Annotated in this window: 49 protein-coding genes and 2 pseudogenes; 26 read left to right on the plus strand and 25 right to left on the minus strand. The window is 72.5% G+C overall.

The annotated features are described in order from the left end of the window. Positions 1-472 precede the first annotated feature (472 nt). Together ACIRYZ_RS37990 and ACIRYZ_RS37995 are read left to right on the plus strand one after the other, a co-directional pair. Complete coding sequence (locus tag ACIRYZ_RS37990) at positions 473-1402, plus strand: alpha/beta fold hydrolase (RefSeq protein WP_402953059.1); 930 nt, start codon at positions 473-475, stop codon at positions 1400-1402. Between the two features lie 71 nt (positions 1403-1473). Further along, positions 1474-2265 carry an inositol monophosphatase family protein gene (locus ACIRYZ_RS37995; protein ID WP_402953061.1) on the plus strand — a complete coding sequence of 264 codons (792 nt, stop codon included), beginning with the start codon at positions 1474-1476 and terminating at the stop codon, positions 2263-2265. A 35-nt stretch (positions 2266-2300) separates the two neighbouring features. Here ACIRYZ_RS37995 and ACIRYZ_RS38000 read toward each other — a convergent pair whose 3' ends face one another. Further along, complete coding sequence (locus ACIRYZ_RS38000) at positions 2301-3935, minus strand: PucR family transcriptional regulator (protein WP_402953063.1); 1635 nt, start codon at positions 3933-3935, stop codon at positions 2301-2303. Positions 3936-4181: 246 nt separating this feature from the next. Between ACIRYZ_RS38000 and ACIRYZ_RS38005 the strand changes: the two genes are divergently transcribed. Further along, the gene (locus ACIRYZ_RS38005; protein ID WP_402953065.1) at positions 4182-5441 is read left to right on the plus strand and encodes an NAD(P)/FAD-dependent oxidoreductase; all 1260 of its coding nucleotides are present in this window, start codon (positions 4182-4184) and stop codon (positions 5439-5441) included. A gap of 82 nt (positions 5442-5523) precedes the next feature. Here the strand turns inward: ACIRYZ_RS38005 and ACIRYZ_RS38010 are convergent, their stop codons facing one another. Beyond that, positions 5524-6282: a maleylpyruvate isomerase family mycothiol-dependent enzyme gene (locus ACIRYZ_RS38010; RefSeq protein WP_402953067.1), complete on the minus strand. Its 759-nt coding sequence runs from the start codon at positions 6280-6282 to the stop codon at positions 5524-5526. A gap of 257 nt (positions 6283-6539) precedes the next feature. Here ACIRYZ_RS38010 and ACIRYZ_RS38015 point away from each other — a divergent pair, with 257 nt between their 5' ends. The 5 genes from ACIRYZ_RS38015 to ACIRYZ_RS38035 all read left to right on the plus strand — a co-directional run bounded on the left by ACIRYZ_RS38015 (position 6540) and on the right by ACIRYZ_RS38035 (position 14613). Beyond that, positions 6540-6929 carry an STAS domain-containing protein gene (locus ACIRYZ_RS38015; protein ID WP_402953068.1) on the plus strand — a complete coding sequence of 130 codons (390 nt, stop codon included), beginning with the start codon at positions 6540-6542 and terminating at the stop codon, positions 6927-6929. 161 nt (positions 6930-7090) lie between these two features. Continuing rightward, positions 7091-10657, plus strand: a complete 3567-nt coding sequence (locus ACIRYZ_RS38020; RefSeq protein WP_402953070.1) for a HAMP domain-containing protein — start codon at positions 7091-7093, stop codon at positions 10655-10657. 19 nt (positions 10658-10676) lie between these two features. Continuing rightward, entirely contained in the window at positions 10677-12935 is a 2259-nt protein-coding gene (locus ACIRYZ_RS38025) for a SpoIIE family protein phosphatase (protein WP_402953072.1), read from the plus strand. Between the two features lie 199 nt (positions 12936-13134). Continuing rightward, a complete protein-coding gene (locus ACIRYZ_RS38030; RefSeq protein ID WP_402953074.1) occupies positions 13135-13572 on the plus strand; it encodes an ATP-binding protein in 438 nt (145 codons plus the stop codon). A gap of 117 nt (positions 13573-13689) precedes the next feature. After that, positions 13690-14613, plus strand: a complete 924-nt coding sequence (locus tag ACIRYZ_RS38035) for a SigB/SigF/SigG family RNA polymerase sigma factor (RefSeq protein WP_402953075.1) — start codon at positions 13690-13692, stop codon at positions 14611-14613. A gap of 63 nt (positions 14614-14676) precedes the next feature. Here ACIRYZ_RS38035 and ACIRYZ_RS38040 read toward each other — a convergent pair whose 3' ends face one another. Then, positions 14677-15135 carry a hypothetical protein gene (locus ACIRYZ_RS38040; protein WP_402953077.1) on the minus strand — a complete coding sequence of 153 codons (459 nt, stop codon included), beginning with the start codon at positions 15133-15135 and terminating at the stop codon, positions 14677-14679. A gap of 119 nt (positions 15136-15254) precedes the next feature. Next, a complete protein-coding gene (locus ACIRYZ_RS38045) occupies positions 15255-15842 on the minus strand; it encodes a zinc-binding dehydrogenase (protein WP_402953141.1) in 588 nt (195 codons plus the stop codon). Between ACIRYZ_RS38045 and ACIRYZ_RS38050 the strand changes: the two are divergent. Beyond that, a pseudogene (locus tag ACIRYZ_RS38050) lies at positions 15808-15879 on the plus strand (hypothetical protein); the annotation flags it as partial. The gene ACIRYZ_RS38045 and the pseudogene ACIRYZ_RS38050 sit on opposite strands and share 35 nt — an antisense overlap. 77 nt (positions 15880-15956) lie before the next feature. Here the strand turns inward: ACIRYZ_RS38050 and ACIRYZ_RS38055 are convergent. Next, positions 15957-16295, minus strand: a pseudogene (locus ACIRYZ_RS38055) (alcohol dehydrogenase catalytic domain-containing protein); the annotation flags it as partial. 108 nt (positions 16296-16403) lie between these two features. Between ACIRYZ_RS38055 and ACIRYZ_RS38060 the strand changes: the two are divergent. Further along, positions 16404-17045 carry a TetR/AcrR family transcriptional regulator gene (locus tag ACIRYZ_RS38060; RefSeq protein ID WP_402953079.1) on the plus strand — a complete coding sequence of 214 codons (642 nt, stop codon included), beginning with the start codon at positions 16404-16406 and terminating at the stop codon, positions 17043-17045. Positions 17046-17160: 115 nt separating this feature from the next. On the opposite strand, the gene ACIRYZ_RS38065 is transcribed toward ACIRYZ_RS38060, so the two are convergent. Then, a complete protein-coding gene (locus tag ACIRYZ_RS38065; RefSeq protein WP_402953081.1) occupies positions 17161-18099 on the minus strand; it encodes a hypothetical protein in 939 nt (312 codons plus the stop codon). A gap of 283 nt (positions 18100-18382) precedes the next feature. Between ACIRYZ_RS38065 and ACIRYZ_RS38070 the strand changes: the two genes are divergently transcribed. Both ACIRYZ_RS38070 and ACIRYZ_RS38075 read left to right on the plus strand, forming a co-directional pair. Further along, positions 18383-19111 (plus strand): dienelactone hydrolase family protein, encoded by a 729-nt coding sequence (locus tag ACIRYZ_RS38070; RefSeq protein ID WP_402953082.1) that lies wholly within the window; start codon positions 18383-18385, stop codon positions 19109-19111. 106 nt (positions 19112-19217) lie between these two features. Then, positions 19218-19574 carry a hypothetical protein gene (locus ACIRYZ_RS38075; protein WP_402953084.1) on the plus strand — a complete coding sequence of 119 codons (357 nt, stop codon included), beginning with the start codon at positions 19218-19220 and terminating at the stop codon, positions 19572-19574. A 15-nt stretch (positions 19575-19589) separates the two neighbouring features. Here ACIRYZ_RS38075 and ACIRYZ_RS38080 read toward each other — a convergent pair whose 3' ends face one another. Next, positions 19590-20120, minus strand: a complete 531-nt coding sequence (locus ACIRYZ_RS38080) for a GNAT family N-acetyltransferase (protein ID WP_402953086.1) — start codon at positions 20118-20120, stop codon at positions 19590-19592. A 166-nt stretch (positions 20121-20286) separates the two neighbouring features. Here ACIRYZ_RS38080 and ACIRYZ_RS38085 point away from each other — a divergent pair, with 166 nt between their 5' ends. The 3 genes from ACIRYZ_RS38085 to ACIRYZ_RS38095 all read left to right on the plus strand — a co-directional run bounded on the left by ACIRYZ_RS38085 (position 20287) and on the right by ACIRYZ_RS38095 (position 24864). Then, positions 20287-21420, plus strand: coding sequence for an FAD-dependent oxidoreductase (locus ACIRYZ_RS38085; RefSeq protein WP_402953088.1), 1134 nt, complete (start codon positions 20287-20289; stop codon positions 21418-21420). A gap of 189 nt (positions 21421-21609) precedes the next feature. Then, positions 21610-23157, plus strand: a complete 1548-nt coding sequence (locus ACIRYZ_RS38090) for a long-chain fatty acid--CoA ligase (protein WP_402953090.1) — start codon at positions 21610-21612, stop codon at positions 23155-23157. A 69-nt stretch (positions 23158-23226) separates the two neighbouring features. Continuing rightward, positions 23227-24864, plus strand: a complete 1638-nt coding sequence (locus ACIRYZ_RS38095) for a multicopper oxidase family protein (protein ID WP_402953092.1) — start codon at positions 23227-23229, stop codon at positions 24862-24864. A gap of 4 nt (positions 24865-24868) precedes the next feature. Here ACIRYZ_RS38095 and ACIRYZ_RS38100 read toward each other — a convergent pair whose 3' ends face one another. Both ACIRYZ_RS38100 and ACIRYZ_RS38105 read right to left on the minus strand, forming a co-directional pair. After that, positions 24869-25882: a 2-dehydropantoate 2-reductase gene (locus tag ACIRYZ_RS38100; RefSeq protein WP_402953094.1), complete on the minus strand. Its 1014-nt coding sequence runs from the start codon at positions 25880-25882 to the stop codon at positions 24869-24871. Between the two features lie 25 nt (positions 25883-25907). Then, the gene (locus ACIRYZ_RS38105; RefSeq protein ID WP_402953096.1) at positions 25908-26741 is read right to left on the minus strand and encodes a class II aldolase/adducin family protein; all 834 of its coding nucleotides are present in this window, start codon (positions 26739-26741) and stop codon (positions 25908-25910) included. Between the two features lie 79 nt (positions 26742-26820). Here ACIRYZ_RS38105 and ACIRYZ_RS38110 point away from each other — a divergent pair, with 79 nt between their 5' ends. The 5 genes from ACIRYZ_RS38110 (at position 26821) to ACIRYZ_RS38130 (ending at position 35845) form a co-directional block, all read left to right on the plus strand. Beyond that, positions 26821-27438, plus strand: coding sequence for a TetR/AcrR family transcriptional regulator (locus ACIRYZ_RS38110; protein ID WP_402953097.1), 618 nt, complete (start codon positions 26821-26823; stop codon positions 27436-27438). Between the two features lie 183 nt (positions 27439-27621). Beyond that, positions 27622-30291 carry a TIM-barrel domain-containing protein gene (locus ACIRYZ_RS38115; RefSeq protein WP_402953099.1) on the plus strand — a complete coding sequence of 890 codons (2670 nt, stop codon included), beginning with the start codon at positions 27622-27624 and terminating at the stop codon, positions 30289-30291. A gap of 72 nt (positions 30292-30363) precedes the next feature. Further along, a complete protein-coding gene (locus ACIRYZ_RS38120) occupies positions 30364-32607 on the plus strand; it encodes an RICIN domain-containing protein (protein WP_402953101.1) in 2244 nt (747 codons plus the stop codon). A 414-nt stretch (positions 32608-33021) separates the two neighbouring features. Then, positions 33022-33780 (plus strand): DeoR/GlpR family DNA-binding transcription regulator, encoded by a 759-nt coding sequence (locus ACIRYZ_RS38125; RefSeq protein ID WP_402953102.1) that lies wholly within the window; start codon positions 33022-33024, stop codon positions 33778-33780. 250 nt (positions 33781-34030) lie between these two features. Beyond that, positions 34031-35845: an alkaline phosphatase family protein gene (locus tag ACIRYZ_RS38130; RefSeq protein ID WP_402953104.1), complete on the plus strand. Its 1815-nt coding sequence runs from the start codon at positions 34031-34033 to the stop codon at positions 35843-35845. Positions 35846-36541: 696 nt separating this feature from the next. On the opposite strand, the gene ACIRYZ_RS38135 is transcribed toward ACIRYZ_RS38130, so the two are convergent. The 3 genes from ACIRYZ_RS38135 to ACIRYZ_RS38145 are packed head-to-tail and all read right to left on the minus strand — an operon-like array spanning position 36542 to position 40334. Further along, on the minus strand, positions 36542-37729 hold the full coding sequence (locus ACIRYZ_RS38135) for a ferritin-like protein (protein WP_402953105.1): 1188 nt from the start codon (positions 37727-37729) through the stop codon (positions 36542-36544). Beyond that, positions 37726-39702, minus strand: a complete 1977-nt coding sequence (locus ACIRYZ_RS38140; RefSeq protein ID WP_402953107.1) for a GMC oxidoreductase — start codon at positions 39700-39702, stop codon at positions 37726-37728. The genes ACIRYZ_RS38135 and ACIRYZ_RS38140 overlap by 4 nt, the downstream gene beginning before the upstream one ends. Next, the gene (locus ACIRYZ_RS38145; RefSeq protein WP_402953109.1) at positions 39699-40334 is read right to left on the minus strand and encodes a hypothetical protein; all 636 of its coding nucleotides are present in this window, start codon (positions 40332-40334) and stop codon (positions 39699-39701) included. The genes ACIRYZ_RS38140 and ACIRYZ_RS38145 overlap by 4 nt, the downstream gene beginning before the upstream one ends. A 297-nt stretch (positions 40335-40631) precedes the next feature. On the opposite strand from ACIRYZ_RS38145, the gene ACIRYZ_RS38150 reads away from it, so the two are divergent. From ACIRYZ_RS38150 to ACIRYZ_RS38160, 3 genes are read left to right on the plus strand one after another with little or no spacing between them, the layout of a single operon-like run. Then, complete coding sequence (locus tag ACIRYZ_RS38150; protein WP_402953110.1) at positions 40632-41600, plus strand: NADP-dependent oxidoreductase; 969 nt, start codon at positions 40632-40634, stop codon at positions 41598-41600. Between the two features lie 12 nt (positions 41601-41612). Continuing rightward, the gene (locus ACIRYZ_RS38155; RefSeq protein ID WP_402953111.1) at positions 41613-41951 is read left to right on the plus strand and encodes an NIPSNAP family protein; all 339 of its coding nucleotides are present in this window, start codon (positions 41613-41615) and stop codon (positions 41949-41951) included. 49 nt (positions 41952-42000) lie between these two features. After that, entirely contained in the window at positions 42001-42540 is a 540-nt protein-coding gene (locus ACIRYZ_RS38160; protein ID WP_402953112.1) for a heme-binding protein, read from the plus strand. 91 nt (positions 42541-42631) lie between these two features. Here the strand turns inward: ACIRYZ_RS38160 and ACIRYZ_RS38165 are convergent, their stop codons facing one another. The 3 genes from ACIRYZ_RS38165 to ACIRYZ_RS38175 form a co-directional block, all read right to left on the minus strand. Then, a complete protein-coding gene (locus ACIRYZ_RS38165; protein ID WP_402953114.1) occupies positions 42632-43690 on the minus strand; it encodes a PP2C family protein-serine/threonine phosphatase in 1059 nt (352 codons plus the stop codon). Positions 43691-43887: 197 nt separating this feature from the next. After that, a complete protein-coding gene (locus ACIRYZ_RS38170; RefSeq protein ID WP_402953116.1) occupies positions 43888-44010 on the minus strand; it encodes a hypothetical protein in 123 nt (40 codons plus the stop codon). A 392-nt stretch (positions 44011-44402) separates the two neighbouring features. Continuing rightward, entirely contained in the window at positions 44403-45083 is a 681-nt protein-coding gene (locus ACIRYZ_RS38175) for a L,D-transpeptidase family protein (protein ID WP_402953117.1), read from the minus strand. A 550-nt stretch (positions 45084-45633) separates the two neighbouring features. Here ACIRYZ_RS38175 and ACIRYZ_RS38180 point away from each other — a divergent pair. After that, on the plus strand, positions 45634-46140 hold the full coding sequence (locus tag ACIRYZ_RS38180) for a DUF664 domain-containing protein (RefSeq protein WP_402953119.1): 507 nt from the start codon (positions 45634-45636) through the stop codon (positions 46138-46140). Between the two features lie 196 nt (positions 46141-46336). Here the strand turns inward: ACIRYZ_RS38180 and ACIRYZ_RS38185 are convergent, their stop codons facing one another. Then, positions 46337-47011 carry a lactate utilization protein C gene (locus ACIRYZ_RS38185; RefSeq protein ID WP_402953121.1) on the minus strand — a complete coding sequence of 225 codons (675 nt, stop codon included), beginning with the start codon at positions 47009-47011 and terminating at the stop codon, positions 46337-46339. Further along, the gene (locus tag ACIRYZ_RS38190) at positions 47008-47202 is read right to left on the minus strand and encodes a lactate utilisation protein LutB domain-containing protein (protein WP_402953142.1); all 195 of its coding nucleotides are present in this window, start codon (positions 47200-47202) and stop codon (positions 47008-47010) included. Before ACIRYZ_RS38190 ends, ACIRYZ_RS38185 begins: the two co-directional genes overlap by 4 nt. Between ACIRYZ_RS38190 and galK the strand changes: the two genes are divergently transcribed. Continuing rightward, a complete protein-coding gene (gene galK, locus ACIRYZ_RS38195) occupies positions 47137-48297 on the plus strand; it encodes a galactokinase (protein WP_402953123.1) in 1161 nt (386 codons plus the stop codon). The two genes, ACIRYZ_RS38190 and galK, sit on opposite strands and share 66 nt — an antisense overlap. 140 nt (positions 48298-48437) lie before the next feature. On the opposite strand, the gene ACIRYZ_RS38200 is transcribed toward galK, so the two are convergent. Continuing rightward, the gene (locus ACIRYZ_RS38200; protein ID WP_402953125.1) at positions 48438-49163 is read right to left on the minus strand and encodes a dienelactone hydrolase family protein; all 726 of its coding nucleotides are present in this window, start codon (positions 49161-49163) and stop codon (positions 48438-48440) included. Positions 49164-49199: 36 nt separating this feature from the next. Here ACIRYZ_RS38200 and ACIRYZ_RS38205 point away from each other — a divergent pair, with 36 nt between their 5' ends. Continuing rightward, positions 49200-49640: a PfkB family carbohydrate kinase gene (locus tag ACIRYZ_RS38205; protein WP_402953127.1), complete on the plus strand. Its 441-nt coding sequence runs from the start codon at positions 49200-49202 to the stop codon at positions 49638-49640. 96 nt (positions 49641-49736) lie between these two features. Here ACIRYZ_RS38205 and ACIRYZ_RS38210 read toward each other — a convergent pair whose 3' ends face one another. From ACIRYZ_RS38210 to ACIRYZ_RS38240, 7 genes are all read right to left on the minus strand, one after another. Beyond that, positions 49737-50225, minus strand: a complete 489-nt coding sequence (locus ACIRYZ_RS38210; protein WP_402953129.1) for an NUDIX domain-containing protein — start codon at positions 50223-50225, stop codon at positions 49737-49739. Positions 50226-50266: 41 nt separating this feature from the next. Next, positions 50267-50746, minus strand: a complete 480-nt coding sequence (locus ACIRYZ_RS38215) for a GNAT family N-acetyltransferase (RefSeq protein ID WP_402953131.1) — start codon at positions 50744-50746, stop codon at positions 50267-50269. A 66-nt stretch (positions 50747-50812) separates the two neighbouring features. Next, complete coding sequence (locus tag ACIRYZ_RS38220; RefSeq protein WP_402953133.1) at positions 50813-51406, minus strand: AAA family ATPase; 594 nt, start codon at positions 51404-51406, stop codon at positions 50813-50815. Then, a complete protein-coding gene (locus tag ACIRYZ_RS38225) occupies positions 51394-51834 on the minus strand; it encodes an NUDIX domain-containing protein (RefSeq protein WP_402953134.1) in 441 nt (146 codons plus the stop codon). The genes ACIRYZ_RS38220 and ACIRYZ_RS38225 overlap by 13 nt, the downstream gene beginning before the upstream one ends. A 441-nt stretch (positions 51835-52275) precedes the next feature. After that, positions 52276-52701, minus strand: coding sequence for a phosphoribosyltransferase family protein (locus tag ACIRYZ_RS38230; RefSeq protein WP_402953136.1), 426 nt, complete (start codon positions 52699-52701; stop codon positions 52276-52278). 329 nt (positions 52702-53030) lie between these two features. After that, positions 53031-53225, minus strand: a complete 195-nt coding sequence (locus ACIRYZ_RS38235; RefSeq protein WP_402953138.1) for a hypothetical protein — start codon at positions 53223-53225, stop codon at positions 53031-53033. A 95-nt stretch (positions 53226-53320) separates the two neighbouring features. Beyond that, positions 53321-54076: a serine/threonine-protein kinase gene (locus tag ACIRYZ_RS38240; protein ID WP_402953139.1), complete on the minus strand. Its 756-nt coding sequence runs from the start codon at positions 54074-54076 to the stop codon at positions 53321-53323. Positions 54077-54177 lie beyond the last annotated feature (101 nt).

Consider the following 54177-nt stretch of genomic DNA (forward strand, 5'->3'; position numbering starts at 1 on the left):
CACCCGTTGAGTACGAGGCAAACTACTACCTGTCGACCACGAAACCGCTGGTCACAGCCACAACCTGAGATCTCTATCGAACCCGGGGCGGTTCAATGTCCGTTGCGTGGGTGTATCGGGAGGCGCCTCGGGTTGGCCTTGTTCCTTACCGTTTCGGTGACGGGCGGAATGCGAAGCTGCAGTTCAAGGTGTCGGAGGTGCAGGCGTGGGTGAAGCAGCAGCGTTTGTCGGGCGAGTGAGCCTACGGTGACGATGAGGGGTCTGACCGTGGGGGCAGGCCCCTCATGTGCTCACGCGGCCGCCGCGAGGTGGAGGGTCTGGGCGGAACGGTTCGCTTCCGGCTTCCCGTGCCAGCACGTCAACTCCTACGGCATCGCTGTGGTCGTGACCGCCGAAGCCGGAACCGAACCGCTTGAGTCTGCGGCTGACTTCGAGTCAGTCACGTCCGAGTCGGGCATGCGAGCATGGCCGGATGACTGTGAGCGTGAGTGTGAGTTCCCATGAGCTGTACGAGCTGCACCGGGTGACGACGCCGGTCCTGGAGATCGCCTACCACCGGGTCGGCGAGCGCCGCCGGGAGGCCGACGTCCCGGTGATCCTGCTGCACGGTTTCCCCTACGACGTGCGGGCCTACGACGAGGTGGCGCGGCTGCTCGCCGAGGCCGGCCGGGAGGTGCTGGTGCCGTACCTGCGCGGCTACGGGCCGACCAGGTTCCTGGCTGAGGACACCCGGCGAAGCGGCCAGCAGGCCGCGCTCGCGCAGGACTTGCTGGAGTTCATGGACGCGCTGGGGATCGAGCGGGCGATGGTCGCCGGCTACGACTGGGGCGGGCGCGCGGCCTGCGCGGCGGCGGCGCTGTGGCCGGAGCGGGTCCACGGCCTGGTCACAGCGGGGGGCTATCTCGTCCAGGACATCGCTCGCGCGATGGAGCCGGCCGCACCGGAGGCGGAGCGCAACCTTTGGTACCAGTACTACTTCCATTCCGAGCGGGGGCGTCAGGGTCTGGAGCGGAACCGAGAGGAGCTGTGCGGGCTTCTCTGGCGGCTCTGGTCTCCGACCTGGCCGAAGGTACAGGAGGCCTTCGCCGCCTCGGCCGCCAGTCTGCACAATCCGGACTTCGTGGACGTCGCGATCCACTCCTACCGCCACCGCTACGGCCTGGTCGAAGGTGACCCGCGCTACCAGGAGTTGGAAGACGCGCTGGTCGGCCGGCCGGCCATCGTGGCCCCCGCGGTGGTGCTGGTCGGCGAGGACAACGGCGTGATCCCCGCCGCCGACCAGACCAGCATCGAGCGCTTCACCGGCCCGTGCGAGGTGCGGACCCTGCCTGGCGTGGGTCACAACGTCCCGCAGGAGGCCCCTGAGGCCTTCGCCGAGGCGATCCTGGGACTGCCCGATTGAGCTCGCTCGATCGAGCCTGCCCGGCCGAGCCCGGCGGTGAGCGGTGTGCCCGGCGCGCTATCCTGCGACACATGATCAACTCGTATGAGGGTCTTGAGGATTCCGGCGTCGCGATAGCGGCGGCCCGGGCCGGCGCGGGTGTGGTGCGCGGCATGTACGGCCGGCGGCTCGCCCGGATCGACAAGGGCGCGGGGGACTTCGCCACGGCTGCGGACGTCGAGGCGGAGCAGGCGATCCTCGGGGTCATCCGAGCCGCTCGGCCCGATGACTCCGTGCTGGGCGAGGAGGGCGGGCAGCAGGGGGCGGCGCGGTCCGCGCGCCAGTGGCTGGTGGATCCCCTGTGCGGCACCCTCAACTACGCCGTCGGCGGCATGCTGGTGGCCGTCAACGTGGCGCTGCGCGGCGGTGCGGCGGCGGTCGCCGACCCGTTCAGCGGCGAGGTGTTCTTCACCGACGGCGAGACCGCCTGGGTGCGGAGCGAGGGCACCGACGCCAGACTGGAGCCCACGGCCGCGACCCGGCTCGTGGACGTCAACCTGGACCCGCCCTTCCCCCACGCGGAGACGTTCCGGGCGGTGGACCTGCTGGCCCACCCCGGCTTCGTCGCGGGGTTCCGGCCGCGGGTCGTCTCCACGTCGCTCGCGCTGGCCTGGGTCGCGGCGGGGAAGCGCGCGGCGTACGTCACCGACGGCGGAGACCTGTCCGGGAGCGTGCACTTCGCCGCCGGGATCGCCCTGTGCCGAGCGGCCGGCTGCGTGGTCACCGGGATCGACGGAGCCCCGCTCGGCGAAGCTGGCCGCGGGCTCGTCGTGGCGGCCGACGGCGAGGCCCACGAACAGCTGATGTCGATGATCCGTCCCTGAGGTCCCGAGAGCGCGACGCCTCGGCAGGCATCCCGCTACCCGATGACCTCCGGTCCGGCGGGGGCCGTGGTCGGCTCGGCCCCCGCCAGCGGCGCGCCGAGCAGCAGCCGCAGCGCCAGGCGGACCCGTGGTGAGGAGAGGTCGACCGTCGTCACCTCGGCCATCCGTTGCAGCCGGTAGCGCAGGGTGTTGGGATGGATCCGCAACTCCCGTGCCGCGTCCTTCGGTTCGCCGTAGTGGTCCAGCCAGGCGGCGAGCGTGGGCAGGAACGACGTGCCGTGCGCCTCGTCGTGCGCGCGCAGGTCCGGCAGGGGGCCGCCGAGCAGGCCGGCGTCGGGCCCGAGCGCAGTGCGGGCGCGTTCGACCAGCACGGCGTCCCAGGCGTCCTCCAGCAGGACCAGCCCGTCCGGGCACCGGGTGCTCGGCGGGTCGCCGGCGACGAGGCGGCGCAGCTCGGCGGCCTGGGCGCGGGAGCGCGGCAGGTCGACGGGGGAGCGAGCGAGGCCGCCCGCCGCGGCGTACAGGCCCCGATCGTGGCTGTGCACCTCGCCGAGCACCCGGCGCAGCCAGGCCGTCGAGCCGGCGTCCGCGGCGGTCCGACGGCGCGGAGTCGGCGGCTCGGTCAGGACGGCGAAGGGTGCGCCGTCGAGATCGACCAGGAGCGGCTGGTGCCAGCCGAAGCGGCGGAGGACCGACTCCCAGAGGTCGAGCTGTCGGCGGACGTCCTCGGTGCGGTCGGCGGTGCCGAGCGCGACCACCCGCCATGGCGGCGGGGGGAGTTCGGAGTGGGCGGTCGGCCCGGTGCCGTCCCGCAGAAGCCCGGCGCCGTCCCGCAGAAGGGCGCGCAGCCGGGCGGCCGAGACCCGGCGGGCGATGCCCGCCTCGGCGCGCAGGCGCAGCAGGTGCAGGGCGACGACCGATGCCAGGTCGGTCAGCCGTCGGACGCGCTGCGGCGGCACCGGAGTCGCCGCCACCACCCAGATCGCTCCCAGCCACTCGCCGCCGGCGCGGACCGGGACGGCCAGCCGGGGGAGTGTGCCGTCCGGTCCGGCGGGGACATGGATCGGGTCGTTGGAGTGCGCCAGCCTGCGGAAGAGGCCGCGGGCCCGGAAGTCGGCGATCAACTCCGCGGGTACCCGCCGCCCCACGATGGTGGAGACCCGGGCGGGGTCGGTGCCGTCCTGACGGCCGGAGTACGCCAGGACCCTCGACTGGGCGTCCTCCACCGTCACCGGGGCGTCCGCGATCTCGGCGGCGGCGTCGGCCAGGGTGAACAGGTCGCCGGGCCCGTCGTGGCCGCCGGGCTGCGGCGCGCAGGCCCGGTCGATGACGCCGCGCACCAGCCAGACGAGGTGCGACCAGGAGGCGTGCGGCTGGAGCTCGATGAGTGTCTGTCCGTGCTGCCGGGCGGCGGTGACCACCTCGGGGTCGTCGGCTAGCGGCGCCTTGAGCACGACACCGGCAGCCCCGGCGGCGCCGGCCTGGTGGAGCAGCGAGACGGCGGCGGCCGGGCCGGTCGGACCGATGCCGAGGAGGAGTTCGCCGGGCTGCCCGGTGGCCTCGCCCGGCACGGCCAGGACGACGTCCTGCACCCGGGTGTCGTCCCCGGTCACCACCACGCGCAGCAGCCCGGCTCCGAGGGAGTCGACGAGGTCGGTGGTGGCGATCATGCTCGGGACCTGGCGGCGGGGAACGCGGGCGGCTGGTTCATCCGGACAGTCTGCGGCACCCGTTGTGCCCGGCGCACTACCCGGCGGGCCGGAATTGGCCGCCCGGCACCAGGACGGTGGGGGCGGCGCGGCCCACCATGGAGAGCGCCTCCCGTCGCGGGAGCAGCAGACCGGTGCAGCCACAGACCGGTGCAGCCACGAATCGGTGCGGGCACAGACCCGTGCAGCTACAGAAGGAGCGAACCGATGGCCCGTTCCGCAGCGCCCGACTCACCGCCACGACGCGTCGCCGTCGTCGGGGCCGGCATGATCGGCCTGTCCACCGCCTGGTTCCTGCAGGAGTTCGGCGTCGAGGTCACCGTGTACGAGCGCGGGCAGGTGGCCGCAGGCGCGTCCTGGGGCAACGCCGGGTGGCTGACCCCGGGCCTGGCGACGCCGCTGCCCGAACCCGCCGTGCTCAAGTACGGCCTGCGCGCGGTGTTCAGTCCGTCCTCGCCGGTCTACGTGCCGCCGAGCGCGGACCCGAGGCTGCTCAGGTTCCTGGCGGGATTCGTCCGGCACAGCACGGCCGGCCGCTGGCAGCGTGCGATGGACGCGCTGGTGCCGATCAACCGCCGGGCCCTGGCCGGCTTCGACGCCCTGGCCGCCGGCGGCGTCGAGGCGAGGACGGTCGAGACCGGGGCCTTCCTGGCGGCGTACCGCGGCGTCGGTGAGCGCCGGGTGCTGATCGAGGAGATCGAGCACATCCACGGGGCCGGCCAGAAGCTGGAGTACGACCTGCTGAGTGGTGACGAGGCGCGCGCCCTGGCGCCCGCGCTGTCCGGCGAGGTCGGCGCGGCCGTCCGGCTGCGCGGCCAGCGCTTCCTCGACCCCGGGCGGTTCGTGTTCGCCCTGGCCGACTCGGTGCGCGGGCGAGGCGGGGACATCCGCACGGGTACGGCCGTCACCGACGTCCGCGACCGCGGCGTCGACGTGCTCGCTGCTGGGAGCGCCCCCGAGCCGTACGACGCGGTGGTGCTGGCCGGCGGAGCGTGGCTGGGTGACCTCGGCCGCAGCTTCGGCGTCCGCGCCGTCGTACAGGCCGGCCGAGGTTACAGCTTCAGCGTGCCGGTCGAGCACCTGCCCGCCGACCCGCTGTACTTCCCGGCCCAGCGGGTCGCCTGCACGCCGCTGGGCGAGCGGCTGCGGGTCGCCGGGACGATGGAGTTCCGCAAGCCTGGGGCGCCGTTGGACCGCCGTCGGATCAGGGCCATCGTCGAGGCCGCGCGGCCGATGCTGCGCGGCGCCGATCTGGAGGCGCGCCAGGACGAGTGGGTCGGCTCGCGACCCTGCACCCCGGACGGTCTGCCGTTGATCGGCGCCACCCGCTCACCACGGGTCTTCGCCGCCGGCGGACACGGCATGTGGGGTATGACCCTCGGCCCGGCCACCGGGCAACTGCTCGCCGAGGCGATCGTGACCGGGCGTCGCCCGGCCGAGCTGGGGCCCTTCGATCCGCTGCGCTGACCGAAGGGCCCCAGGACGTGTCCTGTGGGTCTTTGCCGGGTCCGACAGGACCCACAAGTGCGGACCAGGACCCGGCCGCTGGTCAGAAGGCGGACTTGGCGAACCAGAGCGCCAGCAGCTCGTCGTCCCCCGACAGCTCGACGCGCGCGGCGGTGTGGTCGAGGCGCCGGTACAGCAGGAGCAGCAGGTCGGCGGCGGTGGCCCGGACGGTGGCGTCGGCGGTCGCGTCCGCGCCGTGCGGGTCGAGGCCGAAGCCGTCGGGGCGCAGGCGCACCAGCCAGTCGCCGTCGCCGTCGGTGCGGGTGAAGCGGATGGTCCGGTCGTCGCCGCGCAGTTCGGCGGTGCCGGGGGCGAAGAAGGCGGCGAAGGGCAGGTTGGTGAGGAACTCGGCCACACCGTCGGCCGCGAGGGCCGGCTCGATGTCGGGGTCGAGGCCGAGCGCGAGTTCGGCGTCGACGCGGTGGACGAGGGTCTCGAACAGCATCCGGCGCACCCAGAACCGGGCGTGCTGGTCGGCGCCCCAGGCCCACATCGGCGCGTCGAGGTCGGTCTGGGTGAAGGTCGAGGCGGCCTGCTCGGCGGCCTCGGCCAGCCAGGCCGGGTACTCCTCGGGCCGTTCGGGCAGTCGCAGGTCGACGTCGCGGCTGCGCGGCGGCTCCTGGATCCGCTGCTGCAGCAGGACGGTGAACCAGCGCTGCACGCTGCCGGCGTGGCGGATGAGGTCGGCGAGGGTCCAGTCCGGGCAGCTCGGCACCGGGAGGGCGGGGTCGGCCTGCCGCACGGCGGCGACGAAGCGGGTGGTCTCGGCGGCGACGGCGGCGCTGTGGTCGAGCGGGGTCATGAACGTGGTCTCCGGGGGTGCGGGTCTCGCGGCGCTTCGGGACGGTCTGCGCGCTCGATGTTTCATGGCGTGAAGCAATTGCCGAGGACGCACGCTAGGCCTGAAAGGTTGATCTTGTCAAGCATCTCCGGGGCGCCCCCGGCGATTCCACCCGGTTGGGCCGGATCCCCCGGACTTTCCCGCGCTCCGGGTGTTTCGGACGCCGCACAGCGGACAGTCGCGCTTCGGGGGCTGTCCGCAGGAGGAAGGAGGGCATCGTGGCCCCGAGGAAGCCGCCCACAGGGTGGACCGGGGACCTGGACCTCGCGCCCGAGGCGCCGCCCGGCAGGTTCACGGTGGAGGTCTCGCCCTGGGCCGAGGGGACCGTCCTCGCCCTGTACGGCGAACTCGACCTCGACTCGGTCGCCGGGCTGCGCGCGGTCCTCGGCACCGCGCTGGCCGTGCCGGCCACCGTCGTGGTCGTCGACTGCGCGGGCCTGGAGTTCTGCGACTCCACCGGGCTCAACACCCTGCTGCGGGCCCAGGCCCGGGCGGCGGTCGACGGCAGTCGGATCGAACTGGCCCGCCCGCGGGCGCTGGTGCTGCGCATGCTCGAACTCACCGGCGCCACCGATGCCTTCCCGATCCGGGACACCCCGCCCGGTTGAGCGTGGCCCGGTTGGGCCCCCGCACCGCGGCAGCGCACAGCGCCTTCGCACGCCCCGGCACGCGGTGGCAGAGTGGGAGCAGGGCGGCGTACCACCGCCCCTGGCGTCGGCGCGCGCCCCGCGCGCACGCCGTCCGTGACGGATCCGGGCGGTGGGACAGGATGGACGACAATCCGGTACCCGGCGCGCCGGCCGAGGGCGATCCCGTACCCGGCGCGCCAGTGGCCGATCCGGCCGAGCAGGCCTTGCGGCAGCTGCTCGCCGGGCTCACGGCCGTGCGCGACGGGGACTTCCGCACCCGGCTCACCCCCGACGGGCCGGGGGTGCTCGGGGAGATCGCCGAGGTCTTCAACGGGATGGCCGACCAGCTGGCCCGGGTGACCGACGAGGTGACCAGGGTGGCCCGCGAGGTCGGCACCGAGGGGCGGCTCGGCGGCCAGGCGACCCTCGCGGGCGCCGCCGGGACGTGGCGCGACCTGACCGACTCGGTGAACTCCATGGCGGGCAACCTGACCAGCCAGGTGCGCAACATCTCCCAGGTCGCCACCGCCGTCGCCGACGGCGACCTCACCCAGAAGATCCGGGTGGACGCGCGTGGGGAGATCCTGGAGCTGAAGGAGACCATCAACACGATGGTCGACCAGCTGTGCGCCTTCGCCGACGAGGTCACCCGGGTGGCCCGGGAGGTCGGCACGGCCGGGAACCTGGGCGGGCAGGCCACCGTCCGGGGCGTCTCCGGCACCTGGAAGGACCTCACCGACAACGTCAACGTGATGGCCTCCAACCTCACCGGCCAGGTCCGCTCGATGTCCGAGGTGGCGACGGCCGTCGCCCGGGGCGACCTCTCCCGGAAGATCACCGTGGAGGCGAAGGGCGAGGTGGCCGCCCTCGCCGACGCGATCAACACCATGGTGGACACCCTGTCGGCCTTCGCCGACGAGGTGACCCGGGTGGCCCGGGAGGTCGGCACCGAGGGCATCCTGGGCGGCCAGGCCCGGGTGCCGAACGTCGCCGGGACGTGGAAGGACCTCACCGACCACGTCAACTCCATGGCGGGCAACCTGACCAGCCAGGTGCGCAACATCGCCCAGGTGACCACGGCGGTCGCCGAGGGCGACCTCACCCGCAAGATCGACGTGGACGCGCGCGGGGAGATCCTGGAGCTGAAGACGACCATCAACACCATGGTGGACCAGCTGGGTTCCTTCGCGGCCGAGGTCACCCGGGTCGCGTTGGAGGTCGGCAGCGAGGGGCGTCTCGGCGGCCAGGCCCGGGTCGAGGGCGTGTCCGGCACCTGGAAGCGCCTCACCGAGAACGTCAACGAGCTGGCCGGCAACCTCACCCGGCAGGTCCGGGCGATCGCCGAGGTCACCAGCGCGGTCGCGGCCGGCGACCTGACCCGGTCGATCAGTGTGGACGCCTCCGGCGAGGTCGCCGACCTCAAGGACAACATCAACGCCATGGTCGAGTCGCTGCGCGAGACCACCCTGGCCAACCAGGAACAGGACTGGCTGAAGACCAACCTGGCCCGGTTCTCCGCCGCGATCCAGGCCCGGCGGGACATCCAGGCCGTCGCCGAGATGATCACCGACGAGCTCACCCCGCTGATCGGGGCCCAGTACGGCGCGTTCTTCCTTGCCGAGGAGAGTGAGGGCGGCCCCGAGCTGGCCCTGATCAGCGCCTACGGCCGCCCCGCCGGGCAGGAGCTCCGGGTGCGGCTGGGGGAGTCCCTGGTCGGCCAGGCCGCCCGCAGCCGGCGGATCATCACCGTCGACGACCTGCCGCCCGGCTACGCCGTCATCGGCTCCGGCGCCGGAGCCGTCGAGACCCGCTCGCTCGTGGTCCTGCCCGTCATGCTGGAGGAATGGCTGCTCGGTGTCATGGAGTTCGCCTCCGTCCACTCGTTCACCCAGGTCCACCGCGACTTCCTGGAACGCTTCGCCGAGACCTGCGGCGTGAACATCGGCACCCTGCTCGCCAACGCCCGCACCGACGAACTGCTCGCCGAATCCCGCCGGCTCACCGCCGAATTCCAGGCACAGTCCGAGGAGTTGCAGGCCGGACAGGAAGAACTGCGTCGCTCCAACGCGGAGTTGGAGGACAAGGCCGCCCTGCTCGCCCAGCGCAACCGGGACATCGAGGCCAAGAACCTGGAGATCGAGCAGGCCCGCCAGGAACTGGAGGAACGCGCCCGGCAGTTGAGCCTCGCCTCGATGTACAAGTCCGAGTTCCTGGCCAACATGAGCCATGAACTGCGCACCCCGCTCAACAGCCTGCTCGTCCTCGCCCAACTGCTCGCCCAGAACTCCGGCGGCAACCTCACCCCCAAACAGGTCGAGTACGCGGGCGTCATCCACTCGGCCGGCACCGACCTGCTCCAGCTCATCAACGACATCCTCGACCTCTCCAAGGTTGAGGCCGGGAAGATGGAGACGGCCCCCGAGCCCTTCCCCGTACGGAAGCTGCTGGAGTACGTCGAATCCGCCTTCCGGCCGCTGGCCGACCAGAAGGGCCTGGCCTTCGAGGCGGTCGTCGACCGGAACGTCCCGGAGCGGATCGTCACCGACCAGGCGCGGCTGCGCCAGGTGCTGCGCAACCTGCTGTCCAACGCGGTCAAGTTCACCGACACCGGGCGGGTCGAGCTGCGGATCGAGCGCGTCGAGGCCCCGAACCTGCCGCCCGAACTCGGCCGGGCGGAAGCGGCGGTGGCCTTCCACGTCGAGGACACCGGCATCGGCATCGACCCCGACCAGCTGGACGCCGTCTTCGGTGCCTTCCAACAGGCCGACGGCTCCACCGCGCGGCGCTTCGGCGGCACCGGCCTTGGCCTGTCGATCAGCCGGGAGCTCGCCCGGCTGCTCGGCGGCACCCTCACCGTCCACTCCACCGCCGGGCAGGGCAGCCGTTTCACCCTCCACCTGCCGCTCGCCGGGCCCGAACGCCCGGACGGCGCGGCCGAGACCGAGCCCGCCGTGCTGGTCGTCGAGCCCGACGCGCCGGCCCTGCTCACCCTGCTCACCCGGGCCGCCGTGGCCGCCTCGGGCAGCCCCCTCCCGGCTGCGCGGGTGACCAGTGCCGGGGACGCCGCGGAACTGCGTGCCGCGCTGGACGAGGGCCCGTACCGCTGCGCAGTGCTCGACCTGGCGGGCTCCGCCGAGCTCGCACCCGTACTGCTGGACGCCCTGGCGGACGGCCCCCCGGTTCTCGGGTACCGGTCCGGCCACACGCCCGGTTCGATCGCCGGGGTGGAGACCACCCGCGGCCTGGACGATCTGAGCGAGCGCGTCGTCCACCTGCTGGGCCGCCGCCGCCCCCACCCCGACCCGGCCACCGGGCAGGCGGGCGCGGCGCTCACCGGACGGACCGCGCTGATCGTCGACGACGACGTCCGCAACGTCTTCGCGCTCGCAGCGGCCCTGGAACAGCACGGCCTGACCGTCCTGCACGCCGCCGACGGCGCCGCCGGACTCGGCCTGCTGCGGGCCCACCCGGAGACCGACCTCGTCCTGATGGACGTGATGATGCCCGGTCTGGACGGCTACGCCGCGATCGCCGCCATCCGGGCCGACGAGCGCTTCGCCCGCCTGCCGGTCATCGCCGTCACCGCCAAGGCCATGCCCGGGGACCAGGACAAGAGCCTCGCCGCCGGAGCCGATGACCACATCACCAAGCCGGTCGACACCACCCACCTGCTCGACCGGATCCGGTACTGGCTGGACACCTCATGACCGACCGGCTGGACCCCTCATGACCGGCGCGGACGAGCCGTCGGACGGCACCGCCCAGGCCCTCGCGGCGACCGTCCGCCGACTCCAGCGGGACGCCGAGCGGATGCGGGCGGAGGCCCGGGCGCGCTCCACCGTCGACCTCGCCACCGGCATCCTCGCCGAACGCCTGGGGGTGGTCCCCGCCGAGGCCGCCGCCCGCCTCGGCCGACTCGCCCGGGACGCGGGCGTCCCGGTGGTGGCCCTGGCCGCCGACCTCGTCGCCCTCCCCGACGACACCGTCCAGCCGCTCGCCGGGGCCCCGTGCTCCGGGCCCGCCGTGACACCCGCCCTGGCCGCCCTGCCCGACCTGCAGCAGGCGGTCGACGCCGTCCTGGAGCAGACGGGGGAGGTGCTCGGCGTCCGGTCCGTGGCTGTGTGGCAACGGCTGCCCGGGGGCGCCCTGGCGCTGGCCGCGCACGCCGGCCTGTCCGCGGACGACGCGGCCGCGTGGAGCAGGGTGCCGCCGGGTGTCCCGACCCCGGCCCAGCGGGTCGTCGCGGGCGGTGCGGACCTGTGGCCGGGCGACCCGGGGGCGGAGGCGCCGTCGATCGGCGCCGGAGCGGACCGGGCCGTCCTCCCGCTGCTCGACGGTGGCCGTCGGCGCGGCGCGCTGGAGGTCCTGCAAGCCGCCCCCGCCGCCCCGCTCGGTCCCTCCCAGCGCCGCCAGCTGTACGCCCTCGCCGACCTCTGCGCGACCCTGCTGGGCACCCCGCCGGCCCCGGCCGCACCCGAGGCCGCCGCCGACCTCCTGGACGGGCTGCTCACCCCCGCGCTCCTGCTGGAACCGGTGCTGCGGGACGGACAGGTGGTCGACTTCACGGTGGTCCGGGCGGCTGCGCGCTTCGAGGACCCGCTCGGCCGCCCCCCGGAGGCCTTGGAGGGCGGTTCGCTGCTGGAGAGCTACCCGGCCGCGGTCGGCGGCGGTCTGCTCGAACAGCTGGTGCGGGTGCACCGGACCGGCGCGCCGCTGCCCGCCGAACGCATGCGAGTGGTCTTCCGCGAGGGCGAACGCGCCCTGCCCGCCACCGTCCTGCTCGCCGCCGCCCCGCTGGGCGACCGGCTGCTGCTCGGGTGGCGGCTGGAGTCCGAGCGGGCCGAGGAGGCCGAACAGACCGCTCTCCTCGGCCACGCCCAGCGGCTGGCCCGGGTCGCCGGTTTCGAGGAGTTCCCGCAGAGCGGCCGGATCCTGTGGAGCGCCGGCCTGTACGAGCTGTTCGGCCTACCTCCCGGCACCGCGCCCGTGCCGCTGGCCGTGCTCGTCGCGCACGCCCACCAGGACGACGTCCCCGCCGTACGGCGCCTGGTGAGCACCGTCCGGCACGGGCACCGGGCCTCCTCCGCGGTCTTCCGGCTGGCCCGCCCGGACGGCACCCTGCGGCACACCCGGGTGATCGCGGAACCGGTCCTCGACAGCGCGGGCCGGCTCACCGCGATCCGCGGCGCCTACCACGACGTCTCCGCCCAGCACTGGACCGAGGTCGCGCTCGGCGCCACCCGGGCCCGCCTGGCCGACAGCGAGCAGGAGTCGGCCGAGCGCGCCCAGCTGGCGCTGCGGCTCCAGCAGGCCATCCTGCCCGCCGCGCCGCCGCCGCTGGGCGTCACCGGCCTGCACGCGGCCGTGCGCTACCGCCCGGCCGCCCAGCGCGACCGGGTCGGCGGCGACTGGTACGACGTGCTGCCGCTGCCCGACAAACGGGTGCTGCTGGCCGTCGGCGACGTGGCCGGTCACGGCGTCGAGGCGGCCACCGGGATGGTGGCGCTGCGGCACGCCCTGCGCGGCCTCGCCGTCACCGGGGCGGGCCCGGCCCGGCTGCTGGAGTGGGCGAACACGGTCGCCCTGCGCGAGCCCGGCCAGGTCACCGCCACCGCCGTCTGCGTCCTGCTGGACCCGGTCGGCGGCGCGCTGCGCTGGGCCCGGGCCGGGCACCTGCCGCCGATCCGGCTCGGCCCGGACGGCGCCGAGGTGCTGGCGCTGCCGCACGGCATTCTGCTCGGCGCCCTGGAGGACGCCCAGTACGAGGAACGCACCGCCCGGCTGGCCCCCGAGGACGTCCTGCTGCTGTACACCGACGGCCTGGTCGAGCGTCGGGACCGCCCGGTCGAGGAGTCCGTCGACCAGCTGATCCGCGACGCCGGCGCCCCCGGCCCGGACCTGGAGGGCTATCTCGACCGGCTCCTGGAGCTCAGCCCCGCCGACACCGACGACGACACCTGTCTGATCGCCGTCCAGACCGGGTGACCGCCCGGCGTGTCGGACCGGGTGGCTCGGGTAGGCGCGACTTGGCGGGGGCCGACAGCGAGACGGAAGGGATCCCCGACGATGCCGCCGAGGTGCAGACGGCACCGCGCTCACGGACCGCACCGCTCACGGACCGCACCGCTCACGGTCCGTACGGCTCACCGACCGCACGGCGAGCATGAAGACCAGGGAGCGAGGGATGCGTACGACCCTGGCCGGGGCACGGTTCCCCACCACGGGACCGCCCCCGACCCTGCCCTGGGCACGGTGGCTGCCGCTCTCGGCACGGGCCGGAGTCGCCGCCGAGGCGCGCGCCTTCACCGCCGACTTCCTGGCCGGGGTGCCGGACCCGTTCGTGGTCGCCGACGCCGTCCTGGTGGTCTCCGAACTCGTCGGCAACGCCCTCCGCCACGCCGGGGAACCTGGCGCGCTGTTGCTGGTCAGGGGCCCCGGACGGGTGCGGATCGAGGTCAGTGACTCCAGCCCGAGGCCCCCGCTGCCCAGGCCCCCGCACGGCCCCGACGAACGCGGGGGCCTCGGCCTGTACCTGCTCGACCGGCTCGCCCTGCGCTGGGGCTGGCGACCGCTGGGGCCCGGCAAGACCGTCTGGTGCGAGCTGCGACTCCCGGAGGGCTGAGCCCCCGGTGTCCGAGGGCCCCTGGCGGGTAGGTACACCCCAGGGCGGTCGGTGTACCGGCCGACCGCTCCCGCACCCTCCCCCCCCGGGTGCCGCCCGCACGGGCAGGAGAAGCACGTGACCACCCCTCCCAGCAGAGTCCACCTCGCCGACCGGGAGGCGGCCGCACCGCCCCGCCCGCCGTCCGACCTCCCGCCCCGCCCCAGCGCCGCGGAGCTGCGGGTGATGGGCAAGGCGGAGGCACGCGAACTCAGCGACGCGCTCTTCCAGCGCCTGGGCGGTCTGGTCCGCGAGACCCACGCCTACAGCTACGTGCGCGGCACGATCATCGAACTCAACATGCCGCTGGTCCGCTTCATCGCGGCCCGCTTCCGGCACCGCGCCGAGGACATGGAGGACATCCTCCAGGCCGGCACGATCGGCCTGATCAAGGCCGTCGACGGCTACGACCCCGGCCGCGGCGTCGAGTTCGTCACCTACGCCGTCCCCACCATCGCCGGGGAGGTCAAGCGTTTCTTCCGCGACACCTCCTGGCCCGTCCGGGTGCCCCGCAGCATGCAGGAACTGCACCTGACCGTCGCCCGCGGTTCGGACCGCCTGGAGCAGCGACTCGGCCGCCTCCCGCACCCGGAGGAGATCGCCGAGGACCTCCACATCACCCTCGAACAGGTCACGGAGGGACTGGTCGCCGGCCAGGTCTACCGATCCGATTCCCTGGACGCACTGCGGGAGGGCGACATTGACGAGACCGGCAGCGCGATGCTGGACCGGCTCGGCCACTGCGACCCCGGCATCGAACTCGCCGAGTTCCGCACCGCCGTCCGCCCGCTGCTCGCCGAACTGCCGCCACGCGAGCAGACCGTCCTCAAACTGCGTTTCTGGGACGGCTGGACCCAGTCCCAGATCGCCCGGCGGGTCGGCGTCTCCCAGATGCAGGTCTCCCGCATGCTCGCCACCACCCTGTCCCGGCTGCGCCGGCAGCTGGAGGACCGGGAGGCACCCGGCTGGCGGGACCCCTCGGAGGAAGCGGAACCGGCCTGACGCCGCCGGACCCCGCGGCGCCGGACCCCGGTCACCGTCGACCGGCTCCGCGAGGACGCGCGGCTACCCGGGTTCGGCGACGGCATGCCCGAGCCGCAGCCGTACCGCCAGCTGCGGCCCCTGCCGCTCCCGGCCCTCCTCGCGCGCCGAGCAGAGGTCGGCGATCGTGCGCAGCATCGCCTCGACGTCCGCGGGGGTGCCGAGCAGCTCCGCGGTGATCTCGCCCGGCAGCACGGTCCGGCCCTCCAGCGGCGTGAGGCTGTGCACGTCGAAGGCCTGCGAGGCGCTCACCGCAGGGCCCGGCACGGGGATCGCCGAAACGCCGTCGGGCCGCGACTCGGCCACCGTCCAGATGCCCTCCGGGGTAAGGGTGGGGGGCGACTCCCACACGTTGCCGATCCGGGTGAGCCCGCGTCCGGTGTGGGTCGGGAAGAGGCCTTCGAGCAGGTCGAGGACGGCCTCCGCGACCTCGCGCGCGCCGTCGTGGAGGCGCACCAGCACGTGGCCGGCGGAAAGCGGCAAGCCCATCGGTTCCTCCGCCGATCGCTCCAACCCGTTCGGAGACCAGGTACGCACGGTGCACCGGCCGCCGCATCCTCAGCCGTGCCGCGCGCCGCGGGCGGCAGAGGGCCGTCGCACGGCTACGGGACGATGACGACCTTGCCCGCGACGGTGCGGGATTCGGCCAGCGCGAGCGCCGCGGCGGCGTCGTTGAGCGGGAACTCGCCGGCGACCTGCGCGGTGAGCACGCCGTCGGCCAGCAGCGTCAGCACCCGGGTGAGGTCCTCGCGCAGTCGGGCGCGGAAGGCGTCCGGGCGGCGGCGCTTGCCCGCCCAGAAGTTGTAGAAGTGCGCGGCCCTGCCGTTGGGCAGGATGTTCCACAGCGCCAGCCAGGCGAACAGCTTCAGCACCGGGAGCCGTGAGTTGCCGTCCTCGTCCTTCGTGGCGGCGGTGCCGTAGGACACCAGCACCCCGCGGTTGCGCAGGAGTCGCCACGACTCCTTCAGCCCGGCGCCGCCGACGTGGTCGAACACCGCGTCCACGCCGTGCGGCGCGAGCTCCCGGATCCGCCGGTACACGTCCGGGTCGCGGTAGTCGACCGGGGTCGCGCCGAGCTCGCGCACCGTGTCGTGGTGCCGGGCCGACGCCGTGCCGATCACCGTGATCCCGGCGTGCCGGGCCAGCTGCACGAGCGTGGACCCGACGCCACCGTTGGCGCCGAGCACCACGATCGTCCCGCCTTCGGGCACCGCGGCGATCCGGTGCAGCATCTGCCAGGCCGTGACCCCGTTGACCACCAGGGTCTCGGCGGCGGCCGCCGTCACGCCGTCGGGCACGGCCACCAGGTCCGCGGCGTCGAGCAGCAGGAGGCTGGCCCACGCTCCGGTCTTGGTGACGGCGGCGAAGCGGCGTCCGATCAGCGCGGCGTCCACCCCCGGGCCGACGGTGACCACCGTGCCGACCACGTCGTACCCGGGCACGAAGGGGAAGGGCGGCTGGTCGTAGTACTTGCCGCGGCGCATCTGCTGCTCGGCGAAGGACACGCCGGTCGCGTCCATCCGCAGCACGACCTGGCCCGCGGCGGGGAGCGGGAGTTCGCGGGTGCGGAGCTGCAGGCCGCTGACGTCGACGGCGCCCGGCAGGACGACCTCGGTGGCGTGGGTGACGGCGGTGCCGTTCATGACGTACTCCGTTTCGGAAGGTTGCGGCTACGGCCGTAAAGTTACAGACGTAACTCTGCGGTGCGCAAGAGCCTTGTGCCCGTAAGTTCTCGGATGTAAGTTCACGGCATGGACGACGAGCCGACCACGACACCGACCCGCCCCCGCAACCGCCGTGGGGAAGGCGCCAGGCTGCGCGAGGAGATCGTGACCGCAGCGGTGGAACTGCTGGACGAGACCGGCAACGAAGGTGCCATCACGCTGCGGTCCGTCGCCCGCCGCGTCGGGATCGCCGCGCCCTCGATCTACCGCCACTTCCCGGATCAACCGGCCATCATGCTGGCCGTGGTGAAGCAGGCGTTCGACCAACTGGAGGCGCAGCTGCGCGCCGCCGTGGACGCCGCCGGCGAGGACCCCCGGCGGCGCCTGTTCGCCCTCTGCCACGCCTACCTGGGGTTCGCCCAGGACCATCCCGAGCGCTACCGCACCATGTTCGGCGGCCTCTGGATGCCCGCACTGCAGGGCACCTCCGTGACGGCAGACGACATGGAGACCCTCGGCGACGCGTGTCTGGGCCTGATCTCCGAGGCGCTGGACGACTGCGTCACCACCGGCCGGGCCGTCAGCTCCGACGTGTCCGCGGACGCCGTCGCACTGTGGCTGGGCCTGCACGGGCTGGCGCACCAGCGTGCCGTGACGGTCGCCTTCCCGTGGCCGCCGGACATCGCCGACCGCGTCATCACCGCGCTGGCGCACCTCAAGGCCGGATGAGCCGGGCCGGGTGCGGCCACGTCTCCCCATCGCCGCCGTACCCGCCGCCGCTCACCCCGGGGACGACGGAAGCGCGGGCTCGATCCGCTCGGACCCGCGCTTCAGCTCGACCCGATCAGCCGTGCGTGACGCACTTGTTGGCGCTGTTGGACCACAGGCCCTGGAGGTCGAAGGTGCCGGTGCTCAGGGTGACGTAGGCGTCGAGGTTCTGGCACTCGTCGCCGATCTCGCCGCCGCCGCCGTTCCAGCCGATGCTGGGCCAGAAGTCGGTGACGGTCTCGGCGTACTCGTGGGTCTCGGTGGACTCGATGCCGGAGAGCAGGCGGCCGTCGGTGAAGGTGGTGCAGGCGCCGGCGCCGTTGTCGGGGATGTACGGCAGGTTGGTGTAGGCCAGGGTGCCGTAGGAGCTGCTGGTCTTGTCGTGCCAGGCGCAGAAGCCGGAGTTGGGGAAGCCGTCCGGATGGGTGCCGGCGGCGGAGACGACCACGTACTGGGCGTTGAGGTTGGGCGCCTGGGTGGTGTTGCCGAAGTGGGCGGCGGCCTTGCCGGCCTCGGCGGCGATCTGGGTGGCGGTCGCGCTGGCGGGCGCGGCGGCGGAGTTGTCGAACCAGACGCCGGCCAGCGGGGAGGAGGCCGGGTGCTGGACGTGGACGCCCTTGGTGCCGCAGGTGGTGGTGCCCCTGGCGACGCCCTCGCAGTACTGGTTGAGGATGGTGCCCCAGGTGTCCTGGCTGCCGTAGAGGCCCTTGAACATGTTCTGCATGTCCGGGGCGACCCCGGCCGGGTCGGATGACCACTGCGAGCCCCAGAAGACCAGGTACACCTTCGGGGTGGGGGACACCACGCCCTGGGTGGCGCTGGAGCGCACCGACAGGGTGTTGTTGGTGGTCGCGGCCGACCGCTGGGCCGTACCGGGGTGGAGCGGCTTGAGCCCGTAGTGGGCTGCGGCCGGGGCGGGTTGCGCCGAGGCTCCGGTGGCCAGCGTGGTGGTACCGAAAGCGGCCAGGGCCAGCGCGGTGAGGGTGTGGGCGGCGGCCTTGAACGGCTTGCGCATGCGTCTGCTCCCGAGTGTGAGGGTGTGGGAGGTTTGTCCGTGCATTGTTTGAGCGCCGACACCTCACCAGCTCGGCCGCCGGCCGGTCCAGATGTCGGACACGGTGGGGGGAAGCCTTTGCCGTGGTCATACCAAGTCCTTGTCAGGGGACTTGAGGACGTGGGGACTTGGGGAGCCGGGGGGGCTGTGGGCCGGGGACGCCCCGGCCATCGGAGTCGGGCTGGCCCGACGGATGGCACTACGATGCGCAGCGGCACGTTCCGACCTATCCACGGGGGTTTTGATGGCGGGTCAGTGGCAGGAGCTGGGCACGCCCGGCGGGATCGAGGCGTATGTGCACCGCCCGGCGGGCGAGGCGCGCGGCGCGGTGGTGGTCTGCTCCGAGCTGTACGGGGTCAACGCGTATCTCCGGGGCGTCTGCGCCGAGTTGGCGGGCCTCGGCTACGTGGCGGTGGCGCCGGACTTCTACTGGCGCAACGCCCGCCGCACCGAGCTCGGGTACAGCGCCGAGGAGCGCGAAGCCGGTCTGGTGCTGATGCGCGCCCTGGACCGCGACGAACTGGTCGCCGACGCGGCCGAGGCGCTGGCCGCGGCCCGGGGCATGGCCGACGGGCACGGGGTGGCGTTCCTCGGGACGAGCATGGGCGGGCACATCGCCGTGCGCGCGGCCACCGAGCTGCGCTTCGAGCTGGCCGCGGTGTTCTACCCGGGCTGGCTGCTCAACTCCGGCTTCCCGCTGGTCGGTCCGGTGCCGCCGCTGGAGACGGCCGAGCGGATCGACGCCAACGGCGTGCACCTGCTGGGCTTCTGCGGCGAGCTGGACCACATCCTCCCGCAGGAGGAGTGGCAGGAGGCCGAGCGGCGGTTGACCGAGGCGAAGGTCGAGCACGAGCTGATCACGTACCCGGGCGCCCGGCACGGCTTCGCGGCCGACCGCCCGGAGGACCACGACGCCGACGCGACGGCCGACGCCTGGCGGCGGGTGCACGAGGCGCTGGCCCGTCACCTCTAGGCCGGGGCCCGCGGAGCGGAGCAGTGGAGGACAAGCTGCTCCGCTCCATGGGCACGGGCGCGTGCGCGCGCTACGCTTCCCCGGCACGCGTCGACGGGGGATGACGATGGACGAGCGGTACACCGAGCCCAAGTACGCCACCGCGCTCAGAGCCGGGCTGGAACTGGTCGGCTGGATCGGGCTGCCGATCGCGCTCTGGCCGCACTCGATCCTGCTGGCGATCGGTGTGGACGTCCTGCTGATCGGCGTCCCGGCCGTCCTGCAGACCCCGGGCGACAAGCCGGGCACGGTCATCGCGGTGCCCGGCTGGGTCACCATCGTGATGGTGCTCGCCGAACTCGCCGGCGCCGTGACCGCCGCCTGGCTGCTGTTCCCGACCTGGGCGGCGGTGCTCGTCGGCCTGGTCGCGCTGACCTGCTGCGGCACCGAACTGCCGCGCTGGCGCCGTCTCCTGGCCGCCTGACGGGCGCGTTCGGCGTCAGGCCCGGTCCGGGGCCCGGAAGTCCGGGTGGCCCAGGATGAACAGCCGCTCGGAGGGGTTGAGGCGGTAGGGGACGGTCTTGCCGGTGTCCGTGAAGCCGAGCCTGCGGTAGAAGGCCAGCGCCCGCCGGTTGTCCTCGTGCACGCCCAGCGTCAACCAGCGGACGTCGGTGTGCTCCCGGGCGTGGCGGATGCACTCGTGCATCAGCTCGGCGGCCGGGCCGGCGGGGCCGCGGTACTCGGGGGAGACGTAGACCGAGTGGACGTGGACGTGGTCGGGGACGTCCGGGAGTGGCTCGACTCCGGCGGTCCCGACCCAGTCCCCGGCCTCGTCGACGGCGACGAAGGTGGCGCACTCCGCGGCGGTGGCCTCGACGGCGGCCCGCTGCTGCCAGGCGTCGTCGGGGAGGGCGAGGGTGTCGTCGTAGGAGGAGCTGAAGGCCTTCGGCGAGTCGAGCAGCGCCTCCAGCTTGATCGAGCGCAGTTCCCGGTGCTCCGCGCCGGTCATCCGGCGTATCGCGTAGTACATGATCCGACTTTCGCACAGCAGGGGGCCTTGTCGCCGGGCCGGACCGGTGGCCGCTCGCGGTGACGGCGGTGACAGTTGTCACGTGGTTCCGGCCACAAAGATCACTGACCCGCGGTCAGGCGGGTGCGAAAGACTGGACGCCTACCGAGCAGGGGGAGAGGCAAGGATGAAGGTATTGGTGGCCGGAGCCGGGATCGGCGGGCTCTGCCTCGCGCACGGGCTGCTGGGGGCCGGCGTCGACGTACGCGTCCTCGAACGGGAGGACGACCCGCACAGCCGCTACCAGGGCTTCCGGATCGCCCTGAACGAGCACGGCCTGGCCGCTCTGCGCGCCTGCCTGCCGGAGCGGCTGCACACGCTGCTGGAGGCCGTCACCGGGCCGATGGCGGGGGAGCGGCTGGTGCTCGACCAGCGGCTCCGGGAGCTCCGCAGGCTCGGGGCGGTGGACGAGGGGGTCGCCACCGACCGGCACGTGCTGCGCCAGCTGCTGCTGGCCGGGCTCGGCGACCGCGTCGAGTTCGGCAAGCCGGTGGTCGGCTACGAGGAACGGGCGGACGGGACGGTCGAGGCACACCTCGGCGACGGCGGCAGCGCCGTCGGTGACCTGCTGGTGGGCGCGGACGGAGTGGGCTCGGCGGTGCGCCGCCGGCTGCTGCCCGCGGCCGAGGTGGTCACCGTCCCCGGCAACGCCGTCCTCGGGCGCACCCCGCTCACCGAGCGGTTCGCCGCGCTGGTGCCGGGCTTCGGCACCGTCGTGCACGGTTCCGGCGTGAGCATGCTGCTCGGCCGGATGGAGTTCCGCCGGCCGCCGCGGCGCGCGGCCGCCGAGCTCGCGCCCGACGTCCGACTCCCCGACACCGGGAGCTACTTGCGCTGGGTGGTGATGCTCCCGGGTCCCGTCCCGGCCGAGCCGGAGGGCTGGGAGGCCGTTCACGGTGAACTGCTCGCCCTGCTGGACGGCTGGCACCCCGACCTCGTCGACCTGGTACGCGGCGCCGATGTCGTCAACAGCTCGCCCCTGACGGTCCGTTACGCCAAGCCCGTACCGCACTGGGGCAGCACCCGCCGGGTCACCCTGCTCGGGGACGCGATCCACCCGATGCCACCGAGCGGCGGCCAGGGCGCCAACACGGCCCTGCGCGACGCGGCGCTGCTCACCCGCTCGCTCGCCGCCGTCCAGCGGGGTGAGGCCGAACTCCGCTCCGCCGTCGAGGAGTACGAGCGGCGGATGCTCGACTACGGCTTCGCCGCCGTCGCCGAGAGCATGGAGCGCCTCCCGGACTTCACGCCGACGCGCTAGCGGACGCGAGGCGCGGCAGCCGGGGCGGAGTTCGTGCGGGCGCGATCTCCGGCCGGGCACTGGTCGTGGTTCACCCGGGCGGCGATGATGACGCGAGTCCATCGACGTGTGACCCCCGCCCGCCCCGGGCCGGGCCGCAGGAGCGCCACCCCCGCGGCCGGGACCGGATCCACACCTTCGGAAGGCACCATGCTGAACCTGTCGGTCCTGCTTGAGGATTCCGCCCGCACGTACCCGAACCGCGAGGCCCTGGTCCTCGGTTCGACGCGGCTCACCTACGCCGAGGTCGAAGCGGCCGCGAACCAGGTCGCCAACCTGCTGGTGGAGCGGGGGATCCGGCCCGGCGACCGGGTGGCGCTGAGCTGTCCGAACGTGCCGCAGTTCCCGATCGTCTACTACGGCATCCTCAAGACCGGCGCGGTGGTCGTCCCGCTCAACATCCTGCTCAAGTCCCGGGAGGTGGCCTACCACCTGCGCGACGCCGAGGTGAAGGCCTACTTCTGCCACGAGGGGACGCCGGGCCTGGCCGTCGGGGAGGAGGGCTGGAAGGCGTGGAACGAGGTCGACACCTGCGAGGATTTCTTCCTGATCACCGCCGATCCGGCCGCGCCCTCGCCGATCAGGGGCGCCGAGACCCTGGGCGAGGCGCTCGCCGGGAAGCCCCCGGTCTTCGACCCGGTCGCCACCGAGGCGACCGACACCGCCGTGATCCTCTACACCTCGGGCACCACCGGCCAGCCCAAGGGCGCCGAACTCTCCCACGCCAACACGATGATGAACGTGATGGCGTGCAACCGGATGTTCCGGAGCGCACCGGCCACCGACAGCCACGTCCTGTGCCTGCCGCTGTTCCACACCTTCGGTGCCACCATCCAGATGCACACCGGCTTCTCGACGGCGGCCACCCTCCACCTGATGCCGCGCTTCGACGCGGAGCAGGCCGTACGGCTGATGAGCACCGAGGAGATCACCTTCTTCGCCGGTGTCCCGACCATGTGGTGGGGCCTGCTGGGCGCCCTCACCGACGCCGTCGACGTGGACCGGATCGCCGGCAACCTTCGGATCGGGATCTCCGGCGGCGCCCCGCTGCCGGTGGAGATCATCAGCCGGGTCAAGGAGCGGCTCCACGTCCGGATCCTGGAGGGCTACGGCCTCTCCGAGACCTCGCCGGTGGTGACCTTCTCCGATCCGGACCGCGAGCCGCGCCCCGGCTCGGTCGGCGCCCCGGTCTGGGGCGTGGCGGTCAAGCTGATCAACGCCGACTGGTCGGAGGTCACCGGCACCGGCGCGGTCGGTGAACTCGCGGTCAGGGGCCATGGCGTGATGAAGGGCTACTACAACCGGCCCGAGGCCACCGCCGAGGCGATCAGGGACGGCTGGTTCCGCACCGGTGACCTGGCCCGGAGGGACGAGGACGGCTTCTACTACATCGTCGACCGGGTCAAGGACATGATCATCCGGGGCGGCTTCAACGTGTACCCGCGCGAGATCGAGGAGGTGCTGATGACCCACCCCGCGATCAGCCTGACCGCCGTCGTCGGCGTGCCCCAGGACCGTTACGGCGAGGAGGTCAAGGCCTTCGTCATCCTGAAGCCCGGGGCCGAGGCCACTCCCGAGGAGCTGATCGCCTGGGGCCGGGAGCAGATGGCCGGTCACAAGTACCCGCGCATCGTGGAGATCGTCGAGCAGCTGCCGATGACGGCCACCGGCAAGATCCTCAAGCGTGAACTCAAGTGACGGGCCGTCTCCTCCCGGTGCGGTGTGCCTTCCGGAGGGGTTTGCCCATGTGATTTAGATTGCCCGGGCATGAGCGAAAATGTCGGAATCAGCCGTCGATCGGTGCTCAAGGCGATCCCCGCAGCGGTCCTCACGGAGGCCTCGTGCGGAATCCTCCAGCACCGACGCGCGGTCGCGGCGACGGCGAGGACGCGAGCGCCGTTCCCGCAGCCCGTCGATGTACGGACCCCGCGAGCGGCGCCCGGCCGGGCGTCCGAGGTGCTTGAGCAGGCGCTCGACGTGCGGTTCACGGACCTCTCCGTCCCCGGCTACGGGCCGGTCACCACCCGCACCTACAACGGGGCGATCCCGGGGCCGACCCTGCGGCTGCGCGGCGGGGAGACCCTGCGGCTGACCCAGGTCAACGGCCTACCGCCGAACCAGCCCTACGACGGCGACCACAACCGGCCGCACCACCCCAACAGCTTCAACCTGCACACCCACGGCCTGCACGTCTCCCCGTCCGGGGACGCCGACAACGTCCTGCGCGCCTTCGCGCCGCGCACGGCCGACGAGGTCGACGCCGGCGCCCCGGAACCGCAGTACGTGACCACCATCGACATCCCGGCCGACCACCCGGCCGGCACCTACTGGTACCACCCGCACCTGCACGGGGCCACCGCCGTACAGGTCGTCGGCGGGATGGCCGGGGTCCTGATCGTCGAGGGCGACGTCGACGAGGTGCCCGAGATCAAGGCGGCCGCCGACCTCGTCGTCTGCGTCAACGAGCTCAGACTCAAGGACGGCAAGGTCCCCGACTTCACCTCGGGCAGTGCGCTGGCCGCCGTTCCGGCCACCCTCATCGTCAACGGCGAGGTCAACCCCACCATCGCGCTGCGCCCCGGCGAGGTGCAGCGCTGGCGGCTGGTGGCCGCGACCGCTTTCACCGCGCTGGGTCTGCGGCTCGCCGGCGACGGGAAGTCCCTCACCTTCCACCAGATCGCGCAGGACGGCGTGACCTTCCCGGCCGTGGTCGCCACCGACACGGTGAGCCTGGCCATGGGCAACCGCGCCGACGTCCTGGTCCGGGGCGGCGAACCCGGCACCTACGAGCTGCGGGCCGACGGGGTGTCGAAGCCGCTGCTGACGGTCGAGGTGGCGGGGGAGTCCGTCGAACCGCCGATGGAGCTGCCGACCGCGCTGCCGCCCGGCAAGCCCTTCCTCGCCGAGGGCGACCTCACCGACCCGAACGCCGACCGCGAGGTGGTCTTCCACGTCGACCAGGGCGTTTTCGGCGGGTCCTTTCCCAGCGCCTACCGCGTGCTGGGCAACCGGGCGACGCCCGCGGCCGACCCCGACGGCGACCTGACCCGGGACCCGGCGTACGGCCTGTTCGACCCCGGTTACGTCAACCACACCCTGCCGCTCGGCACCGTCGAACGCTGGACCGTCCGCACCGACGAGACCAGGTCGGCCTTCAACCACCCCTTCCACCTGCACACCAACCACGTCCTGGTCACCCACCGCAACGGCGAACGCCTCGACCCGCCGGTCTGGCAGGACACCATCGGGCTGGCCGGCGGCAAGCCCGGCGACGAGGTCACCTTCCTGGTCAAGTACGAGGACTTCACCGGTCGCGCGGTCGCCCACTGCCACCAGCTGCAGCACGAGGACCTCGGCATGATGCAGACCGTCGAGTACGTCGCGCCCCGGCTGCCCGGCCGGTAGGGCCTCAGCCCCCGAGCTCGGCCAGCAGCTCCGGGCCCGACCACGGCCGCGCGCGGCCCGGACCGGCCCGCTCGGCCTCGCGGACCAGCGCGACCAGCCGGGCGTTGGCCGGGGCCGACAGGCCGTGCTGCCCGGCCAGCGCGATCACCTCGCCCTGGAGCGAGTCGATCTCGGTCGGGCGGCCGCGCTGCAGGTCCTCCCACATGGACGAGCGGGCCCGGGCGTCGATCCGCAGGCCGGCGGCGGCCAGCCGGCGGAACAGCGCGTCGGGCAGCCCGAGCACCCGGGGCGTCCAGCGCGGCGGTACCGGGCCGAGCCGGGCGGGCGCGATGTCCGCCGCCCGGAAGGTGGCCAGCGCCTCCCGCTGGCACCGGGCCAGGCAGGCTCGGTACGCCCGGGCGCCGAGCTGCTCGCGCAGCGGCAGTCCGGACAGCGCGTTCACCGCGTTGTTGAGGTTCATCAGCAGCTTCGCGGCCTGCACCGCCGGCATGTCCGGGCGCAGCGTCAGGTTGAGCCCGCAGGCCCGGGCCGCCGCCGCGAACGGGCGGGCCGCCGGGGCGTCCTCGACCATCAGCGCACCGCCACTGCCCTGGTGGACGGCGGCCGTTCCGCTGCGCACCACGTTGTACGGGACCATTCCGGCGAGCACCCGGTGGCCCGGCAGCTCCGCCCGCAGCACCTCGGGGTTGTGCAGGCCGTTCTGGAAGCTGATCACCACCGCGTCGGGCGCCAGGTGTTCGGCCAGCTCGCGGGCGGCGGCCCGGGTGTCGGCGGATTTGACGGTCACCAGCACGTAGTCGGCCCCCTCGGCGCCGGCCGCGTCGGTGGCCGTGGTCAGCTCCCGTACCCGGCGGCGGGCGTCGCCGGGGCCGGTCAGCGTCAGCCCGTCCCGTTCGACGGCCGCCATCGCGGCCGGCCGGCCGATCAGGGTGACCTCGGTGACGGCGGCCAGCATGCCCCCGAGGTGGCAGCCGATGCTGCCGGCGCCGAAGACCGCGATCCGCGGTTCCTGGTTCATCCGTGGCGTCCCAGCGCTGACCCGGTCAGCCGACCAGGTCGGGGTCGCTCGCGCTGATCTGCTCGAACAGCGGCTGCGCCTGGAACCAGCCGGCCAGGTGGCTGCCGACCTGGCCGCGGGTGATCAGCGCGGTCTCCCGGTCGATGAGTTTCGGGGTGCCGGCCGCCATCGCGAGCAGCTGGGCCTGGCAGGAGCGCTCCATGGTGACGAACCACCAGACCGCCTCGGCGACGGTCCGGCCGACCGTCAGCAGTCCGTGGTTCTGCAGGATCACCGCCTTGTGGGCGCCGAGCGCGGTCGCGATCCGCTTGCCCTCGTCGACCTCGTTCACCACGCCGCGGTAGTCGCTGTACAGCCCGTGGTCCTCGAAGAAGGCGCAGGCGTCCTGGGTCAGCGGGTCCAGCGGGATGCCGAGGCTGGAGAAGGCCTTCCCGTGCAGCGAGTGGGCGTGGGCGGCCGCGATCGCGTCCGGGCGGGCCGCGTGCACCTGGGAGTGGATCACGAACGCGGCCCGGTTCACCGGCCGGTTGCCGTGCAGCAGGGTGCCCTCGTGGTCGACCAGGATCAGGTCCGAGGCCTTGATCATGCTGAACGGCATGCCGAAGGGGTTCACCCAGAAGCGGTCGGGGTGCTCGGGGTCGCGCACGGTGATGTGCCCGGCCACCCCCTCGGAGAAGCCGAACCGGCCGAACAGCCTGAACCCGGCGGCGAGTTGTTCCTTGCGGTAGCGGCGTTCCTGCTCGACCGAATCGAAGCCGGGCGGCAGCGGCAGGGTGACGCCGGCCGGCAGCGGTCCGACGGCGGCGGCGAGCGAGGCGGGCAGCGGGGTGCCGGCCCCCGAGGGCGTGGGGATGCTCATGGCCCCAGAAGATACAATGATGTATCCGATACGCCAATGCATCCGATTGGCCTATTTCGAGTGAACCGGGACGCCTCCGATGCCCAAGGGTGAGACCAAGCGACGCCCGCGCACCCGCGCGGCCCTGCTCCAGGCAGCACTGGAGACCTTCGCCGAGTACGGGTTCCGCGCCGCCGCCATCGAGCAGATCTGTGAGCGGGCCGGCTACACCCGTGGCGCGTTCTACTCCAACTTCAGTAGCAAGGAGGAGCTCTTCCTCGCGCTGTTCGACGCCCACAGCGAACGGGTCGTCCGGCGGATGACCGAGCTGGTCGACTCGATCGACACCGAGGACCTCACCGTGCAGGCGCTGGTCGACGTGCTCTGCGAGATCGAACCTGCCGAACGCGACTGGTACCTGGTCACCACCGAGTTCACCCTGCACGCCATCCGCGACCGGCAGGCCGCCTGGGTGCTCGCCCAGCACGACGCCCGGCTGCGCGCCCAACTCGCCCGCGCCCTCACCGACCACCTGGCCCGGGCCGGCCGCACCCTCACCGTGGACGCCGACGAACTCGCCCGCCTGCTGATCGCGATCCGCGAGGGCGGCCTGGCCCAGAGCTACGTCGAACCGGACCAGTTGCCCCCCGGCCGGCTCGAACGGCGCTTCCTGGAGCCGCTGTTGACGGCGCTCACCACGGAGTCCCGGACGCCCTGACGAGTCGGCCCGCTGGGGAACCTGCTCGCTGTGTGAAGCTGTGTAATTCAGTTCAGTATCAAGCATGTTCGGACAGCTAGCTGCCCCATAATGTGCATGCTTAACCATTGAGTGAGCAGAAGTGAACTGGTAGGGTCCTGCGGCGCACACCACCCTGACCCTTCCCCGAATGGTGGCATGCCCATGCTCATTGTCAGGCGCTTACGCCCACCCCGCCCCCGAGCCGTCCTGGTCGCCGTGGTCGCCATGCTGTGCGGCCTGCTCGGCACCGCCCCCGTCGTCCACGCCGCGACACCCCCGAGCGGCGCGCTCTCGACCGCCCACCGGACCGTCACCTGGCAGTCCCCGACCTTTCCGAGCGGCTCGGTCCCCGATCCCAAGCACTGCCCGAGCGCCGCCGCCGACCCGCAGGGCAAGGTCTGCGACCGCTTCGACCTCACCGTCGACGTCCCCGCCGGGTACTGGAAGGACAACCCCGACGGCGGTGTCCCGGTCTCCATCAGCTGGCCCGACCCGGCCATGGAGTTCGACCTCTACGTCTACGACAGCACCGGCCGGAAGGTCGCCGAGGACTCGTCGGGCGCCGACCCGGCCACCGCCGTGATCCCCGACGCCTCCGGGACCTACCAGGTCCTGGTCGTGCCCTACAACGTCACCAACTCCTCCTACACGGCCACCGCCCTGCTGACCCAGCCCACCACGGTCGGCGACGCCACCGGAATCGCCCGCGACGGCGACGGCTACCTGATCCAGGCCGGCACCGCCAAGGCCCGGGTCGACTTCACCACCGAGGACGCCTTCCGCCTGCAGTTCGCCCCGGACGGCACCTTCACCGCCCCGCCCGTCGGAGAGATGATCGCGACCGCCCCGCCCGTGCTGAAGACCGTCCGGCAGAGCGACGAGAGCGACTACTGGGCGATCAGCTCCGAGCACCTGACGCTGCGCGCCTACAAGCACCCGCTGCGCTTCGCGCTCTACGCCGAGGGCGACAGCAAGCCCGTCTGGCAGGAGACCCGCGGCCTGACCTGGACCCAGGACGCGACGGCCCAGACCCTGGCCCGCGGACCGCAGGAGCAGTTCTACGGCGCAGGCGAGCAGAACGGCTCGTTCTCGCACCGCGGCCGGACCGTCCACGCCGCCAACGACTACAACTGGAACGAGGGCGGCTTCAACAACTCCCAGCCCTTCTACCTCTCCTCGGCCGGCTACGGCGTCTTCCGGCACACCTACGCCCCCGGCACCTACACCTTCGGCGACCCGGTCACCACCGCCGAGCGCGAACGCCGCTTCGACGGCTACTACTTCTATGGCCCGGACCTGAAGAAGGTCATCAGCGCCTACACCGACCTGGTCGGCAAGCCCTTCATGCCGCCGGTCTACGGCCTGGAACCGGGCGACTCCGACTGCTACCTGCACAACGCCAACCGCGGCGAGCGGCACACCCTGGACGCCCTCAAGGTCGCCGACGGCTACACCGCCAACCAGGACCCGCTGGGCTGGATGCTGGTCAACGACGGCTACGGCTGCGGCTACGAGAACCTCCAGCAGACCGGCCAGGGGCTGCGCGACCAGCACGCCCAGCTGGGCCTGTGGACCTCGACCGGCCTGCCCAACCAGAACGAGGAGGTCAAGGCCGGGGTCCGGGTGCGCAAACTGGACGTCGCCTGGGTCGGGCCCGGCTACAAGTTCGCCCTCGACGGCTGCCAGAAGGCGTACGACGGCATCCGGCAGAACAGCGACGCCCGCGGCTTCGTCTGGCTGCCGGTCTCCTGGGCCGGCGCCCAGCGCTGCGGCGTGCTGTGGAGCGGCGACCAGAAGGGTACGTACGACTACGTCCGCTGGCAGATCCCCACCTACGCCGGGGCCACCATGTCCGGCATCGCGTACGACACCGGGGACGTCGGCGGCATCTTCGGCAGCGACCCCAAGGTGGAGACCCGGGACCTGGAGTGGAAGACCTTCATCCCGACCATCATGACCATGGACGGCTGGGCCGCCACCGACAAGCAGCCCTGGCGGGCCGGCGAACCGTACACCTCGATCAACCGGCGCTACCTGCAGCTGAAGGAGCGGCTGCTGCCCTACCTGTACACGCTCGCCGCCCAGGCCCACCAGAGCGGCGTCGGCGCGGTGCGGCCGCTGGTCCTGGAGTACCCGGACGACCCCAACACCTGGGGTGACGCGGCCAAGTACGAGTTCCTGAGCGGCAAGGACTTCCTGGTCGCCCCGGTCTACGACGACTCCGCCACCCGCAACGGCATCTACCTGCCCGAGGGCACCTGGGTGGACTACTGGACGGGCAAGACCTACCAGGGTCCGACCACGCTCAACGGCTACCGGGCGCCGCTGGACACCCTGCCGCTGTTCGTCCGGGCCGGTGCCGTCGTGCCGATGTGGCCCCAGGGCACGCTCTCCTGGCAGACCCGCGACACCACCCGGCTCGACTACGACATCTACGCCCAGGGCTCGTCCTCCTACACCCTGTACGAGGACGACGGCACCACCCGCGGCCATGAGCAGGGCGCGTCCGCCACCCAGGACGTCACGGTCCGTTCGGTGGGCCGGGGCCACGGCATGACCACCGTCGAGGTCGGGCCGAGCGTCGGCGACTACACCGGCAAACCGGCCGCCCGCGCCTACGAGTTCACCGTGCACACCGGCGCCGGGCCCGGCGCGGTGCTGCTCGACCACCGGCCGCTGGACGGCTTCGGCTCCCGGGCGGAGCTGGACACGGCCGGCTCGGGCTGGTGGTACGACGCGGCCGCCGGCGTGGTGCACGTGAAGACGCCGCAGCAGTCCACCGGCAGCGCCTTCTCGCTGCAACTGGCCGGCGCCGGCCCCATCGCCGGCTGAGACCGCCCACTCACACGGGGACGGGGGCCTGCGCCCCCGTCCCCGCTCGCCCGACCACCCCTGGAGGAGCACGTGTTCCCTCGCCCACCCCGGCGCACCTCCCGAAGACTCGCCGTCGCGCTGACGGCGGCGCTCGCCCTGCTGGCACCGGCCTCCGCCGCCCTGCCCGCCGCGGCCTCGCCGTCGGCCGACCCCGCCGGCGCGGCCTACACCGTCACCGTCGGGGCGCCCGTCCCCTACACCCACCCCACCGACACCCCGGCCGTCCCGTACCTCGACAAGGACGGCGGCTTCTGGTTCCAGCAGTCCGCCGCGCTCTACGGCAAGACCGACCCGCGGTACTGGGACTTCTTCACCGGCACCGACTTCGACACCGCCACGCGGTCCGCCGCCGTGAGCGACGCCGTCAACCCGGCCGACCCCACCGACCGGAACAACGACACCACCGCCCGCTGCAACAACAGCCCCACCGGGCGCGAGGCGACCTCCGCCGGGGCCGGCAGCGGGTACGCGCAGAAGAACTACTGCGACCTGTCCGGCGTCTGGGTCGACCCGGACACCGGCGACTGGTACGGGCTGGTGCACAACGAGTTCACCCCGCAGCCCTTCGGTGACGGGCTCCACTACGACGCCATCGACTACGCGGTCTCCACCGACCAGGGCCGGACCTGGACGATCAAGAACCACGCCATCACCTCGCCGTACAGCACCCAGCGCGGCGACAACGGCCAGTTCCCCAACGAGACGTACTACTACGGCGACGGCGACCAGCGGCTGCTGACCGACACCGCCTCCGGATACTTCTACGTCTTCTACGGCTCCCGGGTCGTCGACAAGAGCAGCGGCTGGAAGGCCTTCTACTCGCACGTGGCCCGCGCACCGATCTCGGCGAAGATGGCGCCCGGCTCCTGGCAGAAGTGGTACGACGGCTCCTGGTCCGAGCCCGGCGCCGGCGGACGGGAGAGCAACCTGGTGCCGGTCGACTCCAGCAACAGCACCGGCTACACCCCGGCCGCGGACGAGTACGACCCGGCCAACCCGGGGACGTCGGCCCAGCAGATCGCGGCCGGGACGATGCCGCCGACCTCGCCGCTGTTCGTCATGGACGTCACCTACGACGCCGACCTCGGGCTGTACATCGGCGAGCCGCAGGCCGTCGACCAGAGCGGCAACGCGCCCCAGCAGTACTACGCCACCGCGGACCTCGCCACCCAGAAGTGGTTCCCGCTCGGCGACACCGGCGGCTACCACACCGCCTCCTGGTACCGCTGGTTCCTCGACGGCGCCAACCGGACCAGCTCCGCGATCGTGGGCCGGACCTTCCGCAGCTACTGCGCGTTCGGCTGCTCCGGCGGCTCCTCCGGCGAGTACGTGAACGTCACCATCGACCCCGCCACGCCCGTGACGCCGCCCGTCGACGTGAGCCGGGCCTACCGGATCGCCAACGGCGACGGCCGGGTGCTCGCCCAGGTCCAGGGCGGCTCGGACACCACCTCCGTCCCGGCGGCGACCGGATCCGCGCTGGAGTCCTGGACCTTCGCGGCGAACGGCGACGGCTCCTACCGGATCGCCAACACCGGTACCGGACAGCTGCTCGGCGTCAACTCCTCGGCGCGGAGCGGACGTTCCTGGGGTGCCCGGCCCACCGTCGGCGCCGCCGCGGCGGGCGGCCCGAGCGTCGGCCAGCAGTGGTTCCTCGTCCCCGGCAAGGCGGCCGACGGCACCGCGACCGGCGCGCTGCGGATCGTGAACCGCTACAGCGGGCTCGTGCTCGGCCTCTCCGCGACCACCGGGAGGCTCACCGAGACCACCCCGAACCGGAGTTGGACCGACACCAGCGGCAGCGCCGTCGGCGGCGGGCGCACCGCCGCCGAGCAGACCCTGACGCTCACCGCCACCGGAGCGGCTCCGCTCGACGGCACCCGCACGATGACGGCCGCGGGCCAGGCGCTGGACGACCCGGGCCACTCCACCAGCCAGGGCACCCAGCTGATCACCTGGCGGCCGAACGGCGGACCGAACCAGAACTGGCTCTTCACCCGGCAGGCGGACGGCAGTTACCAGATCGCCAACGGCGAGTCGAAGCTCTGCCTGGACGTCAGCGGCGGTTCGACCACGGTCGGCGCGAAGGTGATCCAGTGGGCCTGCACCGGCGGCGCCAACCAGCGGTGGACCGCCACCCAGGTGCCGGGCGGCTACACGCTCGCCTCGCGGAAGAGCGGCCTGCTGCTGACCACGGCCTCGACCGGTGACGGCGCGCTGGTCACCCAGCAGCCCGACACCGGCTCGGCGCTCCAGCACTGGGCGATCGGCTGATGAACCGGGCGCGGGCCCGTGGAACCGTTTGCGCGGGCTGACGCCCTGCCTCCCGGGCGGCCCCGCATCACCCCCACGGTGCGGGGCCGCCCGACCCCTCCCGGTCCACGGGGAGGTGATCCACGCATGACCCCCGCCGCACCCGGGCCGGCTGCTCGTCGACCGGTGGTGACCGAAAGCTACGGCCGGGTGTGCAGGATGGATCAGCCCTGGGTAGCCGCAGTGACGAATAGCCGGTAATGCTCATAAATAAGCATCAGGTGCGCAGGTTTGGGCACCCTGAGGAGCCTCATGAGCCACGTCGAGCAGGAGATCGCCAGTCGGCCCGAGTCCTGGCGCCGGGCCCTGAGTCTGGCCCGGCCTTGAGTGAACATGGCAAGTTCAGTCATCTTTGGTCGGGGCTAAACTCCGTCCATGCTCAAAGCTGATCGCGCCGCCCTGATCCTGTCCCACATCGCGGAGGTGGGCAGTGCCGACGTGCACGCGCTCGCCGATCTGCTGGCGGTGTCGGGCGCGACGGTCCGTCGCGACCTCCAGGAACTGCACGACCAGGGGCTCCTGCACCGTACCCGGGGCGGCGCGGTGACCGGGGCGGTGAACCTCGAACTCCCCCTGCGGCACCGCAGCGAGAAGCAGCAGGAGGAGAAGCGCCGGATCGCCCGGGCGGCCGCCGAGCTGGTGCCGGACGGCGCCGTGGTGGGCCTGACCGGCGGGACCACCGCCACCGAACTGGCCCGGGTGCTGGCCGAGCGGGGCAAGGTCACCGTGGTCACCAACGCCGTCAACATCGCGGCCGAGCTGATCGTGCGTCCGGAGGTCCGCCTGGTCGTGATCGGCGGCATCGCCCGCTCGGCCAGCTACGAACTGGTCGGTCCGGCCGCGGACAGCATGCTCCAGCGCTACCACCTCGACCTCGCCTTCATCGGCGTGGACGGCCTGACGGTGCGGGAGGGCTGCACCACCCACGACGAGATGGAGGCCCAGACCGACCGCGCCTTCCTGCGCAGCAGCGCCCGTACGGTCGTGCTGGCCGACCGGACCAAGGTCGGCCGGGTCACCTTCGCCTCGATCTGCCCGCTCACCGCTGTCCACGACCTGGTGACGGACTCCGGGATCTCCGACGAGCAGGAGCAGGCCATCGCCGACACCGGCGTGCGGGTGCTCAAGGCCTGAGCGGCCGCCTCACCGCCCCGCTCCGGTCGGGGAAGGGGGTGCGGACAACTCCTCCGGCAACTCGTCGGGCAACTCCTCCGGCAACTCGTCGGGCAACTCCTCCGGGCCCGAACGGCCATGGGCGAGCGCAAAGTTGTCTGGTCAAGTTCGACCGGCGTTCTTCCGCCGGACAGCGCCGACCGGTACTTATGTCCCACTCATGGTGAACAGCCATGGCACTCACCCTCACCACAGGACGAGGTACCCCCCCATGCGACTGCGCTGGAGCCCCCTCGGCGGGCTGCTCGCCACCCTTCCCCTCCTCGGCGGGCTGGTCGTTGCCGCCCCCACCGCCGCCAGTGCGGCGGGCGGCAGCGGCAACCTGATCGTCAACGGCGGCGCGGAGGCCGGCGGTTACTGCACCAACGACTGGAGCGCCGCCAGCACCGTCCCCGGCTGGACGGTCCAGGCCGGCGGCATCAACGTGATGTGCCACTCGGTGGGCTCGTTCGGCCTGCCGAACGACGGCAAGGCCCCCGGCAAGGCCTTCTTCGGCCCGGGCAACTTCGGCGACGGCGCGATGTCGCAGACCGTCGACGTCTCCTCGGCGGCCACCGCGATCGACGGCGGCGGGGTGCACTACAACCTCGCGGGCTGGCTGGGCGGCTGGACCACCTACGGCGGCTACGTCGCGGTCAGCCTGCACTTCCAGGACGCGGGCGGCGCTCCGCTCGGCGCGACCGCCAAGCTGCCCACCGTCTCCGCCACCGACCGGGGCCTGAGCACCAAGTTCCTCTCCCGCAGCGCCACCGGAGCCGTCCCGGCCGGGACCCGGTCGATCCAGGTCGAGGTGCAGTTCCTGTCCACCTCGAACGAGACCGGCTACCTGGACAACCTCTCGCTCACCCTCGACACCCCGGTCACCGCGCCCGCGCCGGTGACCCCGCCCGCGTCCGCCGTGCCGGGCTACGACCACGTGTTCACGGTCATGATGGAGAACACCGACTACTCCCAGATCATGAACGACCCGACGGACACGCCGTACATCCACAGCCTGATGTCCCAGGGCGCCACCCTCACCGACTCCCACGGCGTCTACCACCCGAGCGACGAGAACTACCTCGCCGTGGCCGGCGGTGACACCTACACCAAGGGCGCCACCTACTGGCCCAACATCAACTCCCCGCAGCGCCACCTCGGTGACACCATCGAGGACGCCGGCAAGACCTGGAAGGCCTACGAGCAGGGCATGGGCACGCCCTGCAACACCAACAAGAACTACGACAGCTCCTACATGCCCGACGATGCTCCGTTCATCAACTACACCGACATCAGCGGCAATCCGGCCCGCTGCGCGGCGCACCTGTTCGACACCTCGCAGCTGACCACCGACCTGCAGTCGGCAGCGACCACGCCGAACTTCTCCTGGATCGCCGCCGACGACTACTACGACGGCGAGGCCTCCGGCAACGGCAGCGCCACCAGCCTGAAGACCCAGGACGGCTGGCTGCAGCAGACCCTCGCCCCGGTGCTGTCCTCCCCGGCCTGGACCCAGCAGCGCTCGCTGCTCATCCTGACCTGGGACGAGAGCGAGAGCGAGGGCTGCAACCACCTCGCCACCGTCCTGGTCGGCTCGCAGGGCACCGTCCCGGCCGGCACCAGCAGCCCGCTGCACTACGACCACTACGGCATCGGCCGCACCATCGAGTCCGCCCTCGGCCTGCCCGGGCTGACCGGCAACGACACCTACGCCACGCCGCTGAACGCCGCCTTCGCCCCCTCCACGGCCACCGGCCCGACGCTGACCGGCGACCTCAACGCGGTGGCCAACGGCGGCAACGTCACCCTGCAGTACGCCCTGCCGACCGCCGCCCAGGCCGGCCCGAAGAACTGGGTCGGCATCTACCCGGCGGGCGTCACCCCCGGCTCCCGTGCCGCTCTGACCTGGTCCTACACGCCGAACCAGAGCGGTGCCGTGACCTTCTCCACCGGCAAGCTGAACGGCGCGGGCAGCTACGACGCGTACTACTTGGCCAACGACGGCTACTCGGTGCTGGCCGGGCCGTTCCGGCTGACCGCCGGCTGACGAGGCCGCCGCGGCGAACGACCGACGGCCCGGTGCGGTGGGGTCCGAGCGGACCCACGGCACCGGGCCGTCGCGCGCGAACTTCGGGTCGGGCGTGCGCTGGCTGAGGGGCGGCAGGTTCCCGATCATGGAACGTCAGATACGCGCCCCCCGACTGCTGTACGCCCTACTCGACCGCCTCGGCGCGGAGGCTCCGGCCTCGGAGCGCCCGCGCAAGGCGGTGGCCGGCGGGCTGGTGGCGGCGCTGCTGTTCGGGTGGATCCTGGTGCTCGGATCGACGACCCGCGGGCAGGCCGAGGTCAGGAACTGGTCCACCGTGTGGATCGGGATGGACCTGCTCCAGTGCACCGGCCTGATCGCCACCGCGCTGCTCCTGCTCCGCCGCTCGCGCCTGGTTCGACGTGATGACGGCGGAGGGCGGCAGCGCCTGGTACGTGTCGCTGGCCATGGCCCTGCTGGTCGAACTGCCCGCGGCCCTGGCGATGGCGGTCCTCGCCAGGTGCGGCATGGAGTGGTGACGGCTCCCGCCGGCCCGAGGCCCACCTGAGCCCGCTTTGACGGCTCCGGGCCCCGGGGGCTCTTGTCCCCTGGCCACGGTTTGCGAAGCAGCCGGGTGCCGGACGGCCATGAGCCGGGGCACCGGCGCCGACGGCAGCACCCGGACGACCGGGGTGCTGCCGTCGCGTCACCGGGCGGTCAGGCGAAGGCCTCGACGGAGTCGGAGGCCAGGGCGGACAGGTCGATCGGTTCGCCCGCTTCGAGTGCCGACGCCTGGATGTTGCGCCGGACCTCCTCGGCGGCGAGGTCGTCCTCCCGATCGGTGATCTGGAAGGTGGCGCTGGCGAAGCGGCCTTGGGCGGCGTACTTCGGGTCGGGGTGGGGGTTGCGGTAGAGCTGTTCGGCGCGGTCGCGCAGCTCCAGCATGGTGGGGACGGCGAGCGCCATGTCCCGGGGGCGGCCGTTGAACGCGGAGTTCAGGTAGCCCAGCAGGACGGCGTAGCGGGCGTTGAACGCCACCGCCCGCTCGTACACCGCGCTGGTCTTCTCGTACTCCTTGTAGTCGGAGACCTTCGAGTCGCCGTGGATCGGGTAGGCGTCGTCCCAGGTGACGTCGATCAGCGGGCCGCTGGGCTGGTCCTTGGGGCGGTCGTCGGGCCCGTAGCTGCGGCCGGTGTAGATCTCGTTGAAGCGGAAGTAGTGGGCGAGTTCGCGCTGTTCGCCGAAGAAGCGGTCGTTGCTGTTCCAGATGCTGTCGCCGACGCCTTCGCCCTGCTCGGTGATGGTCTCCAGCGCTTCGAGCGCCGAGTCGCGGCCGTCGATGGGGAAGACCTCACCGCCGGAGTTGTAGAAGTCCTCCGGGCCGACCTGGTGCGTGGCGTCCCCGGTGAAGACCTGGTCGTGGCCGAGGTCGCTGATGAGGTGCTCCAGACCGGCCCGGATGGTGTCGTAGAACTGGCCGATGGAGGTCCAGCCGGAGCCCGGTTCGGCACCCGGTGTCATCGACTTCGGCTGTTCGATCCGCAGGAAGGTCCTGAGCGCGTCGGGGGAGAAGTGCTGGAGACCGATCCTCGGCACGCTGTCGCCGCTGAACGGCAGTTTGGCCGGGTACTCGGCGACGACGCGGGAGTCGACCACCGGGCTGCCGCCGACCGCGTTGAGCAGGTTCGCGACCAGCGTCATGTGGAGCATCTCCTCCAGCAGGACGGCGCGGATCGCGTAGTACGCGGTGCGGTTGGTGCCCGGGTGGATGGTGTACATCCCGGTCATGTAGATGGGGATGGTCAAGTGCTCCACCTCCAGCGCCGCCTGCAGGTACGTGCGCAGCTCGGGCAGGGTCCTCGGGACACCGAAGCCCGCCTTGTCCAGTTCGAGGGCGGTGATCACGCCGGTACCTCCGTGTCTGTCGCGTCCCCTGCGGTGCCGCGCAGGTCGGCCGGTCGCCGGTCGAGGAGCAGGTCCTTGTGGATCTGCTCGGCGCTGCGCAGGGCGAGGGCCAGCATGGTGATGGTCGGGTTGCTGGTGCCGATGGAGGGCATGCTGCCGCAGCCGACGGCGTACAGGTTCGGGTGCTCCCAGGTGCGCTGGTAGTGGTTGACCACGGAGGTGGTCGCGGAGCTGCCCATGATGTGGGTACCCGCGCCGTGCCCCGCGCCGCTGTAGGCCAGGTCCAGCGTCTCGCCGTCGAAGGTGTGCACGAAGTGGCCGAGCGGGGGCACACCGTCGCGCGGGGAGTGGTCGGTGTAGTCGGTGGCGCCGAGTTTCCGGAAGATCTCCCGCGCGACCAGCCGGGCGGCGAACAGCCCGTTCCTGGTGTGCTCGTCGAGGTCGTAGGTGATGACCGGGCGCAGGTTGCCCATGGCATCGCGATAGCGCGGGTCGATGGTGACCCGGTTGCCGGGGTTCGCCGACTGCTCGACGGCGATCTGCAGTTGGAGCTGACGGCCCAGGGCGGAGCCCAGCAGGCGGCGCAGCTCAGGCCCGAACACGCCGTCCTTGCGCACGTCGCCGTTCCGGTCCCCGCCGATGCCGAGGGCGGTGGCGACGTTGCTCATCGGCGCGCCGGTGGCCCAGCCCCAGCCCCAGTTGCCGATCTCAATCCGGAACGGCGCCCGTTTGGCGCGCCCCTCGCCGAAGCGGAAGGCCTCCCAGCCGGAGGTGTGCCCGGGCCCGCGGAACGGTCCGACCGGCCCGCGCTTCTCGTCGGCGAGCGCCCAGTTGAGGATGGTCGGGTGGTCCATCAGGTTGCGGCCGACCTGGTCGCTGCCGTTGGCGAGCCCGGAGAACAGCAGCAGCCGGGCGTTCTCGATGGCATGCGCCGCCAGCACCACCATGTCCGCCTCGACCACGTACGAGCGGCTGACCGGCGAGGCCGGGTCGGTGTACGTACGGAACTCCACCCCGCTCACCCGGCCGCCCCGGGTCGCGCCCGCCAGCCGGACCCGGGTGGCGACGCAGCGGGTGGCCACCGTGATCGTCTTCGCGAAGCGGGCCTGCTGGCGCAGCGGATGGGACTTGGCCTGCACCGGGCAGATCGGCACGCAGCTCGCGTTGCCGACGCAGCGCTCACCGTAGTTCGGCAGGCCCACCGCGCTCTCCGGCCGGTACGGGACGGGGGAGTACTTCGGGTCCGGGGTGGAGTTGCGGGCCTGCGGCAGGCTCCTGACGCGCAGCTCGTACGGCTCGCTCGTGAGGTCGTCGACGATCGTCGTGCCGTCGAGGCTCTTGCAGTACTGGTCGATGTAGCTGGCCGGGATCTGGTGCATCGGGTAGACGTAGTCAGGGTCGGTGACGACCTCGATCGCCCGCTGGTCGTCCGCGTTCCCGGCCACGCCGATCTCGAACTCGGCCCGGGCGTACCAGGGTTGCAGCTCCTCCGCGCCGATCGGCCAGCTGCGCCCGTACCGGTACTTCTCGGTGGCGAAGTCCTCGGCGTGCATGCGCGGCACCGCCCCGAGCCAGTGCATCGCCGTGCCGCCCAACTCCCGCAGGTAGTCGGTGCCGTAGGGGAGCATGCCGTTCTGGACGAAGTAGCCGTTCGCGGTGAACTCCGGCCGGCCCGGCTTCGGGTCACGCACCGGCGCGAGGTCGAGGACGTCCGGGTAGGGCGCGGCGACGCTGCGCCGGTAGGCGGAGTTGGGCACCTTGGCGACGGCGGAGTGGTAGGTGGAGAGCGAGCCCAGGTAGCCGGGCCAGGTCTCGGTGCCGCCGTTGCCGGCCTCCAGGATCAGGACGTTCCATCCCAGGTCGCCGAGTTCCTTGGCGATCAGGCTGCCGGACCAGCCGCCGCCGACGATGACGACGTCGTAGCGCCGGCGGACGGCCTCGTCCGCGCTGACGGTGCCGGCGGTCCCGGTCATGCGTGCTCCTCACGGGTGGCGGGCCCGGTGGAGGTCGGGACGGCGGACGGCGGGATCTGACGCCAGGGGCGGAAGCCGGGTAGCAGGTGGTCGGGCACGGCGTCCAGGGCGACCTCGGACTCCAGACCCGTGCGGCAGACGAACTCCTCGCCGAGGCCAAGGTCCCGGCGCAGCCCGTCCGTGGTGGGCTGGGCCGGAGGCTCGACCGCCCAGGTGCCGAAGCCCGGCGGCTTCGCCCCGGCCGGATGCCCGTGGAACGTCCGCCACACCAGGCCCTCCACGTACGCCTCCGGCGCGACCACGAACTCCTCGTTGGCCATCTGACGGCTCAGCGCCGCGTGTGCGGCCGGCGCCAGCCGCGGCCAGGCGCCGGTCAGCCACATGTACGCCAGCGCCCGGGCCACCTCCAGGTGGACGGGCGACAGGTCCTGCGGGCCGCCGCGCTCGTCGACGGCCACCGACCACGCGGCCCGGAACTCCGCGAACGCGGCCGGGCCGACCTGCTGCCGGACGGTCTCCAGATAGCGCTCGGCCATGCCGGTGGCGTACAGGTCGAATGCGGGGAAGCCGGTCAGGGGCACACAGAGGTCGACGAAATCCTCGACCTCCTGCGTCACAGCTGGAACCGTCATCACGCTCCTCTCTCACGGGGGAGTCCGCCCGGACCGGGGGTCAAATGTCCCCGGCGGAACAGTTCTCGGGCGAACCATCCGGCATCATCACCCACCCGCCCGGCGCAACCCCGGCTGCGCCGGGCCGGGCGCCCGGTTCCACCCGAACGGGCGCCGACCATCCCCGGGGCGCGCCGGCGCGGTGCTCGGCACCGGCGGAATGGGTATGGGTGTGCCAGGCCGCCGTCGACAGCCGGGTCGGTGCGGTGGCCAGGCGTTGCAGCACGGCGAGGTCCGTGCCAGCCACAACGGCGGCGCATGTCCGCAGACACGATGCGCGCGGTGGTCCAGGACGCTTTCGGCGGCCCGGAGGTGCTGCGGGTCCAGCAGGTGCCCCGCCCCGAGCCGCTGCCCACCGAGGTGCTGGTGAGGGTGCACGCCGCCGGTATCAACCCGGTGGACTGGAAGACCCGCGGCGGAACGGGCATGGCCGGCCTGCTGGGTGAGCCGCCGTTCACCCTCGGCTGGGACGTGTCCGGTGTGGTGGAGGAGGTCGGCTTCGGCGTCACCACGCTGAAGGTCAGCGACGGGGTCTACGGCATGCCCTGGTTCCCCCGCGTCGCGAACGCCTACGCCGAGTACGTGACCGCCCCGGCCCGGCAGTGGGCACGCAAGCCGGCCACCCTCGACCACGTGCACGCCGCCGCCGTGCCGCTGGCGGCGCTGACCGCCTGGCAGGCCCTGGTCGACACCGCCCACGTTCAGGCCGGCCAGCGCGTCCTGATCACCGCCGCCGCCGGCGGGGTCGGCCACTTCGCCGTCCAGTTCGCCCACCACCTGGGCGCCCACGTGATCGCCACCGCCGGCGCCGCCCGCCACCCCTGGCTCAAGGAGCTCGGCGCCGACGAGACCATCGACTACACCACCACCCGCTTCGAGGACGCCACCGCCGACGTCGACGTCGTCATCGACCTGGTGGGCGATGCCCATGACCGGACCAGCACCCGCTCGCTGAAGGTGCTGCGTCCCGGCGGCCTGCTGGTCGCGATCCCGGCCGGGGTCTCCCCGGAGCTGGCCCAGGCCGCCGAGGCGGCCGGCGTGCGGGTCACCCCGTTCCTGGTCGAGCCGGACGGCGCGGCGCTGACGACGATCGCCGGGCTGATCGACGCCGGGAAGGTCGCCGTCGAAGTGGAGGAGACCTTCCCGCTGGAGCGGGCCGGCGCGGCCCACGCCCGCGGGGAGGCCGGCCGCACCCGCGGCAAGCTCGTCCTCACTGTCGCCAACTGACCATCCCGGCAAATGTTCTGGAGTGACACCGTGTACTACGAGATCCGCCGATACCAGGCGCAGCCCGGACGCCGGGAGGAGTGGGTGCGCTACATGGAGGACGTGGTCATCCCGTTCCAGGCCTCGCTGGGCATGGACGTGACCGCCTCCTTCGTCGATGCCCAGGACGAGGACGGCTACGTATGGATCCGCCGCTTCGAGGACGAGGCCCAGAGCGAGGCCCTGTACGCGGCGGTCTACCAGCACGACCGCTGGAAGAACGAGATCGGCCCGGTCGTCCACGGCCTGCTGATCCCCGAGAGGTCCGTCGTCACCCGCGTCACTCCCACCCCGGCCTCGCCGCTGCGGTGACCCCCGAGCGCTGCGCGCCGCCGCACGGCACAGCAATGAAGGAAGCTTCATGAACACTGACACGCTCCAGAAGTCGGCCCCCGCCGCCACGATCACTCAGGCCGCCGCCGGTGCCCTGATCGCGGCGGTGCACGCGGCCGCCGCCCGGATCGGCTTCACGGCCGCCGTCGCCGTCACCGACCAGGGCGGCCACCTCCAGGCCTTCGACCGCGCCGACGGCGTACCCTTCCTCACCGCCGAGGTCGCGCTCGACAAGGCCTGGACCGCAGCCTCCTTCCACACGTCCACCCACGCGTGGAACGACTACCTGGCCAACCCGCGGATCGCACCGCTGGCCGGCCATCCACGCCTGATGGCGGTCGGCGGGGGATGCCCGATCATGGACCACGGCCGGTGTGTCGGGGGACTCGGCATCTCCGGCGGCAGCTACGAGCAGGACCAGCAGGCAGCCGAGGAGGCCCTGACCGCCCTCGGGTTCGAGCCGGTCGGACGCCTGAACCTGCCCGGCGTCGATCCACGCGAGGTGGCCGTCGCCACCGGTAACGCCGGGACCAGCCTCCTGCCCGACATCCCGCCCACACCCCGGTGAAGCGGAAATGCGGCTGTCGCGCCCGGCTCGGACCCGACGGCACCTCGAACGAGTTCCGGAACCTGGAACCTGCGCAGGTCAGAGCCTCGTCTCAGGCTCGGCGGCTTGGGCGCCGCCGGGCGACGAGGGCGGCGATGTCGTCGTCGAGCTCGCCTCCGCTGTAGGCGATCAGGTCGCGGTGGAGGTGGTCGAGGAGCTGGTGGGGCGCCTCGCCGCTCCACGAGCGGACGCGTTCGGCGAGGGGGTAGAAGGCGCCGGAGCGGTCGCGGGTCTCGGTGACCCCGTCGGTGTACAGCAGGAGCTGGTCTCCTGGACGGAAAGGGGCGAGATCGACGTGGTAGCCGTTGCTCACCAGCATGCCCAGGTTGAGCGGCGGCGAGGGGGCGGCGGGCTGCAGCTTCCGGACCCCGCCGCGGTGCAGCAGCAGTGGGGGCGGGTGGCCGCAGGTGACGGTCCGGACGACCAGTTCGTCGTCCGGGATCTCGACAAGGAGCGCGGTGATGAAACGTTCAGCGATCTCCGAGCCCGGGACTCCCGGGTACTGGGAGGCGTGGCGGCTCATGCTCGTTTCCAGGCGGTGCGCGAGCTGGGGCAGGTCGGGCGCGTCGTGGGCGGCCTCGCGGAAGGCGCTGAGTAGCGCCGCGGCCGTCTGCACCGCGAGCAGGCCCTTGCCGCGTACGTCGCCGATGAGCAGCCGTACGTCGTGCGGGGTGCGTATCGCCTCGTACAGGTCGCCACCGATCCGCGCCTCCGCCGCGGCGGCCAGGTAGAGGCTCTCCAGCGTGACGTGCCCGAGGTGGCGTGGTACCGGATGCAGCACCGCGAGCTGGGCGGCCTCAGCCACCGAGCGGACCTGAATCAGCTGGTGGGCGCGTCGGCCCAGCAGGCGGTTGAGGAAGACGGCGAATGCCGCGATCGCGGTGAGGGAGGCCAGCTCGGAGTAGGCGGTCGCATCCTGCAGCGCATGGAAGTCCACCATGAGGCCGACGAAGATGGCGCACGCGCCCACTCCGGTGAGCACGGTTCCCCACAGGGGCAGCAGCGCGGCGGCAGCAACCATGGCTGTGGCGAGGAAGGCGTCCGGCCTGACATCGCGGGGCGTGAAGAGGCCGATGAGCAGGCCGATGAACAGCAGCAGAGCAGGCAGCATGCGCAGCAACCTGGCCCGCGCACCAGAGCTGTGCGGGACTCCGCGTTTCTCACCGCGTTCCTCAGGAGACCTCGCCACCGTGCCGCTCCCCGGTGTCACGCAGATCGATCGACAGCCTGGGCCCGGAAGCCAGGCCTCCGATTTGGGTCATTTTATCGCCGTTCGCCCGTAGCCCACGAGCCAACCGCTTCTCGCCGTCACCCGTCTTCCGTGTCGACATCCGCGACCTCGTCGACCTCGCCCTCGGCCACAGCACCATCCGCGACCGCTTCACCGGAACCGCGGTCCTGCCTCTGCCGGCTGCTCGCGACCTCGGCCACGTCGCGGCATCCAGACGATCACGCCGTCGTCGGCGACGGCCACCCGCGGGGAGACCGTACGGTATGCCCAGCCGGCCGGCGAGTCGACTGCCGGAGAGCGCTCAGCGGGCGCTGCGAAGCAGCCGCTGCATTGGCCCGGGGCGGGCGTGGCCGCCCTGTGTGGCCAGCCGCCGGCCGTTCCTCCGCTCGACGCCGGACGGCAGTCCGAGCGCGGAGGCTCGGTACGCGGTACGCGGCTCCACGCGCCGTTGATCATCTGCCGATGGTCCCGCCACCTGCCGCAACGCCCGTCGCTCACCGGCAGGAGCGGCTCCGGCCGGGCCCACTCCACGTCCGTCGGATCACCGCGACCGGTCATGCCAGACAAACGATCCGATGATCGGGGGCGCGGCCTAGCCGATCGCGATGACGGGGTGGTCGGCGGGGTCGATCCACTGCATCGTCCGGGCCATGAAGGCGGCGGGGACAGCGACGCAGCCGGCGGTGGCGCCGGCTTGGGGGCCGAGGTCGTGGAGGAAGATGCCGGCGCCGCGGCCCTTCACCACGGGGGAGGTGTTGAAGTCGATGACCAGGACGTTGTCGTACTGGACGGGGTAGTTGATGAGGTGTTCGCTGCCGAGGGGGCCCTGTTCGGTGAGGTGGAAGCCGCCCTCGGCGTCGGTACGCATGCGGTTGTAGTAGGCAGAGGAGGGGTCCTGGACCCACCAGTCGTGCGTGGTGACGTGGTGGTAGGGCATCTTCGTGCCCAGGTCCTGGGAGATGCCGAAGGCCTGGGTGATGGCGTAGGTGCCGGTCGGTGTGGTCCCGGTCCCCTGGACGCGGCTGAGGCCGTCGTGCACGCCGCCGGACCCGATGCGCGCGTCGGTGGTGGAGTCGAGGGACCGCCAGACGCCGTCCTGGCGAACCCACAGGGTCACGGTGGCGCGGGTGCCGTCCGCCTTGACCGTGATCACCTGCTCGGCCTGGCCGGCTGCCACCGGTACGGGGAACGGGCCGCCGTCGGCCCGTGCCCTTGGGGCGGGGCCTGCACCGGTCAGTGTGACGGCGACACCGAGCGCGAGGGCCACGCTCACGCAACGGAGTGCCGAGCCGCGGCGGTCGGCGGGGAGGGGCCGGGAGACGGCCATGGAGGGGCCCTTCTGGTGTGGACGACACGGGCGAAGCGGCGGTACGGCCCGCGGTGGGCGAAGACGGAGGTTCCATCGCATGCCATCGGGTCGTGCTTTGGTCGGCCGTCCCCACCCGGGGTCCCGACCACGCCAGGGCCATGATCGGCTCGCCGGGGCAGCCGCGCCAGCACCGACACCGCCGGGCTGTGGACGCGGTGGAGGGGTGGACGGCACCGCACGCCGACGGGCCGGGAGTGTCTGCAGTGCCGAGACGAAGGCAAGCCGGATCGTTTCCCGCCCCGCCGCCCCTGCCTGATCCCGGACGCCGCCCGCCCCGGTCGCAAGATCATTGACCGTACAGCTCCGCCCCCCGCCTCGGAGGCTGCCCGGGCAACGGCGCGTCCGGCCCGGGTGGCCGGGGCTCCACGGGCGGGACACAATCGTCGGGGCGGCGCGTGACCCGCCACGCCGCCGGTGGGGCGGGGTACTCGACCGGGAGGCGACTGTGGCCGGTGTGACCAGCACCGATCTTCTCGTGGACGCGTTCGACCGGATCCGCGAAACGGTCGCCGACGTGGTCGACGGCCTGACCCCCGAGCAGCTGGCTTTCCGGGTGCAGGACTCGGCCAACTCGATCGCCTGGCTGGTCTGGCACCTCACCCGGGTGCAGGACGACCACCTCGCCGACGCGGCCGACCGTGAACAGGTGTGGACCGCCGACGGCTGGGAGGGCCGGTTCGCCCTGCCGTTCGCCGCGTCGTCCACCGGCTACGGGCACCGACCCGCACAGGTCGCCAAGGTCACTGCCACCGCCGACCTCCTCGTGGGCTACCACGAGGCCGTCCACGCACGGACCGTCGACTACGTGCGCGGCCTCGACAACCGGTCCCTCGCCCGGATCGTCGACGAGTCGTGGCAGCCCCCGGTCACCCTGGGGGTGCGTCTGATCAGTGTGATCGCCGACGACCTCCAGCACGTCGGCCAGGCGGCCTATGTACGAGGCCTGCTGGCCCGGCGCTGACGGTCCGCGACCCAAGGCGGGGCAGGGCACGGGATGGCCCGCCCGACAGCCGGAGGAGCCCGCGGCGGTCATCGGCGTGTCGGCCTGCCTACCAGCAGGCTCAACACTGCTGCTGTGATTCGACGAAGACGTGGTGGCGCCCGGGTCATGCCGACTCCTTCGAAGGGTGGGGAGGGAAGGTCGATATGGGCATTGGTCAACGACGTCGCGCGGAGTCGCGACCAGTGCGGTGTTCCTCCACGAGGACGACGTCGAGCCGTCGTGGGCCGTGCACACCCTCCACTCGGTCGAGCTCGATGTCGCTGGTTGCGGAGGGGCCGGAGATCCACGTCTGTGGGCGGCGGGGGTCCAGTCGGGGCAGGGCGTGGGGCAGGGAGGCCACGATCTGGTCGGCGTGGACGACGCAGATGTGGTGGTCGGGGACGAGGGTCAGGGCGCGGCGCCCCTGGGCCCTGCCGGTGTCCAGCACGATGGTGCCCGTTTCGGCGACGGCAAGCGCGCAGCCCGTCAAGGCGGTGTCGACGGAGTCGAGATGGGTAGCCGTCAGGCCCTGGCTGTCGGTGATCAGGTGGGCTCCTCCGATGTCCGACAGCCACTCGGCAGGCAGGTCGACCGGGACGGCGAGCGAGCGGCTGCCCCGTTCCCGGAGCAGGCGGCCGATCAGGCTCGCCAGACCGGGTGTGGGAGCACGGTGGACGACCGCCCGGTAGTCGGCCAGGTTCTCGGCCAGCACGGTGGCCAGTGTCCCGAGGTCCTCGGCGACGTGCGCCGCGAGGTAGTCGCGACGCGCCTCGGGCTCCTCCGGCTCGGCCGGTGGGGCGGCCAGTGCGCTGCGGATCCTGGCGAGGACGAGTTCGCGGGAGCCGCTCATCGTGGGTCGTTCCCCTCTTCGCGGGTCGCCTTCCACCAGTCACGGAAGGTCTGTTCGGGCATCTCGGGCAGGTCCCGGGTGTCGCTCCAGGCCTTGGCCGGGCCGGGGACCGGCAGTCGGCGGGGGTGGAGTCGGCGTGTGCGCGCGGCGGCCCGGACGGCGGCCGAGTACGCCGCCGGGTGGTCCAGCAGCCAGGTCGCCGCCTTGACGGCGGCCCGCCCCGGTGGCGAGCGCGTTGCGCACCTTGTCGGCGCGGTTTCGTGCTTCCGATCGCCCTGCCCCAGGCGACTCGGGCGGCGGTGCGGCGCCGGAGCGACGGACTGCTGCGCCTGTCCAGCGCCCAGGTGGACGGGCCGGTGGTCGAGCTGCGGATCGATGACCTGGCCCCCGGACGGGTCGAGGGCTGGGCGAAGTACCCTGCCGGAGTGGCCTGGGCGCTGCGGCAGGTCGGCCACACCCTCGGCGGCGCCGACATCCCCCTGTCCAGCGACGTGCCCACCGGAGCCGGGCTCTCCTCCTCCGCTGCGCTGGAGTGCGTGGTCGCCGCCGAGCTCAACGACCTGGAGACGCTGGCGCTTTTGCCCAGAGAGCTGGCCCTGCTTGCCCAGCGTGCTGAGAACGAGTTCGTCGGCGTGCCGTGCGGAGCGATGGACCAGCTGGCTTCCGTGTGCTGTGTGGAGGGCCATGCCCTCCTGCTCGACACGCGTGAACTGGCAATGCGCCAGATACCCTTCGATCCGGACGGGCAAGGCAAGCGGCTGCTCGTCATCGACACCCGGACGAAGCACGACCTCGCCGACGGCGCGTACGCCGAACTGCGCGCCGGCTGCGAGCACGCCGCGGAACTGCTCGGGCTGCGCGCCCTTCGGGACCTCTCAACCGCGGACCTGGGAGCGTCGTTGGAACGGCTCCCGGCCGAACTGCGCCCGCTGGTGCGGCACGTGGTCACAGAGAACGCCCGTGTCCAGGAGGCCGTCGCACTGCTCGACGCGGGCGACCTGGCGGCGCTCGGGCCCGTCCTCACCGCCGGGCGCGCCTCGCTGCGCGACCACTACCGGGTCTCCTGCCCGGAGACCGATCTCGCGGTGGACACGGCCGTCGCGGCCGGCGCCCACGGCGCCCGGATGACTGGCGGCGGCTTCGGCGGGTCGGTCATCGCCCTGGTCGACGCCGCCGTCGTCGACGAGGTCACCATCGCCGTCACAGCGGCGTTCCGGCTCCTCGGGTACCCGATTCCGCGCACCTTCCTCGCCAGGCCCTGGGGCGGCGCCCGCCGACTGGGGTAGCACCTGGCCGGCCGCACCGCGGCCGGGTCTGCCGGCAGGCCGATCCCGCCAGCCGCTGACCACGTCGAGGGTGAGACCACCGGAGCCGGTGGCGGTCGACGGGCCTGGTCCGCGGCCCGGAATCGCGGTTGTCGACCAGATCACTCCGTTACGGTCAGGCACTCGGCGAGCAGGTCGACGACGTCGCGCCAAGCTCGCTGCGCGTGCCGTGGGTGGTAGCCGACGCCGGGGACCACGGGGTGGTCGACCGGCGGGTGGTGGAAGGCGTGCAAGGCGCCGCCGTAGACCACGAGGCGCCAGTCGACGCCCGCGGCCTGCATCTCGGCGGTGAACGCGCCCCGTTGCGCGGGCGGCATGATCGGGTCTTCCGACCCGACCCCGGCCCACACCGGGCAGCGAATGCGCGCCGCCTCGCCTGGTCGGCCCGTGGTCAGCGCGTTGACTGTCCCGATCGCGCGCAGGTTGACGCCGTCGCGCCCGAGTTCCAGCCCGACGGCGCCCCCGGTGCCGTAGCCGACGGCGGCGATCCGGTCGGGGTCGGTCCGCGGCTCGGCGCGCAACACGTCGAGCGCCGCGTGACCGATGCCCCGCATCCGGTCGGGGTTGGCGAGCAGCGGCATGCAACGGGCCAGCATCTCCTCGGGGTCACCCAAATAGCGCCCGCCGTGAAGGTCGAAGGCCAGCGCTACGTATCCCAGCTCGGCGAGAGCATCGGCCCGGCGGCGCTCGACGTCGCTGAGCCCCATGCCCTCTGGCCCGAGCAGCACCGCGGGCCGGCGATCGACTCCGGCCGGGAGTGCGAGGTGCCCGATCATCGTCAGACCGTCGGCCGGGTACTCGACCGTGCGCGTTGTAATCGTCGTCATGCGACTGGACTGTAGTGATCGTCGAGTCCCAACCGGGTGCAGGCGAAGGCCGAGCGGGCCGGCGGAAAGGGCGTCAACGTCGCCCGGGTGCTACACGCGCTCGGTCGCGAGGCCGTGGTCACCGGCTTCGCCGGAGGAACCGCGGGCGCGACGCTGCGGCGCGAGCTCGCCACCGCCCGCCTGCCCGAACGCCTGCTGCCGATCGCCGGGGAGACCCGCCGCACGGTGGCGGTGGTGGACGAGAGCGTCGGGGACACCACGATCCTGCTCGAACCGGGCCCGGCGGTCTCGAAACCGAGGACTGGGTCCGGTTGCTCGACCATCTCGACCATCTCGACCGCCTCCTGCCCCAGGCGTCGGCGGCGGTGTTCTCCAGCAGCCTGCCGCTGGGCGCGCGCGAGGACGCGTACGGCCAACTGGTCCGGCTGGTTGTCCGGCACCGGGTCCGTCGAGGTCTTGGGTGCGCTGGTCACATAGTCCCTTTCGTAGAGGGGGAACGCGGTGGTCGGGCGCCAGTGCCGTCAGGGTTCGACGTAGCCGTGGGGCGACCGGTGCGGCCCGGGCGGGAGCCGGTCACGTCTCGACGAGCTGCCGTTGTCCGGAGGCGGGGTCGAATCCGTGGGTGGAGAACGCGGGCCCGCCGGCGAGGTACGCCTCCACCGCAGCCTTGGAGGTCGGAAACATCGGGCTGGGCAGGACGTCGGCGGCGGGGTGCCAGCGCACCTCCAGGTGCTTGTCCGGCTCGACGTTGACCAGCTCGCCCGTGAACTTGCTGGTGGCGAAGACGAACAGCACGAACCCGCCGCGCCCGTCCCAGCCCTCCTTGACCTGGATGGTGTGCACCAAGCGCAGGTCGCACGGCCGGGCGATGAGCCCGGCTTCCTCACGCAGCTCCCGGGCGGCAGCCTCGGGGATCTCCTCCCCGGGGTCGACCTTCCCCCCGGGGATCGTCCATGCGGGCCCCGGTGTCCAACTGCGCTGCGCGTAATGAACGGTGGCGATCCGGTCGGTGTCCAGGTCGTGGGCGATGACGCAGACCGACAGCCTGCTTGTCTCGTGCATCAGGGTGCTCCTCGTTGAAGGGGAAGGCGGAGTCGCGGGGGTTAGCCGGTCCATCCTGGTGAGGTGGAACGCAGCGCCATGAAGCCGTCGACGGGCTCGAAGCCGAGGCTGCGGTAGAGCGGGGCGCCGGCGTCGGTGGCACGCAGTTCGATGGAACAGCCACGCTGCTTGATCGCGGCGACCAGCGTGCTGGTGACAGCGCGGGCCAGGCCCTGGCGGCGGTGGCCGGGGTCGGTGACGACCGGATGGATCCTGGACCACTGCCCGGTCGGGTACGTGGGGCCGCAGTAGCCGTGGTAGACGATGCCGATTGCGCAGGCGGCGAGGCTGCCGCCGGGGGCGTCGGCGACGTAGGCGAGCAGGTTGGGGTCGGTGCCCAGGCGTTGGTGCATGTCGTCGCGGAAGGTTGCCCGCCACTGGTCGGTGACCGGTTCGCCGGTCAGCACGGTGACGCGCAGCCGAAGCAGCTCGTCGGCGTCCTGCGGCGTGGCAGGGCGTACACGCGGATCGGGTGCGGACACTCCGGTTCTCCTCGTCAACGGGTGGAGCGGGTCAATGGCGCGGACACGGCGGTCGAGCAAGTGCTTCTAGCTGTCGCGCGCGGGCAACTCAGAGAGCGCGGTCTCGCGCATGATGCGGTCGACCGTGTCGCGGAGGGTGCTGTCGCTGCCGATGACGGTCTCGATGCCGCCCGGGAGAACGTCTTGCTCGCGGTACCAGTCGCGCAGTTCCCGCTCGGTGACGGCCGCCAGGTACTCACGATCGGCCTTCGAGGCGTGCCGGATCACCGTCTCGTCGATCGGGATGTCGAGGTAGTAGCAGCGGGTGACACCGCGGTGGTCGCCCACCAGGCGTTGGAGCATCTCGCCGTAGTGATCGGCGTACAGGATGCCTTCGATGACGACGTGATAGCCGGCGTCCAGCGCGTAACGTGCCACGGTGTCGATCAGGCCGATGTTCGCGCCGCCGGGTCGGTCCCGCTCGCGGAGCACGACGCGGCGGAGGTTGTCCTGCGCGACCACGGCAAGGCCCCGACCGAACCGGTCCCGGATGCCCGCCGCCACCGACGACTTGCCCGACGCCGAGTTCCCTCGAACGACCACGAGCCGGGTCTCCGCGCTCCCCGCAGGCGCCCCGGCTGCCGGGAGCCCCGGGTGGCTCGTGGTGCTCACGCCGGCCATCCGACGACGGACAGCGGGCGACCGGCGGTGATCTGCGCGAGCGCGTCGGCGGTGTAGCTGACAATCGGCTCCGGAAGCCCGTCCAGCGGCCAGAAGCGGAGGGCGGCGCACTTGTCCGGTTCGCGGTTGGTGATCTCGCCGGTGTATACGCGGGGGGAGAAGAACAGCTGGAGGCGTCCGGCACCGTCGTCGGCATCGAGGTGGTGGAGGGTGTGCACCAGGTCGAGGTCCTCCTCCCGGATGGTGATGCCGAGTTCCTCGTCGGCCTCGCGGGCCATGCCGACCAGGACGGACTCTCCCGCTTCGAGGTGGCCGGCTGGAGCGTGCCAGTGCTGGGCGGCGAAGGTGGTGTTGGCGCGCCGTCCGAGCAGCACCCGGCCGTTCTCGATCAGGATCAGGTGGACTCCGACAACCAGCGTGTGCGGCACGGGACGTCTCTTTCCAGGGGCGGGAGGGAACCGGTGTGGGGGTAGGCGGTTCAGGGCATGGCGAAGCTGCGATCAAACTGGTGATCGTTTGTCGTACGTGAGTGCGTGGGCAGGTGTCCCACCGTAGGCGGCTCGGCGGGGTCCGCGTCGGCGTGTCGCGGCAGAAGCCACACGATCTGGTGAACGGCCTCAACTCGTCATACTGGTAAGGCGGTTACTGGTTGAACAGGGCAGTGTGACACGGTGCACTGACATTGATCGCGCCATGCTCGGCGGGAGGTGGGAGGTGGGAGGTGGGAGGTGGGAGGTGGGAGGCGGGAGGCGGGAGGTCACGGTCGCGCCGGGGAGCCGACTGGGCGAGGCGGGATGACGGGCCGGTGGCCGTTCTGGGCGAGGCCGACGGCCAGGGCGGCCGTCGCGCGTTCGATCCCGGCTGGGGCGTCAGGGGTCCAGGAGACGAGGACCAGCAGGACGGCCCGGGAAGAGGCGGCGCGGTTGATCGCCGCGCCGTCGTCGAGCCGGCCGCGCAGCACGTCGGTGACGGCGGCGAAGGTCGCTCCGGCCGGCGATGTCGTCGACGAGAAGCACCATCCCGGCCAGGCGCTCGGGAAACGTGTCCGTGAGCAGGACCTCGACGTCGCCGGTGGCCTGCTGCCACGCGGCGTCGCCCTCGTTGTGCCGGGCGGTGACGGTGTGGAAGGGCACCTTGAGGTAATCGGCCATGAGGCTGGCCGGTTTGATCCCGCCGGAGGCGATGCCGATCACACAGGTGACCTCCGGGTCGGTCCCGACGACGGACTGGGCGATCATCCGGGCCGCGTCGAAGCACTGGTAGTGCGCCGGGGCGAACGGGACGTGCCGCGCCAAGAGCGAGGATTTCGCCGCGGCGCATGCCGGTGCCGAGCATGACCTCGAACAGGTCGGGCAGCTGGTCGGCGTACTGCTCAGCGTCGTGGCGCAGGAACGTCCCGGCCTGGTCTGGGGTCCCAGCAGGTGCGCTCTGCCGCGGGGCTTGGGCGGCACGGAGTGCTTGGCCTGGTCGGTTGCGGGGGCCCGGCCAAGCGGCGGGGTGAAGGTCTTCCCGTTCTGCGGCTGGGCGTAGTCCATCGGCACTGCCGGGCTGGCGCACTGGAGGTCGGCCGCGGGCTGTCCAGGCGGGCCGCTGCTGGTGGAACGTCCGAGTGTGGCTGGTCGGTCTACTCGGTTGCCTTCGGCGGGGGCTGGGTGCCCGGGGTGGTCGCGGCCTGGTCGGGGCGCTGGTCGCAGCCGGCGAGCGCGGCCACCGTCGCCGCGGCGACGGCCAGCGCGGCGAGCTGGCGCAGGCTGGGACGCTGCCCGGAACGGGTCTGCGGGATACGGGTGTTGTCGGTGCGGTGAGTGAATCGGCGCATGACTGTGAGGTCGTTTCTGGTCGGGTGGTCGGTACGGACCGACCATGGCGTAGGTGTCCTGAGGATTCGATGAGGGCGGCCGCGCGGAGTGCGGCTCAGTGCTGCAGGGCAGCTTCGGCCGCGATCACGTCGTGGAGCAGCCGGGCGAGCCGGGTCTCGTTGAGCCGGTGCGCCGGGTCGCGGACGAGCAGGGCGTCGATGACCGCGGCGAGGGGGTTCTGGAACGGGTGGTCCTGGATGCAGGCGTGGAGCAGCATGCCCAGGGCCCACAGGTCGGAGGCGGGCCCGGCTGCGCCGCCGTCCAACCGTTCCGGCGCCACGTTCCTTGGCTCGATGCCGAGTTCGGTAGGGGTGCTGAGGGTGGCGAGGTCGAAGCCGGTGAGTACGGCGGTTCCGTCCGGGCGGATCAGGACGTTGCCCGGTTCGACGTCCCGGTGCAGGACGCCGGCCGCGTGCGAGGCCTGAAGGGCCGCGAGCACGTCGAGGCCGACGTGGGCGGCGGCCGCGGGGGAGAGTGGGCAGTGCTCGACGATGTTTCGGAGGGATTCCCCGATGATCAGGTCCATGACCAGCCAGGGGTCCGGCCGGTGGTTCAGGACTTCGCGGACAGTGGCGAGGTTGGGGTGCTCGATCCGGGCCAGGCCGCGTGCTTCGCGGAGCAGCCGTTGGCGTGCCGGATCGGTGGGGCCGGGGCCGGACGAAGTGGGGGAGCGCAGTTCCTTGAGGGTCACGCCGCGCTCCAGGGCCAGGTCGTGGGCCTTCCACACCGTCCCGGCGGCGTTGAGCCGTTTCAGGAGCGTGAATCGTCCGGCCACGAGATCCCCGGCGGCGTTTGCGTTGTCCTCGGTCATGAACCCGTCCCTGCCGTGTCCTGCGATCCCCGTGGGCGGGGATCGCAGGACACCCACGTGTCGACTTCCTGGGGAAGCGTGCCCGGGGCGACCTGAGGATT

Source organism: Kitasatospora sp. NPDC101155 (assembly GCF_044768305.1).
Taxonomy (GTDB): Bacteria; Actinomycetota; Actinomycetes; order Streptomycetales; family Streptomycetaceae; genus Kitasatospora.

What these genes read in the sequence shown, in the direction of transcription:
- ACIRYZ_RS37990 (WP_402953059.1), top strand. Translation starts at nt 473, where the DNA reads ATGACTGTGAGCGTGAGTGTGAGTTCCCATGAGCTGTACGAGCTGCAC.
- ACIRYZ_RS37995 (WP_402953061.1), top strand. Translation starts at nt 1,474, where the DNA reads ATGATCAACTCGTATGAGGGTCTTGAGGATTCCGGCGTCGCGATAGCG.
- ACIRYZ_RS38000 (WP_402953063.1), bottom strand. Translation starts at nt 3,935, where the DNA reads ATGATCGCCACCACCGACCTCGTCGACTCCCTCGGAGCCGGGCTGCTG.
- ACIRYZ_RS38005 (WP_402953065.1), top strand. Translation starts at nt 4,182, where the DNA reads ATGGCCCGTTCCGCAGCGCCCGACTCACCGCCACGACGCGTCGCCGTC.
- ACIRYZ_RS38010 (WP_402953067.1), bottom strand. Translation starts at nt 6,282, where the DNA reads ATGACCCCGCTCGACCACAGCGCCGCCGTCGCCGCCGAGACCACCCGC.
- ACIRYZ_RS38020 (WP_402953070.1), top strand. Translation starts at nt 7,091, where the DNA reads ATGGACGACAATCCGGTACCCGGCGCGCCGGCCGAGGGCGATCCCGTA.
- ACIRYZ_RS38025 (WP_402953072.1), top strand. Translation starts at nt 10,677, where the DNA reads ATGACCGGCGCGGACGAGCCGTCGGACGGCACCGCCCAGGCCCTCGCG.
- ACIRYZ_RS38030 (WP_402953074.1), top strand. Translation starts at nt 13,135, where the DNA reads ATGCGTACGACCCTGGCCGGGGCACGGTTCCCCACCACGGGACCGCCC.
- ACIRYZ_RS38060 (WP_402953079.1), top strand. Translation starts at nt 16,404, where the DNA reads ATGGACGACGAGCCGACCACGACACCGACCCGCCCCCGCAACCGCCGT.
- ACIRYZ_RS38065 (WP_402953081.1), bottom strand. Translation starts at nt 18,099, where the DNA reads ATGCGCAAGCCGTTCAAGGCCGCCGCCCACACCCTCACCGCGCTGGCC.
- ACIRYZ_RS38070 (WP_402953082.1), top strand. Translation starts at nt 18,383, where the DNA reads ATGGCGGGTCAGTGGCAGGAGCTGGGCACGCCCGGCGGGATCGAGGCG.
- ACIRYZ_RS38075 (WP_402953084.1), top strand. Translation starts at nt 19,218, where the DNA reads ATGGACGAGCGGTACACCGAGCCCAAGTACGCCACCGCGCTCAGAGCC.
- ACIRYZ_RS38080 (WP_402953086.1), bottom strand. Translation starts at nt 20,120, where the DNA reads ATGTACTACGCGATACGCCGGATGACCGGCGCGGAGCACCGGGAACTG.
- ACIRYZ_RS38085 (WP_402953088.1), top strand. Translation starts at nt 20,287, where the DNA reads ATGAAGGTATTGGTGGCCGGAGCCGGGATCGGCGGGCTCTGCCTCGCG.
- ACIRYZ_RS38090 (WP_402953090.1), top strand. Translation starts at nt 21,610, where the DNA reads ATGCTGAACCTGTCGGTCCTGCTTGAGGATTCCGCCCGCACGTACCCG.
- ACIRYZ_RS38095 (WP_402953092.1), top strand. Translation starts at nt 23,227, where the DNA reads ATGAGCGAAAATGTCGGAATCAGCCGTCGATCGGTGCTCAAGGCGATC.
- ACIRYZ_RS38100 (WP_402953094.1), bottom strand. Translation starts at nt 25,882, where the DNA reads ATGAACCAGGAACCGCGGATCGCGGTCTTCGGCGCCGGCAGCATCGGC.
- ACIRYZ_RS38105 (WP_402953096.1), bottom strand. Translation starts at nt 26,741, where the DNA reads ATGAGCATCCCCACGCCCTCGGGGGCCGGCACCCCGCTGCCCGCCTCG.
- ACIRYZ_RS38110 (WP_402953097.1), top strand. Translation starts at nt 26,821, where the DNA reads ATGCCCAAGGGTGAGACCAAGCGACGCCCGCGCACCCGCGCGGCCCTG.
- ACIRYZ_RS38115 (WP_402953099.1), top strand. Translation starts at nt 27,622, where the DNA reads ATGCTCATTGTCAGGCGCTTACGCCCACCCCGCCCCCGAGCCGTCCTG.
- ACIRYZ_RS38125 (WP_402953102.1), top strand. Translation starts at nt 33,022, where the DNA reads ATGCTCAAAGCTGATCGCGCCGCCCTGATCCTGTCCCACATCGCGGAG.
- ACIRYZ_RS38130 (WP_402953104.1), top strand. Translation starts at nt 34,031, where the DNA reads ATGCGACTGCGCTGGAGCCCCCTCGGCGGGCTGCTCGCCACCCTTCCC.
- ACIRYZ_RS38140 (WP_402953107.1), bottom strand. Translation starts at nt 39,702, where the DNA reads ATGACCGGGACCGCCGGCACCGTCAGCGCGGACGAGGCCGTCCGCCGG.
- ACIRYZ_RS38145 (WP_402953109.1), bottom strand. Translation starts at nt 40,334, where the DNA reads ATGACGGTTCCAGCTGTGACGCAGGAGGTCGAGGATTTCGTCGACCTC.
- ACIRYZ_RS38150 (WP_402953110.1), top strand. Translation starts at nt 40,632, where the DNA reads ATGTCCGCAGACACGATGCGCGCGGTGGTCCAGGACGCTTTCGGCGGC.
- ACIRYZ_RS38155 (WP_402953111.1), top strand. Translation starts at nt 41,613, where the DNA reads ATGTTCTGGAGTGACACCGTGTACTACGAGATCCGCCGATACCAGGCG.
- ACIRYZ_RS38160 (WP_402953112.1), top strand. Translation starts at nt 42,001, where the DNA reads ATGAACACTGACACGCTCCAGAAGTCGGCCCCCGCCGCCACGATCACT.
- ACIRYZ_RS38165 (WP_402953114.1), bottom strand. Translation starts at nt 43,690, where the DNA reads ATGCTGCCTGCTCTGCTGCTGTTCATCGGCCTGCTCATCGGCCTCTTC.
- ACIRYZ_RS38185 (WP_402953121.1), bottom strand. Translation starts at nt 47,011, where the DNA reads ATGAGCGGCTCCCGCGAACTCGTCCTCGCCAGGATCCGCAGCGCACTG.
- ACIRYZ_RS38200 (WP_402953125.1), bottom strand. Translation starts at nt 49,163, where the DNA reads ATGACGACGATTACAACGCGCACGGTCGAGTACCCGGCCGACGGTCTG.
- ACIRYZ_RS38210 (WP_402953129.1), bottom strand. Translation starts at nt 50,225, where the DNA reads ATGCACGAGACAAGCAGGCTGTCGGTCTGCGTCATCGCCCACGACCTG.
- ACIRYZ_RS38220 (WP_402953133.1), bottom strand. Translation starts at nt 51,406, where the DNA reads ATGGCCGGCGTGAGCACCACGAGCCACCCGGGGCTCCCGGCAGCCGGG.
- ACIRYZ_RS38235 (WP_402953138.1), bottom strand. Translation starts at nt 53,225, where the DNA reads ATGCGCCGATTCACTCACCGCACCGACAACACCCGTATCCCGCAGACC.
- ACIRYZ_RS38240 (WP_402953139.1), bottom strand. Translation starts at nt 54,076, where the DNA reads ATGACCGAGGACAACGCAAACGCCGCCGGGGATCTCGTGGCCGGACGA.